Below are 57671 nucleotides of genomic sequence, written 5' to 3' on the forward strand. Positions count from 1 at the left end.
CTAGGGGGCCACGCACCCAGGCCGCGAAGCTCATACCAGCCCACCGAGAGAGGGAGCGCAGCGACCGAACGACCTGCCGCGCAGCGGCAGTGCGTGGCAGAGTCGCCAACGGCCAGGGGGGTCTAAAAAAGCCCCCTTCTAGGGGGCCACGCACCCAGGCCGCGAAGCTCATACCAGCCCACCGAGCGACGGAGCGCAGCGACGGAGCGACCGGCCGCTTGCGGCCGTGCGTGGCAAAGTCGCCAACGGCCAGGGGGGTCTAAAAAAGCCCCCTTCTAGGGGGCCACGCACCCAGGCCGCGAAGCTCATACCAGCCCACCGAGAGAGGGAGCGCAGCGACCGAACGACCTGCCGCGCAGCGGCAGTGCGTGGCAAAGTCGCTGACTCCCCGTGGGGGTCTATAACAACGGAGCGCAGCGACCGAACGACCTGCCGCGCAGCGGCAGTGCGTGGCAAAGTGCAGGACGCCTCGTGGGGGTCTAAAAAAAAGACCACCCGAAGGTGGTCTTTCTCAGTCTCGTCCGTGGGACGAGCTCAGGACTCGCCGTCCCAGCGATCCGAGTGCATGACGCCGCCGTCCTCGAAGGTCCACGTGATCGTGTGGAACACGAAGGTGACCTCCTCGGTGGGTGGATCCGAGCCCGCGGCCGGGTCGATGACGTTCGGCGACACGCGCTTGATGCCGCCGAGGCGGCCCTTCTCGATCTCGACCGTGAAGAAGTGCTCGGTCTCGCCGGTGTCTTCGTTCGGACGGAAGAACTTGAAGACGCCGTCGACCTTCTCGTTGTTGCACAGCGCCTTCGCCAACAGCGGCGAGGACTTGTCGATGCGCTTGAGGATGCGGATCGGCTCGTAGGTTCGACGCCCGGTCGCCAGGCCGGAGCCCTTCTCGCGCGCGGTTCGAACGGCGTCCTCGAAGTAGAGGCACTCGATCGAGTCGGCGCGGCCGAGGCTCGTTTGGGTGCTCTGGCCTTGGATATCGTTGCCGTTCGATTTCAGGTAGAGGTGTACTGTCTCAGCCATTTTTCGGTTCCTATCTCGCTCTGCTTACCGTTTCGGTCGTCGTCTCCCGATGCGCGGTGACGTTAGGTCTGTAGTGTGGATGCTGTCAAGCCGAAGCGACGCTCAATCGGCGAGCGCCACTCCAAGGGGGAGGTCGAAACCGACCTCGAAGGGGATCCCGGCCAGGCGCGGGTGAACGTTCGCGACCAACCGGATCGCCGGCGCCCCGTTTTCGTCGACGACGCCAGCGTGGAGTTCTGCCCCGGTGCTCAGACCTGGAAACAAGAACACCGTAGCGGCGTCTTGGAACAGCTTCACGACCTCTTCGCGGGTCTGGCCGGCCGGGACTTGATCGCACACCCACTGGGCAAAGCGCACCAACCGCCCGGTCAGGATCTGGGCGGGCAGCGGCACGGCGTCTTTCGAGCCTCGGACCGTCGGCACCTCCGAGAGCGCGACCATGTCCGTATTCCGCCCACTGCCAAGGCCGATAATACCAACCGAGGCCAGCTCGCCCTGAGCACGAATCGACAAAAAACCGGCCGTCGGGACGGCTGAGCCGGTCTCGCGCCCCTTTTGAACCTCGCGCAATCCGGGCGCCTTGAGTGACCCCTCTTTGCCCATGATCCGAGCGAAGCCACCCGTGTGACGGTAGCTGGCCGCGATCATGGCCGCGAGCGCAAACACGGAGCTGCCGAGCACGGTCCGTCGCGCCGAGCCAGCGCCCTCGGCCGCGACGACCACGTCGTTGGTCGTGACGCTCAGCCAGCGTGAGACCTCGTCGGCGCGCAGCTCCGCCCAGCCCTCGGGCATCGCCGCCGCCGGGTCGGGCTTGGCGTCACGCAAGGTCTGGACCACGTCCTCGGCATCGTCGACACCGAACAACCGCGGCCCGACGCCGACCACGATCGGGGCGTGCATGTCTTCGGCGACCGAGGCCAGCGCGGCCATCCGCTCGGGGTCTTCGATGCGGTCGAAGCAAAAGAACGCGTCGGGACGGTTCATCGGCTCGTCGTCGAGGCAGTCGCGCAGCGCGGCTTCGATCCCGCTCGGCGCGACGTCGACGATCTCGACGAGCATCCCCGACCGGGCAGGGGCCTGTTTGACGACCAGCCTCAGCCCCCGCCACAGCGCCTCGGGCTCCGTGACCGCGGGGTCGTTGAGGATCGCTCCGACCGCGCCGTAGACCGCGGTCTCGACCAGCTCGCGCGCGCGCCGATTCGGGGGCTTGGGCTTGGCCGCGTCGGCGCTCGGCTTGCGCCCGCGGACCGCCGCGATGAACGAGTCGACGGCGCGCTTGGTGTTGGCCTGCTTGGTCTCGTGCTGCTCGAGCAGCTCGTCGACGAGCGCGTCGCCACCGGACTCGGGCTCGGGCTCGGGCGCGGGTGCGGGCGCGTCGTCCTGACCAGCGAAGACCTTGCGCAGCTCGGCCGCGAGCGGCCCGTCGCCGACGAGCTCGACGACCTTGGCGACGGCGGCGTCATCCGAGGGTCGGCGCGACGCGGCCCCGCCGAGATCGTCCGCGAGCTTGCGCAGCGGCCCGAGCACCGGGACCGAAGCCAGGATGTGCTTCATGCTGTATTGCTTGAGCTGGGCGAACCCGAGCTCGACCTCGTGGGCCCCCGCGGCACCGAGCGCGGGCCCGATGTCGACCTTGGCCTGGGTGTTCGCCTCGCGGAACGCGTCCGCGAAGCTCTCGCTGTCGAGGACGAAGCGACGCCCGCTCGGTTCGTTGGACAGCGAGCCGAGCAGCAGCCAGTGGACATGAGAGGAGTCGCGAGCGTCGGAGTTGGACATGGGCCGTATGGGCGGAGCCGAACACGTGCGCGACCGAGATCGGCCGGCTCGCCACGCATCGATCAATCGCCGCTCGCAGGGTAGCCAAAAACGGCCGAAGTCTCCAGGCCCGATGCGCGCTCGAGCCCACCCCACGCGTGACCCTCACGCGTGCCCCGAGGGCCCGAGCCGATCTCCTCGCCCCTCGGCCCGGCCGCTGGGGTTGTGACCCTCGCGCTCAGCCCTTCAGGGTCGCGGCGGCGGCCGGGTCGATCCGGCACAGACGCTCGTAGGCCGAGTCTGTGGTCAGCGGGGGCTTGGCCTTGGCCGCGTCGGCCTGGGCGCGGACGAGGCCCTGGAGGCAGCGCCCGGCGAGCTCGGGCTCCCACTGGTCGATGCCGAGCTCCTCGGCCTCACGCGCGAGCGCGGCGTAGAGGCCGAGGGCCACGCGCGGGGCTCCGGCCGCGGCCATCTCGGCCAGCGCCATCCGGGCCAAGAAACGATTGCGCGCGTTGCCAGCCGTGTCGATCGCCGCTTGCATCTCGCTCGCGGCCTCGCCGAACTTGCCCCCGCTCGCGGCCTTCTTGGCCGTGGCGATGACCTCTTGAACGGCCTCGGGCAGCCCGCCGGGGCCTCCCCCGCCGCCCGCTCCGCCGCTGTCAGCGAGGACCTCGTCGTTGATCCAAGCCCTGGCCTCGGGCCCGCACACGGGCGTGCCGTCGCGAAAGCTCAACGCGAGCAGGGTCGGCATCCGCAGCAGCAGCGAACGGACGCCGTCGACGACGGCCTCCTGCGCGGCCGCGTGGCCGAGGCCGGCCAGCGCCTGGGCCGAGCGGTGGTGCAGATCGAGGCTGAAGCGGAAGCGCTTGAGCAAGCCCTCGATCTCGTTCACGATCGACGCCCACTTGGCGTTGGCGCGCATCAAGTCGAGGCGCTTGAGCACGTCGGCGGGCGGCGGCGGGAGCTTGAGCTTGCCGTCAGGGCCGGCGGGCGGCGGGTTCGTGATGTGGAGGTAGAGCGCGATCCGGATCAGCCGGTAGGGCAGCGGATCGGCGACGTTGGCGTCACGCAGCTTGGCCGCCGCCGACACGAAGTCATTGCCGACGTTGCGGAGGTAGCCGAGGACCTCCTCGGGGCTCTTGGGCGCGGCCTGGGTCGCGGGCGCAGAGACCGGCGCGGTCGAGGTCGGCGCGGGCTGGGCCGCGGGCGTCGGCGCGGCGGCCTGGGGCTCGGGCTTCGGCTCGGGCTTCGGCTCGGGCTTCGGCTCGGGCTTCGGCGCGGGCGCGGGCACCGACATCTTCAGCCGCGTGATCGCGTCACGCAGCCCGCGGGTCCCGGGCGAGTGCTTCTCGAACTTCTGCCCGATGACCGAGAGCATGTGCTTGTTGGCCTGCTCGAGCAGCTCGATGTCGGCGGCCTCGTTGGCCTCGGGCTTGTAGTCGGCGAGCTCGCGCTCGAGCTGGTCGAACAGCCAGATCATCGCGTTGGCCCGGCGCCGCTCCTTTTTCTTGGGCGGCTGCATGCCGTCCCAGTAGCGCTCACACAGCTCCGAGAGCAGCGCCATGCCCTGGACCAGGCCCTTGAAGCCGCCTTCGACGTGGAGCGCCCGGGCGAGGTAGGCCGCGATCAGCAGGTCCTTGCTCTTCTCGGTCAGGACCGTCGTCGCCTCGCGCTGGACCGCGCGCCAGTCGACCTCGCCGCCGGTCACCGACTCGAGCTTGGCGATCTCGTTGCGCGTGGCCTCGTGCGCGGGCTCGTAGCGCGCGTCTTCGCCGACGGGGTTGTCCGCGGAGATCGGCTCGATCCACTTCGCCGCCAGCGCGGCCGGATCGAAGCTGGGCTTGTCGGGCTCGGCGGCGGGCGGCGGCGGTGCAGCGGCCGCGCTCGCCGGGGCCGCGCTCGCCGAGGCGGCCGCAGGCGCGGGCTTCGGCTCGGGCTTCGGCTCGGGCTTCGGCTCGTCCTTGGGCGGCTCCGGGACCGACATCTTCGCCCGCGTGAGCCCGTCGCGGATCCCACGGGTGCCCGGGGCGTGCTTCTCGAACTTCTGACCAAAGACGCCGAACAGGTGCTTGGCGACCTCGTCGAGGTCGTAGATCACCCGGGCGTCCTTGGCCGTCGGCTGCAGCTCCCCGAGCGCGCGCTCGACCGGCTCGAACAGCCACGTGACCGCGTTGGCCCGGCGCCGCTCCTTCTTCTTGGGCGGATACATCCCGTCCCAGAAGCGCTCGGACAGCTCGGCGAGCAAAGCGAAGCCGGTCACGAGGCCGTCGAGGCCGTCGAGCTCGTAGAGCGCCCGGGAGAGATAGGCAGCGAGGGTCAGATCCTTGGTCTTGTCGCGCAGCAGCTGGTCGGCGGTCCGCCGGACCACGGTCCAGTCGGGCGGCCCCGAGGTCACCGACTCGAGCTTCTCGACCTCGGTCCGGACCGCCGAGTGGTCGGGGTCGTAGCGCGTGTCCTCTCCCGACGCGCTCTCGCCGGGGATCGGCTCGAGCCACTTCGCGACCCGGGCGGCCCACTTGCTCTTTGGCTCCTCGGGCTCGGGCTCGGGCTCGGGCGGCGGCGGCTCGGCCTTCGGCGCGGGCGCAGGTTCAGGCGGCGCCGCGGCGACCGGTGGAGGCTCCGCGGGTGCCTCGGCGACCGGCGGCGGCTCGGCGGCGGGCGGCGGCTCGGCGGCGGCGGGCGGTGCCTCGGCGACGGGCGGCGGCTCGGCGGCGGCCGCTCCCCCACCGAGGGCCGCGTCGACGGCGGCCTGGTCCTGCTCGGTCGCGGGCGGCAAGCTGATCACCAGGCGCTTGACCCCGTCCGTCAGCGCCCGCATGCCCGGCGCGTGGTCCTCGAACTTCTCGCGCACGACGGCCGCAAACACGGGCACGGACTTCTCGAGCAGCGCGATCGCGACGCGGTCCTTGGCGGTCACCTTCAGCTCCGCCGCGGCGTTCTCGAACCGACCCATGAACCACCCGTAGGCGTTGCCGCGCCCGCGGATGCGCTTGCGCGGGGGAAAGCCGTTGTCCCAGTACTGCTCGACGAGCCCGGTCATCAGCTGGACGCCGCACGCGAGCCCGTCGAGGCCCTCGTTCTCGAACCACGCCCAGGCGACGTAGGCGGCCATCAAGAAGTCCTTGCTCGTCGACTTCAGCAGCTCCTCGCCGACCTTGGCGACGACCGACCAATCGGGCATGCCGGTCGTGGGTGACTCGATCTTTGCGACCTCGCGGCGCAGCTCTTCGTGGCGCGGATCGTAGTTGGCGTTCTCGCCTCCGGGGTTGTCGCCGGGGATCGGCGCGAGGAGGGCGGCGGCGCGTTGGTCGACGGTCTGCTTGTCCATGGCTCTTCTTGGGGCTTGCCAGTGAAAAGGGCCCCCCACGCTAACCTGCGTAGGGAGCCCCGGTGGCCGCATTCACGAAGTGGTGGAGCTCACTCCTTGTCGAGCTTGCCGACCAGCGACAGCTCGAAGGACGCGCCCATGTACTTGAAGTGCGGGCGGATCTTCATCGAGCACTTGTACCAACCGGGTTGGCCCTCGACATCCTCGACCGTGATCGAGGCCTTGCGCAGCGGCCGACGCGAGCGGACGCCCGGCGCGGGGTTGTCCATGTCGGCGACGTACTGGCTGATCCAGACGTTGAGCTCGCGCTCGAGGTCGCCGCGCTCCTTCCACGAGCCGATCTGCTCGCGCTGCAGCACCTTCATGTAGTGCGACAGGCGGGTCACGATGAACATGTAGGGCAGCTGGGTGCCGAGCCGATAGTTGGTCGAGGCGGCGATGCCCTCGGGGGTGTTGGGGAACACCTTGGGCTTCTGGACCGAGTTGGCCGAGAAGAACGCGGCGTTGTTGCTGCCCTTGCGCATCGTCAGGCCGATCAGGCCCTCCTCGGCCATCTCGAACTCGCGGCGCTCGGTCAGCTGGCACTCGATCGGCAGCTTGGTCTGAATCTCGCCCATCGCCTTGTACTGGTGCAGCGGCAGATCCTCGACCGCGCCGCCCGAGGTCGGGCCGATGATGTTCGGGCACCAGCGGTACTTGGCGAAGCTGTCGGCGACCCGAGTCGCGAGCGCGATCGAGCTGTGGCCCCAGAGGTAGTTCTCGTGCTGGTCGATCACGTCCTCCTTGAAGTTGAAGGACTTGACCGGCACGTCGTCGGGCCCGTAGGGCATGCGGAGCATCATCCGCGGGGCGCACAGGCCGACGTAGCGGGCGTCTTCGCTCTCGCGGAAGGCGTGCCAGCGGGCGTACTGCGGACCCTCGAACAGGCTCTGGAGATCCTTGAGCCGGGGCAGCTCCTCGTAGCTGTCGCAGCCGAACAGCTTGGGCGCGGCGTTGCCGATGAAGGGCGCGTGGGCCATGGTCGCGACCGCGGCGCACTGCTGGAGGAGCTCGATGTCCTGGGGCCCGCCAGCGAAGTCGTAGAGCGAGCACATCAGCCCGTAGGGCCGACCGCCGAAGGTCCCGTACTCGGCCGAGTAGACCGTGCGATAGAGGCCCGACTTGGTCACCTCGGGGGCGTCTTCGAAGTCCTCGAGCAGCTCGTCTTTTTGGACCGAGAGCACGTTGATGCGCACGTTCTCGCGGAAGTTGACGTTGTCGACGACGTACTTGAGGCTGCGCCAGGCCGACTCGATCGCCTGGAACTGGGCGTTGTGAAGGATCTCGTTGAGCTGCTTGCTCATCCGGTCGTCGAGCTCGGCGATCATCGCGTCGACGGCGGCCTTGTCGATCTTCTTGGACTCGCGGCCCCTCAGCATCTCGCTGATGAAGGCCTGCACGCCCTGCTTGGTGACGTCGTAGGCCTCGTCGCCGGGGGCGAGCTTGGTCTCGGACAAGATGGTGTCGAGGAGGGAGCCCTCGGCTGCCGCCGCGCCCCCCGCTTCGTTCTCGGTTTCGGTGCTCATTGGAAACGTTCCGTTTGTCGGTGGAAATCAGTGAGGGGGACTGGGCTCAATCGTTGTTGACGCCGAGCTCGGCCATCAGCTTGTCGCGGGCGTCGGAGTCCTCGAGCAGGTTCTGGATTTTCTTGCGGAACGCGGGGACGTTGCCCAGCGGACCTTTGAGGGCGTTGAGAGCGTTGCGGAGATCGAGCAAGGTCTTGAGCTCCGGGACTTGATCGACAACGCCCTCGGGCGTGAAGTCCTTGATGTTCTTGAACTTGAGCGAGACGCCCATCTCGGCGCCCTCTTCTCCGGACAAGGTGTCGGGCACGTTGATGTCGACGCCAACCTTGTACTCGGCGAGCACGTCGTTGAAGTTGTCCTTGTCGACGTTGATCGGCTTGCGCTCCTCAACGGGGGTTTCATCTGCCTGGCCGGTGAAGTCACCGAGCATCAGGATGCGGAGCGGGAGCTCGACGTCCTCCTGTGCATCGCCGGCCGGCTTGTAGACGATGTTGACGCGTTCTTTGGGGGCAACGGATGCTTCTTTGGCCATCTCGGCGCGGAGCGTATCACCTTTGCTCCTCTTTTCGCGAGGATGATCGACCTTGATCCGGGGGTCGGGTCGGTCACAGCCAAAGCTCCGTGGCCGGTTGCGAACGCGAGCCTGTGAGTGTTTTGGCCGAGGGGCAGCGCGGCTAGTGCGCGATCTCTCAGACCCGCGGCCAGACTCCGGGAGTGGGCGAGGGGTCTGATTTGGCGATCCTCCTTTAAAGATCGGAGTCGAAGGCCCTCGGTGAACCGATCTCGGTGTGGCGAGACTACCCACGCAGACTCACTCGAGAGCCTCGCCATGCAAGACCGCCGCACCCCCGCCCCCGCATCGCTCCAGGCCCGCCTCGCCGTCGCCGCCCTGAGCACCCTGTCCCTGCTGACCCTCCCGAGCCTCGGCTGCAGCGAGAGCGGCTACAACGATTTCGAGGGCGAGGGGGGCGACGGCTCCTCGCTCGGCTCCGGCGTCGGCCAAGGTGGCGCCCAGGACTTCGGCCTGTTCCGCGAGATCTTGCTCGAAGGCGGCATCCCCGGGCCCAACACGATCGACGACGTCGGCTTCTTCGCCGAGCACCAGGTCCCGATGCCGACGCCCGACTGCGGCGAGGACGTGTGCATCCACGGACTCCTCGGGGTCATGGGCAACATGATCTCCGGCTCAAACTGCACGGTCGTGCTCGTCGGGATGAACACCCCGATCGACGCCGACGCGCTCGAGCGCCCGCCGCTCAACCTGACGATCGCCGTGGATCTGTCGGGCTCGATGGAAGGTGAGCCGCTCGACCGCGTGCGCGAGGGCCTGCTGCGCATGCGCAACAGCCTCGAGCCCGGCGACCACGTCAGCCTGGTCGGGTTCGGCGACGACGCCGAGCTCATCGTCGAGCACGTCGCGGGTGACTCCGTCGAGCTCGCAACCGCGATCGCCGGGCTCGAGTCGAGGGGCTCGACCAACATCTACGCCGGGCTCCGGACCGCGTTCGAGGTCGTCCAGGCCCACGCCCAAGACGGCTATCAAAACCGCGTGGTCCTGGTCTCCGACGGCCTCGCGACCATCGGCCTGACCAGCTCCGAGAAGATCGAGGGCCTGGCCACGGCCTGGGCCGACCTCGGCTACGGCCTGACCACGATCGGGCTCGGCAACGACTTCGACGTCGACCTGATGCGGAGCCTCGCCGAGCTCGGCAGCGGCTCGTTCTACTACGTCGAGGACTACGCCGCGGTCGAGGAGGTGTTCGAGGAGGAGGTCCAGGCCTTTGTCGTGCCCCTGGCCCAGGATGTCACGATCGACGCGACCGTGTTCGCCGGCTACGACCTGCGCAACATCTACGGGACCAAGCAGGCCGAGGTCTGGGGCAACCACGGCCACATCGACATCCCGATCCTGCAGATCGCCCACCGCGTCAGCGACGACGACAACGAGAAGGGTCGCCGCGGTGGCGGCGGCGCGATGATCCTCGAGCTCACCCCAACCGGCGACAGCCCCGGCGAGGTCGGACGCATCGAGCTCGAGTATCAGGTCCCCGGCAGCGAGGAGCTCGTCGAGCAGGTCGTCGAGATCAGCTCCCCGCTCGGCCCGTGGGAGACCCCCGACAACGGGTGGTTCACCAACGAGAGCGTCGAGAAGGGCTTCGTGATGCTCAACATCTACGTCGCGTTCGAGATGGCCGCGACCCGGGCCTCGAAGGGCGACGACGCCGGGGCCCTGTCGATCCTTCGCCCGCTCGCGCTCAGCCTCGAGGCCTGGCTCGAGCAGAGCGACGACGCCGACATCGAGGATGACCTGTTCTATGTCTACCGCTTCATCGAGAACATCGAGGCCCGCGGCAGCACGACCAACTCGCCCAACCCCGTGCCCCCCGAACCATGGCCGGCTGACTGAGGCCCCTGCCGCCGTCGATGCAGCGTGCTTTGCGGGGTCGAGGAGCCGCTGCAAAATGCGCGACACACGCTCGGCCGGGCTCCGCGCAGGCCCAGAATATCTTCGGGTCCGGCTCCCTGAGATCTGCCCGAAACCCGCAGGTTCAGCGCTCTGTTGGCAAGTTTTTCGATCACAGCACCGAGCGCACAAGAGCCCGCGTACAGCTATCCTGGATCTCATGACCGAGCCCACCGTCATCGTCACCGGCGCGAGCACGGGAATCGGCCTGGCGATCGCCGAACGCTTTGCGTCCCGCGGCCATCATGTCATCAGCCTCGCCCGACGCCGCTGCCCCGTCGACATCGTCGACAGCCTGCTGATCGATCTCGCCGGCGCCGACGTCGTCCCCAAGCTGCTGCCAGAGCTGTTGCCCAAGCTACCGACCGGACAGGGCGTGATCCATGTCGTCCACAACGCCGCCGCTTTGCCCCACGACGACGCGCTCGAGGTCGAGAGCGCCGTCCTCGAGCGGACCTTGCGTCTCAACGTCGTGACCCCGGCGCTGCTCAACGCCGCGCTCATCCCGTGCATGGGCCACGGCTCTTCGATCATCTTCGTCGGCTCGACCCTGTCGGAGAAGGGCGCGCCCCGGCGGCTCAGCTACGTGACCGGCAAGCACGCGATGCTCGGGCTGATGCGCGCGACCGTTCAGGATCTGTGGGGTCGCGGGATCAACACGATGTGCGTGGCGCCGGGCTTCGTCGACACCGGGATGCTGCGACCGGTGCTCGAGGCCGATCCGATGTTCGAGCGCGAGGTCCTCGACATGGTCTCCTACGGCCGCCTGCTCGAGCCCGAGGAGGTCGCGGAGATCGTCGAGTTCGCGACGCGGACGCCCGCGCTCAACGGCGCGGTCGTCAACGCGAACCTGGGCCAGCGGCAGAACTGAGCGTCACCGCTGCGCCCGCGACCATCGTGACGGAGCAGGGATCGACTGCTAGGCTCGCCTCGTGACGAGGCTCCTCGACAGCATCGAGCGGCACCTGCAGCGTGTCCAGGCTGTCGAGAACGGGAGCGTCGTCGAGCCCGATGTCCGCCCCGACTTCGCACATCACGAAGCCACGCTCCTGGCCGCCTTCGAGCGCGCAAAAACGGGCAACGAAGTCGTCGAGGACCGTCTGGCGAGGCAGTTTGCCCGCCAGTGGCCTGGGCGTCGCCTCGAGCACTTCGTGGATGAGCTGCACTGGGAATTGCTCGCCGGATTCGGCGCCCGGCTCGACGCCCGAGCGCGGTCCCAACTGATCGACTCGGCTCTGCGTTTTGCCTCGATGCTCCAGGACGACGCCGAGGACGGACTCAATGGCGCGGCCTGGACCCGCGTGACGCAGGTCGCCCAAGGGGTCGCGCGCAAAGTCAGCGCTTGGCCGAGCGACCACCCATGGCAGATCGTCTCGCGCTACTGCGAGCGGCTAGACCTCGTCAGCAGGCCCCCCGCTCCCCCGCGCCTGGGACTGCGTGGCCACACCTTGCAACGTCTTCGCGGGATCGACCGTCTGCGGTGGCTGCTCGCGCTGGAGCTCGAGCAGGCGGTCGGCGACGACGACCCGTGGTGCCTGAGCGCCGCGCAGCTTGCGACGCTCATCCGCTCCGCAGGCCACACCTTCTTCAGCGAGGACGACGACGACGACGACGACGACGACGACCCGTTCCCGCTGGGGTCGGGGGTCGATCGCTGGTCGTCGCTCGGCGCCCTCACGCAGTGGCACGAGTCCGGATGCTTCGGCTACGAGCTGACCGCCACGGGCCGACAGCTGTGGACGCGCGACGCCGAGACCCAGGATCTGTTTACAAACCTCGCCCGCGCCCAGGCCCAGGACGACCGGGCAAACGTCCTGCGTGGCTCCGGCAATGACTACCCTCCCCCCGACCTCGCGGCCACCACCATGCGCCACGCGAGGCTCGTCGCCCATGAGGTCCGCAACGCCTTGGTGCCCGTCACCTACGCCCTCAAGAAAGTCTGGAGGGCCGTCGAAGCCAGCGACCTCGGCGCGGCCTTGGCCGAGCCCCGGGCCGAGGTCGAGCAGGGCATCACGCGCCTGTACGAGTTTGTCGAGACCTCCGCGCGGATGAGCAGCCCGGTCGAGGATCTCCCCGCGAGCTTCGCCGTCCTCGAGGCGGTCGAGGAGGCTCGAAGCAAGCTGACCCCGCTCTCGGGCAGTATCCGGGTCGAGACCATCCCCGGCACCGCCACCCCGCGCTGCCGAGGCCATCGTGGTCGCTTTGTCCTCGCGCTGCTCAACCTGCTGCGCAACGCCGTCCAAGTCGGCGGGTCCAAGGTCAATCTGGCGATCACCGTGGACGCCAGCGAGGGAGGCGTGGTTGAGCTCAGCATCGACGATGACGGCCCAGGCATCCCTTCGGAACTGCACGCGCGGGTGTTCGAGAATGGCGTCTCGAGTCGCGCCGATGGCACCGGCCACGGCCTCGCCCTCGTCCGCGAAGAGGTCGAGCGCGAGCTCGGCGGCACGATCACCTCCGAGACCTCCCCCGGTGGCGGCGCGCGCTTTCGATTGCGCTTACCTTCGACCCAGGAGAGCCACAGCCCATGATCCGCCCCGACAAGATCCTCGCCGTGGACGACGACCCGGCGATCCTCCGCATCTACCGCGAGCTGCTCGCGGAGGCCGGGCTCGAGGTGCACACGGCCACCAGCCTCGACGAGGCGGTCACCGCGCTCGACGAGGGCGACTGGTCTGTCGTGCTCCTCGACCAGCGCCTCCACGGAGCTGAGGGTAGCGACGAGGGGCTCACCCTCGTCGGGGAGGTCGACCGGCGCAGCCCGGGAGCGAAGGTCATCATCGTGACGGGCTACGCCAGCCCCGAGACGATCGAGCAGGCCTTCGCCGCGGGTGTCTACGACTACGTCGAGAAGACCCAGAATTTCGAGACCCTGCTCCGGGCCAAGCTCCGCAACGCGACCGAGCTCGCCCGCGAGCGCTGGCTGGCTTCGCTCGACCAGGACCAGGTCTCGGCGGAGCTCGTCAGGCAGTGGGATGCGGCTCGCGCGGAGACCAACAGCGCGCGGAAGGGGCGACTGCTCGAGGATCTCCTCGAACTACTGTTTGGTCAGATCCCCGGCTTCGTCGTCGCAACCAGGCGCCGCAGCCTCGACGAGGAGTTCGACCTGGTCGTGCGCAACGAGTCCGCGGATCCGCTGTGGAGCAAGGACAGCCAGTACTTCATCGTCGAGTGCAAGAACTGGTCGTCGAAGGTCGATCCGCGCGAGCTCGACCGCTTCGTGAACAAGCTCGAGCGACGCTACGGCCGCGCCAGGTTCGGTTTCTTCGTCGCAACCAATGGCTTCACCGCGGGGGTCAAGACCACCCTGGCCGCCAACCGAAAAGGAGATGTGTTGGTGATCCCGCTCGACGGAGGTGACCTCGCGACGCTCGTCCAAGCCGATGATCGCGAGGCGTTGCTCAAACAACATCACCAGCGCGCGGTTGAAGCGTCGAGCGTCTAGCACCCCGGGCTGCTAGCACCCCGGGCTGCTAGAGCAGCTCCGCGACCGCGCCCGTGGTCGCGCGCACGACCTTGGTCGCGAACGCGAGATCCAGAGTCTCGACCGTGTCCGGCCGCCCGATGCAGTGATAGGTGTCGGTGCGAAAGTCCGCGGTGTCCGACAAGAACACCGCCGGGATGTCGTGGCGCCAGAAGCTGGCGTGGTCCGAGCGGCGCAGCTCCGACAGCGCCGCCCCGTTCTTGAGCCCGGTCGGGATCTCGAGCAGCGCGGCCGGGAGCTCGACGCGGGCGGCGTGGGCGAGGACGTAGGCGGCGGCGTCATGGGCCGAGGTGTCGGCGAGGATCGCGATGAAGTCGGCGCGGAAGTCTTGGGCCTCGAGCATCCTGATCTGCTTGGCGAACAGGAGCTCGGCGCCGGGCGGGAGCTTCTGGCTGTGGGGCTCGGAGTTGGCGAAGCCGACCGCGTCGAAATTGACGTAGAGCGCGATCTCGCGGTCGTCGGCCACGGCCGCGTCGACCCACGCCTGTGAGCCCCCGAGCCGGGTCTCCTCCTCGTCCCAGCAGGCCACGGTCAGCGTTCGATCCCACTCACGGGCACCGAGCACGCGGCCGAGCTCGAGGACCGCCGCGGTGCCCGAGGCGTTGTCGTCGGCCCCGGCGCAGCCCTCGATGTGATCGTAGTGGGCCCCGATGACCACGCCCGGCAGCTCGGGCCTGGCCCCGTCCTTGCGCCCGACCACGCTGACACCGGAGTCCCCGACCTCAAAGCGCGTGGCCGCGAACCCGGCGGCCTCGAACACCGCGAGGCAGTGGTCCTGGACGAGCTTCCAGTGGTCCGACCCGGGCGGGCGCGCGGCCGCGATCAGGCGCAGGTCGGCCTCGTAGCGGGCGGCGTCGATCTCGTCGGCGATCGCCCCCGCGGCCTCGCTGCACTCGGGCGCGGGCGCGGGCTCGGCCTGCCTCGGGTCGGCCTCGGCGAGCTCGGGCGCCGAGCCTGAGCCCGCCTCGGGCTCGGGCTCGGGCTCGGGCTTGGCCCGCTCTTTACACCCGCTTGCGACCAGGACCGTCGAGGCTGTGGCGATGACAAGACAGAGCCGACGCACGCCCCAGCATCTCACGAAGATCGCGGATCAGTCTTCGTCGATCGCCGAGGTGCACTCGACGATCCCGAGCGCGGCCTGAAGCTGGCAATTGTAGTCGGTCAACGCCGCGCTCGCGGACTCGGCGGCGTCGAGATCGTCGTTGACGATCGCCTCGATCCACGCGGCCCAGTGGCCGCGGTAGGCGTCGAGATCGAAGCCGTCGAGCTCGGCCATGAAGGGCTCGACCAGCTTGCTGTAGGTCGCGCCCTCGTTGGCGCCCGTGTGGCCCTCGGCCGTGCCCATGAGCCCGCTGACGTCGGGCAGCGCGAGATCCGTGTACTTGCGCGTGCGCTTGACGAACGCGATGTTCATCTGGTCGAGCACGTCGTCGGCGTCGATCAGGGCGGGGTCGCCGAGCAGCGCGGTCTCGACGATCCCGATCCCCGGCGTGTTCTTGCTGTTCATCCGATCTTCGATGAGCTGAAAGGCCCCGTAGGCCGCGCGCGCTTGGGCGGCGGCGAGGTCCGGATCGCCCTCGGTCGCGGCGTCGGCCGACCACTGCATGACGAGGCGGTGGGCGATCGCGTAGGTGGACTTCTCGACCACCTGCTTGGCCGGCGGGACGACCCACTCGTCGATCGCCCAGGGCTGCTCGCCCTCGATGCCGCTGTGGCCCCACTCGAAGCCCGCGTCGATGTCGGCCTCGATGCTGTCGCCGCTCAGGCCGACGCCGTCGGCGAGCTGGGCGATCGGGCGCAGGCCCGCGTCCCAGTAGCACCACGCGTCATCCCAGCGGGCGTAGAGCAGGGCCGGGTCGTTGCCCGGGTCGGGCAGCGTCGCGGCCACGTCGCTGACCTCGTGGCGGATGTACTGCTGCATGACCAGGTAGATCGTCCACTCGATGTCGAGCATGTCGAGGGGATCGCCGAGCGCGATCGCGTCTTCGAGCGACGCGAGGATCGCCGCGTCGTCGATCAGCACGCCCGCGTCGACGCGGCCCGTGACCGCGTCGGCCTGCTGGACGAACTCCTGCAGACCGGTGCCGACGTAGGCCGCCTCGATCGCAAGGGGGTCGGGCGCGCCGCTGCTGTTCTCGGCGACGATCATCTCGAGGTTGACGGTCGCGGCCTCGCACAAGACGTTGGGTGTGTCCCCGAGGCCCGGCTTGTCACCGTCGCCGTCGCCAGGGTCGCCGTCTCCGTCGCCCGGGTCACCGTCCCCGTCGCCCGTGGCACCGTCGCCATCCCCGCTGTCACCGTCACCGGGGCCGTCGGTCTCGCTCGTGTCGTCCCCGCCCTCGAGCTCGGCGTCGTCCGCACACGCGAGGCTGATCAGGGGCAGGGTCAGGAGGGCGGCGCGCAGCCGCCCGTGGCAGGGCTCAATCGTCTTCATGTTCGTTTCCAGAGAAGGATGGGACATTAATGAAAATGGTTTTCAGTTGCAAACGACGCTTCCGTGAGCCAGCGCTCACCCGCTGTACCTGGAATTTTTGGTCTTGACGGGTTCCACCTCGGCTCTCAGAATCCGATCAAATGAAAGCGACTTTCATTTGCTTGCTCCCGGCCATCACCGTAGGCGCGCTGGTCTCGAGCGCCTGCGTCGCCTTCGAGCCGCTCCCCGAAGACGACGTGGGCGGCGAGACCGGCGAGGCGGACACGGCCTGCGACGACGACGAGTGCGAGCCGACCCACGAGCTCTCGGGTGAGTTGATCCTGTTCGTCAACGCGCGCCTGTCCGACGAGGACGCGGGCTTCCAGAGCCACCTCCCGCTGGCCGAAGAGGGCACCTACGTCGGCAACACGCTCTACGTCTACGACCCGACCCGCGAGTGCGACGACGGCGGCAACGCCTGCCGCCTCAGCGAGCTCGGCAAGCTCCGGCTCGACGATCGCCTCGGCGAGATCTCGGTTCAAGACAACAGCCTGCGCAAGTTCGTCGCCCGCGACCTCGCCTACCACCCCGACCACGGCCTGTGGGCCGCGAGCTTCGACCCGCTCAACGACGAGTGGTCGGTCTCGGCCCTCGGCGTCGACGACTGGCACCGGACCGACAACACCATCACCGTCGATCGCTGGGTCATCCCCCCGGGTCCGGCCGAGAGCCCGAGCACCGACCCCTGCTACTGGTTCGAGGCGATCAGCGGCCTCGGCTTCGCGGGTGACGATCTGCTGATCGGCGTGCGCGGGGCCGGCAGCAAGGGCCTGGTCACCGACGGCTCGCTCCTGCGCGTCGACTTGAAGGTCCTCGACCAGGGCCACTGCGTCCACAGCAGCGACATCAGCCAGGACCCGAACTACTACGCCTGCGACGTCGTCTGCGAGCAGTGGTGCAGCTTCGGCGCCAAGGTTGGGGTCGCGGGCGACGTCATCGAGGATCACGACGGCGTCGGGGCCTCGGCGTGGCTGCGCAGCGAGGACGACGGCGTGATGCCGCTCGGCCACAACGAGCTCAGCACCTGCGTCGCGCCTACGCCCGGCGAGGTCGCGAGCGCACAGCCCGACAACGTGTTCATCGAAGACGTCGTCCGCGGCGACGAGATCGACGGCCTCGCGCGGGTCGGCGGTCAGCTCTACGGGCTCAGCGTGCTCGGCAAGATCTATGCGATCGACGAGGACCAGCGCATCGTCGAGCAGATCGACGACCTCGGGCCCCTGTTCCCCGAAAATGGCCTCCGCCTGCGCGGCGCCGCCGAGATCCTGATCCCGCCGAACTGATACTGCCGCGATGCATGCGTTGATCGTCTGGCTGTGCTGGGTTGGGCCGCCGGCCGCCGACGGCGTCGAGATCGAGCGTTCGCGCGACGAGATCGCGCCCGTCGACATCTTCGCGCCCGGGTCGAGCTCGCCCCAGCCCGAGCCCGAGCCCGAGCCCGAGCCCGAGCCCCCGGCGCCCGAGCTCAGCCCGGAGCCCGAGGCCGCGCCACCAGCGGACGACGAGATCCCCGTCGACGAGGACCTCGAGGAAGACCTCGAGGCCGGCGAGGAGCCCCGCGTGATCGTCGTCGACGCCAGCGCGCTCGGCGACGGCGAGGCCTTCGACGTGTTCACCCACGCGGGCGGGCGCACGGTCGTCGGCAAGCAAGAGATGCTCGAGCGCGGGGCGACCAACGTCGGCGAGGCCCTCGCGCGCAAGCCCGGCGTGCGCACGGTCGAGGGCAACTCGGGCCTCGGCAGCCAGGACACCAAACTCCAGGTCGCGGTCCGCGGCGTCAACCCGCGCCTGAGCTCGCGCGCGACCGTGCTCCTCGACGAGATCCCGATCGCGCCCGCGCCCTACGGTCAGCCGCAGCTGAGCTTGTTCCCGCTCTCGCTGTTCTCGATCGCGAAGATCGACGTGGTCCGCGGCGGGGCCACGGCTCGCTACGGTCCCCAGACCTCGGGCGGCGTGTTCAACCTCGTGTCCAACCCGATCCCCGAGCACCCGAGCGTGTCGGTGTTCGCGGCCGGCGACTCGAACCTCGACTTCTCGCTCGGCGGCGCCTACGGGGCGACCCACGGACGCTTCGGCATGTACCTCGAGTACGCGCCGCGCGTCGGCAGCAGCTGGCGCGAGCACAGCGACAAGCTCGTCCACGGCGGCCTCGCCAAGTTCGCCTGGCAGTTCAACCCCCGGGTCCGGCTCGAGTCCATGACCCACGGCTACTTCGAGGACAGCGAGCTCCCGGGCGGGCTGTCGCGCCAGGCCTACGACGAGGACCCCTTCCAGAGCCAGCGCCCCTTCGACCAGTTTCGCGGCATGCGGGCCGGGACGGCGCTCAAGCTCGACGCCCAGATCAGCGATCGCCAGGATCTGAAGATCATCGGCTGGTACAACCACAGCTACCGGAGCACGACGATCGCCAGCAACGCCGCGCTCGAGCGCGAGCTCATCGACGAGCTCGTGACCAACCCCCGCCTGTTCAACGTCATGGGCCTCGAGCCGCGCTGGTCGATGCGCTTCGACGCGGCCAAGATCGACTTCTCCCACCAGCTCTCGGTCGGCGCCCGCGCGGCCTACGAGCTCGCCTCGCTCGAGGAGTACACCGAGGATCTCGTCGCCGAGGTCCTGTCCAAAGACGTCGACGCGCGCTCGAGCGCCTACGCCGGCTACGTCAACGAGAAGCTGATCTTCCTCGGTGGTGATCTCGCGATCGATGTCGGCCTTCGCTTCGAGTACATCCACGTCGCGCGGCGCGACAACCTCGGCGCCGAAGATCCGATCGAGCGGCACTACGCCGCGCCGCTCCCCGCGGCTTCGGTCTGGTACGCGCCGATCGATGAATTCGCCCTCTTCGCCGCGTACGGGCGCTCGTTCGGGCCGCCGCAGTACGTCCAGCTCAGCGTCGCGGGCGACGAGTCCCAGCTCGACGCCGAGACCTCCAACAGCGCCGAGCTCGGGCTCAAGGCCCTCGAGCTCGGCGGCGTCTACGGTGAGGTCACCGGCTGGTACAAGGAGTTCACCAACTTCATCGACGTCGGCCAGGACAGCTTCGACGTGATCCCCAAGATCCACATCTGGGGCGTCGAGAGCGAGCTGTCGTGGTACCCCGGCGAGGTCTGGGATCAAGTCGGAGATCTCGAGCTCTACGCCGGCTACGGCTGGACCGACAGCCACATCGTCGGGCTGACCTACTCGGGCAGCCAGATGCCGTGGTACCCCGAGCACGAGGCCTGGGCCGGGACCAGCTACGGCTTCGACTTCGGCCTCCAGTTTGGCGCCGACTTCAGCTACACCGGGCGCCAGTACACCGACTACGAGAACCGCGAGATCGAGGATCAAGACACCGCCGCCTACGGGCCGATCCCCGCCTACGCGGTCGTCAACCTGTGGGCTCGGGTCCAAGCGCCGCTGCCGCGGGGCTGGCGGCTGGAGTTCACAGGCGGGATCAAGAACGTCGGCGACACCCGCTACTTCTCACGGACCGACGATCGCAACGCCGGGATCCTCGTCGGGCGGCCGCGAACCTTCTATTTCAACGTCGGCTTCGCCCATGACTTCTTGCCCAAGCAGCTGCGTCCGCCGAGGCGAAAGCGAACACGCGGCGCGAACACGCGCGCGGTGGGGCAGGTTGCCTACAGTCCACATTGGACCACACTCGGGCCGAACTAATCCTGGCACCCTTGCCAACCTCGCCAACCTCGCGAGGGGCAATTGTCGCCAGGTGTTCGCCGTCTTGCATGCGTTGCCCGGTTGGATTCGCCCCTCGCTAAAACGCACATCGACATGTGACCGCTTTCGCAGAATGATTGCGGACCATGAACACCCATGATCGATGGTCTTCCCTGCTCGCGCTGAGCATGACTGCTTGCTTCACCCTGGGGTGTCCGGCCGACGACGTCGCCGAGAGCTCGAGCGGCGACGCGGACACCGAGACCGGCGACGGCGACGGCGACGGCGACGGCGACACCAACGAGACCGGGACCGCCGACCAGGGCGACGGCGACGGCGACCCTGGTGACGGCGACGGCGACCCCGGAGACGGTGACGGCGACGGCGACACTGGAGACGGCGACGGCGGCACTGGAGACGGCGACGGCGACACTGGAGACGGCGACGGCGACGGCGACGGCGACGGCGACACTGGAGACGGCGACGGCGACACTGGAGATGGAGACGGCGACGGCGACGGCGACGGCGACGGTGACGGCGACGTCGACGTCTGCGGCGACGGCATGGTCAGCGGCGACGAGGTCTGCGACGACGGCATCAACGACGGCTCCTACGGCAGCTGCAACGGCGACTGCCTGAGCGCCGGCCCGAGCTGCGGCGACGGCGAGATCAATGGACCCGAGACCTGTGACGATCAAAACGACGACGCCACCGACGGCTGCCTCGGCAGCTGCGAGATCCCCCACAGCTGCCTGACGATCTCCAACTACGACGACCAGCTGGGCGACGGGACCTACCTGATCAAGCCCGACGGCTTCGACGGCGATCCCCTCGAGGTCCACTGCGACATGAGCACCGACGGCGGCGGCTACACCTTCTTGAAGGTCAACCCCGAGCAAGCACAGTTCGCCGCCGACGCAGAGACCTACTGCGCGGGCCGGGGCATGCAGCTGTGGATCCCGCGGACCGAGGCCCACCTCCTGTCGGGCTGGGCGATCGCCAACGACGGCACCATCGGACCCGACGCCAGCGTCAACTACATGCGCATCCTCGGCATCTACCCGAGCCAGCAAGGGGCGAGCTGCTCGCAGCAGCCGATGAACTCGAGCAACATCAACTGCGGCTGGGGTGCGAGCGACGGCGAGGACTGGTGGGTCCACGAGGTCAACAACATCTCCGAGCCCAACGGCGACAACAGCACCCACGGGTCGATGTACTACGACTGGAACATGGACGGCTCGATCAGTTGGCACAACGACATCGCCGGTGACGGCTACAGCAGCGACCGCTTCATGTGCGACGTCGGCGACAAATACCCCTGAGCCGAGGCGAGTGACAACAGCGCCCCGTCGGCGCCGCCGAGGGGCGCTGTCGTGTCCGAGTCCGGCGACGGGCTCAGCCCCGGCGGCGCAGGGCGATCTCCAGCAATCACGGGTGAGTCAGTCGAGCGTGAAGCTGGGCAGCTCACGGTCAACGCGCGCGTTGCGTCGTCTAGCAGCGCTTGATTCAGGGCTAGACTCCGTGGGTGCGCTACTTCGCCTACGGCTCCAACATGTCGAGGGCCCGGCTCGAGCAGCGGGTCGGCCCGACCCTCGTGCTCGGCCCCGCTCGACTCGAGGGCTATCGCCATCGCTTCTCGAAGCTGGGCACCGACGGGAGCGGCAAGGGGAACATCGAGCTTCATCTGGGCGAGTCCGTTTGGGGCGTGGTCTACGAACTCGACGATCGACAGCTCGCGCGCCTGGTCGACTTCGAGCTCGGCTATCGCCAGACCTCGCTGCCCGTCCCGCTCGTCGGCGCCACTGCGACTCGAGTGACGAGCTTCGAGGCCCACACGATCGTCCCCGGCCTCGCCCCCACGTCGGCATACGTCGAGCACTACGTGATTGGGATGCGCGAGCACGGCATCCCGGACGACTATCGGATGCGAATCTTGCGGGGGATCACGTCGGAGTCATCCTAGCAGCCCGGGGTGCAATGCCTCGCGCCGCCTCATCGCTCGAGTCGCCCACGGAGCCATCTGCGATTGACTCTCGCCGGGCCCGGCTAACGCCGCCCGGCCCCCAGACAAGCGCGTTGAAGCGCTGTTCCGATCCGGCGTTCACACCGCGCTTGTCTGACCCACAGGATTGAGCTAGCCAGGCCATGTGGCGGGCAATGGCGGACGGGGTACGATCGACGGCGACGAGCCGGGTCCCCACGCGATGCTGTCGCTCCTGTCCCTCGACGACGCGACCCTCGCGGCCACGATCGACGGCGACGGCGTCTCGAGGGAGAGCTTCGACGACGAGATCCCCGAGCGTATCGGACGCTACCTGGTCCTCGAAGAGCTCGGCGCCGGGGCGATGGGGGTGGTCTACGCGGCCTACGATCCCGACCTCGATCGCAAGCTCGCGCTCAAGCTGCTCCACGACGACGAGCACTCCAAAGATCGCACGATCCGGCTGCTGCGCGAGGCCCAGGCCCTGGCCCGGGTCTCGCACCCGAACGTCATCCAGGTCTACGACGTCGGGACCTTCGACGAGCGCGTGTACATCGCGATGGAGTTCGTCGACGGGATCTCCCTCGCGGACTGGCTCGCGGCCGAGACCCGCCCGATCAAGACGATCGTCGCGACCTTTGCCAAGGCCGGCCACGGGCTCGCGGCCGCCCACGCCAAGGGCCTGGTCCACCGCGACTTCAAGCCCGACAACGTGCTCGTGGCTCGCGACGGCCGCGTGGTCGTGCTCGACTTCGGCATCGCCCACGCGGTCGGCAAGATCGAGCGGATCGAAGACAGCGCCGACGACATCGTCCGTGGCCGCATCGCCGAGCACTCCGCGGCCTACACGCTGTCCTCGCGGGCGAGCTCGGGCGCTCGTGAGTCGATCTCGGACGGGGCGGTCATGGCCACCGCCGACAGCGGGATCTCGCGGGCGCTCGACACCGAGCTGACCCGCGTTGGCGCGCTGATCGGGACCCCGGCCTACATGGCGCCCGAGCAGCTCGAGGGCGGGCGGACCGACGAACGCAGCGATCAGTTCTCGTTTTGCGTCGCGCTGTGGGAGGCGATCCACGGTCGCCGGCCCTTCGCGGGCGAGTCGCCGGTCGCGCTGTGGCAGGCCATGCGCAACGGCGAGGTCCAGGCCTCGGCCAAGACCCGGATCCCAGGCGGGGTCGCGCGCGCGCTCAACCGTGGCCTGGCGATCGAGCCCGAGCAGCGCTTCGCCGACATGCGGGCGCTGCTCGCGATCCTCGAGCGCGATCCCCCGAGGATCCGCAGGCGCGTGGCCGCCGGCCTCGTGACGGCCGTGGCCCTCGGCTTCGGCGCGTGGGGCTACCTGAGCGAGCCCGAGCCCGAGCCGGTCTGCGCCGGGGCCGAGCTGCGCCTGGCCGGGACCTGGGATCAGGCCCGCCGCGCCCAGCTCGAGCGCGCCTTCGCTCGCTCGGGGGTGCCGCTCGCGGATCAGGCCCTGCCCGTGGTCCTCGCCGGGCTCGACAAGTACGCGAGCGAGTGGCGGACGATGTACACCGACGCCTGCGAGGCCACCCACGTCCACGGCGAGCAGTCCGAGGCGCTCTTGGATCTGCGCATGGCCTGCCTCGACGAGCGCCGGGTCGGCCTCGACGTGCTCGTGGAGGTCCTGCTCGAGCCCGACGCAACCGTGATCGAGAACAGCTACACCGCGGTCTCGCGCCTCCGCTCGATCGAGTCGTGCGCCAACCACCGCGCGCTCCGAGCTCGGGTCGCGCCGCCCGAGGATCCGGCCCTCGCCGAGCGCGTCGACGACATCGCCCGCGAGCTGTCCCACGCCCGCGCCCGCCGCGACGCTGGCGATCACGAGCGCGCCCTCGGCATCGCCCGCGAGGCCCAGTCGCGGGCCGCGCTCACCGAGTACACGCCGATCCAGGCCGCCGCGGCGATCGAGCTGGGCAAGAACCTGACCGAGACCGGGACCTACGACGAGGCCGAGCAGACCCTGCGCGAGGGCTTTTACCGCGCGCTCGCGGCCGGCGACGAGGACGCCGCGGTCGACGCGGCCACGGCCCTGGTCCAGGTCACGGGCGACCGCCAGCAAGACTTCGACGACGCCCAGAACTGGGCCGGGATCACCGACGCGATCCTCGACCGTCACGACGACCAGCGGTCCCGCGCCCGCGTCGAGCTCGAGTACCTCGTCGGCGTCGCCCACTGGCGTCAGGGCGAGCTCGAGCGCTCGCGGACCGAGCTCGAGGCCGCGCTCGCGCTCGCCAAAGCCCTCGGCGAGGACGAGCGCCTGGTCGAGATCCGCGTGCGCAAGGGCCTCGGCTCGACGCTGTGGAGCCTCGGCAAGCCCGAGGACGCCGCCGAGCAATTCCAGCTCGTCGTCGACACCCTCGTGCGCGAGCTCGGGCCCACGCACCCGAAGGTCGCCTCGGCCCTCAACAACCTCGCCAGCGCCCACTACAGCCTCGGCAAGCTCGATCTCGCCGAGGTCGAGTTCCTCCGCGCCCAGGGGATCTTCGAGGCCAGCCTCGGCGACGAGCACCCCAGCGTCGCCAACAGCCTCAACAACCTCGCCGTGGTCTACACCAAGCGCGGCAAGCTCGAGCAGGCCCGCGACACCCACCTGCGCGTGCTCGGGATCCACGAGCGCACCCTCGGCGCCGAGCACCCCGAGCTCGCCAACTCGTGGAGCAACCTCGGCCGGGTCCTGCGTCAGCTCCACGACTACGAGCGCGCGGCCGACTACTACCGCCGCGCCTACGAGCGCCGAACGGCGGCCCTCGGCGCCGAGCACAGCGACACCATGACCTCGCTCGGGGGCCTCGCGCTGACGCAGCTCGACCTCGGCGAGCGCGAGCAGGGCCTGGCGAATTTCGAGCTCGTGCTCGACACCCAGCGGCGGGTGCTCGGCGACGACCACCCGACGGTCGCCGAGGTCGAGCACGATCTCGGCGTCGCCCTCGTCGGGATCGGCGAGCTCAGCCGGGGCGAGGCGCTGCTGCGCAAGTCCCTCGCTACCCGTGAGCGCGTGCTCGCGCCCGACCACCGCGACATCGCGACCAGCCTCGCGGCCCTCGCTCACGCCCTCGTCGAGCAGGGCGAGCGACGCGAGGCCCGGCAGCTCCTCGATCGCTTCGGGGCGATGGAGGAGGTCTCGGAGCCCGGCGTGCTCGTGCGCGCCCGGGTTCGACTGGACCTCGCCCGCTTGCGGGCCGGTCGCGATCGCGGTGAGCTGGCCGAGGCCCGCCAGTCGGCCCGTGACGGGGTCGCGCTGCTCGACGAGGCCGAGGGGCCCGACGCCCAGCAGCTGCGCCGCGAGCTCCTGCGTTGGCTCGAGGCCAACGCCGGCTGAGCAACTACTCGCTGCCGAGCGTCCGCATCAACACTTCGAGCGCGTCGACGACGCTGAAGATCCCGCGCATCTCGCCCTCTTCCATGACCACCGCGGTGCCGAGCTTGCGCTCGTGCATGACCGCGACCACCTGGGCGAGCGGGGTGCTCGGAGCCACGATGTAGGGGTGCGGGCTCATCGCCTCGGTCACCTCGACCCGGTCTTTGTCGACCCCGGGGATCCCCGTGACCAGGGCCAGGTCACGCTCGCTGACAAGCCCGACGACGTGGCCCTGGTCGATGACGGGCAGGTGGCGGATGCCGTGGTCGAACATCCGCGCGGCCGCGTCACCGAGGCTCAGATCCGCGGGGATCGTCACCGGGTTCTTGGTCATACACTCACCGATCGTCTGCATCAGGCTGCCTTTACTTCGACCGCGCCGTTCTTCGCAAAGAGGTCGACGACGAGCGCGGGTGGGATGTCGTCGGCGTCCATCGTGACCAGGACCTTGCCCTCGGACAGGCGGGCCGCGAGCGCGGCCAGCTCTTTGCGCGGCTCCGAGGCCCCCGCGACCGCCCCCGCGGTCACGCCCATGATCGTGCCCGCGACCGTCATGAAGATGTACTCAGTCCAGCCGACGCTGAGGTCCGCGCCGGGGATCAACAGCACCCCGCCGATCAGGGCGGCGACGACACTGACCACGACCGCGCCGAAGATCGCCCCGCGGAGCGCGTTCGTACCGCCCATCTGCACGTCCTCGTCGCGCAGATACTCCTCGTGCACGAGGGCGTTGACGCCATCGAGACCGGCCTCGGTCTCGAGCGCTTGAATCGCGGTCTCGGCCTGGGTGCGGGTATTGAAAACGCCGTAGATCATCTGGGTCATCGCTTTTCAGTGCCTCCAGATCGACTCTGGGGGCGCGCACGGCGGTCAACAAGCGACAGCCTTGCGGCCCGGCGCGGCCGATGGGCGCAGTCCTAGCGCGCACCAGCTCGGCGATCAGCGATGGCGGCGTCGAAAGCTCGCCACGGCCCGTACGAGGGCCTCGAGCTCGTGCGCATACAGCTCACCTCCGACGTCGCCGTTGGGATTGATGCGCAAGGTCACTGGCTCGCGCTCCAGCGCCATCTCGAACAGCTGGCTCCCGTGGATCGGCCAGTACTCCTGACCGCGCGGCTCCCACAGCCGCAGCGAGGCCCAGTCCGTGAACACGCCGAGGGTCGGGCGGCCGCTCTCGTGCTTCTCGAACGCATGGAACGCGTCGCTGCCTTCGACGTCATCGTCGAGCTCGGCGTCGATCGGCACGAGGAAGGTCGCGTTGAGCATCTCGCTGTACATCGCCCGCCGCGAGGGGTCGTCGCGGCGCTTGGCGACCTCGCGCATGGCCGCGATCAGATCCGGGTTGAGCGGGTGCTCGGTCCGATCCTCGCTGAGCGCGAGCCCGAAAGGCGGCTCGGGCTGGTCCGGGCCGTGGACCCCGTAGACGCGGGTGAGGATGTCGAGGGTCTCGTCGGCGCTGCGCTCGAGGCTCGCCCGGTCGCGGCCGTGCTCGCGCTTCCAGTTGCGCCGACCGCTGCGCTTGGCGAAGCCAAACTCGCGCAGGAGCATGCCGCGGGCGCTGCTGAGCTTGTGGGAGGCGGGCAGCGCCGTGCTCGACACGCTCTCGTGCTCGATGAGACCGCCGGAGCCGCGCGCGGTCCAGATCAGGTAGACCGGGCCGGCTTGGAGGACGAGGCGCGCCTCGACGGCGCGGGTACCGGCGAGCTGGTCGAGGGCGTCGAGCAGGCGCTGGCGAGGAGGGAGGGCGCTGGTTGCCACGGGCGGAAGGTAGCAGGGTCCGACCACCAGACTCACCCCTTCGCCGGCTGCGCCCGCCGATCAGGCGCGAGCCAGCTCTCGTCAGTCAGCGCCGCTCGACGACGCCGGAGGAGTCCGCCGGAGGATGCGGACGGGAGGAGGGTCGAGAGGCTTGGACGGGTCTGGGCAGAGCTTCTTCGTGCACCCTCGAACGCCACCCTCGTAGCACTCACAGGTGTTGCAGCCATCTTCGCTCAGCCACCGCGTGCCCACCTCCCCTTCCTCGCAGACTCGCTCCCCCCTTGCGCGAAGGCCCTCTCGCACGGCGGCCCGGTCTGCCCGCGCCTTTGCCTCCTCCGCGGCCTCGAGCGCGGCGTCGAAGCGGGCCTGGTCCCCCACGCGCGCGAGGTGGGCCAGCCACGCCCGGTGGACCCGGGCTTCGTCGGGCGTCCGCTCCAACATCGCAGGCAGCAGCCACTCCGCGAGGTCCGGCTCGGCCTGCGCCGCGGCGTAGAGCCGCGGTCGCGGGGGCAAGAACTCCGGCTCGCGCAGGTAGGCCGCGAGGTGATGCCCGACGACCTCGCGCGTCCAAATTTGCGAACCCGCGACCACCCGACGCTGGAGCTCGGCCTCGCCCTTCAAATAGTGTCCAAGCGCCTCCGCGAAGCCGGCGCTCGCGGCTCGATACGCGGCGAGGCGCGCGGCGTCGCTGTCGACGACAAGACCCTCGGGCCAGGCCTGGCGCAGCGCGAGCAGGCGCTCGAGGTTCTCGGTCCCGGTCAGCGGCCCGAGCTCGGCCCGCGGCGCCCACAGATCCACGCGCGGATGCAGATCCTCGTTGAGCGGCGCGCCCGCGCCGAGCGTGACCAAGCCCGGGCGATCGAGCATGTAGCCCGCGAGCAGATCCCGAGGGTCGAGGAGCGCGAGCTCGGCGTAGAGCTGCGCGCGCCCGGGATCCCCGAGCGCAGCCTCGAGTCGCCCGAGCTCGAGCGCGAGCGGCTCGACGCTGCCGATCAGCCCGAGCGCGGGCGTGCGCGCGTTGTAGAGCGCGAGCATGGCGTGGGCCTCGGGGAAGACCTCGACGAAGGTCCGGACGATCACCCGGATCGTGGACCAGTCGAGCTGGTAGAGCGGCAGCCACTGGACGAACACCCCGCCCGGCTCGAGCCGCGCGCGCGCGGCCTCGAAGTGCTCGCGCGCGTAGAGGCTGCCGGCTCCGTCGCGGGCCGGGTGAAACAAGTCGGCGACGATCAGCGCGTGGCTGCCCGCGTCGGCCCGAAGAAAGCGGCGGGCGTCGGCCGCGAGCACCCGCGCCCGCGGGTCATCGGCGAGCCCGGCGTTGACGGCCTCGAAGTAGGGCAGCATCTCGATGACCTCGGGCACCAGCTCGACCGCGCTCAGCTGCTCGATCGGGTAGGCGAGGCCAGCGCCCGCGGTCGCGCCCGTACCCAGGCCAAGGAACACGACCGAGCGCGGCGGCCGGGCCTGGCTCGCGCTGGCCAGGATCAGCGGCAGGTGGCCCATGCGCCGCTCGCCGATGCTCAGCGCGCCGCCCATGCGGAAGTGCTGGTCGATGCGCAGACGCAGCAGCGGGCGCTCGGGGCTGCCGGGCGCCTGCGTCGTGCGGCTGACCCCGACCACGCCCAGCGGCGCCTCGACGCGCTCGAGCACCGTCCACGCGTCGCCCTCGTCGTCGACGAGCACCAGCGAGCCCGCGCCCGCGCCCGCGAGCAAGATCGTGAGCCCGCCGACGACCGAGGCGAGCGCCAGCTGCCGGGGCGGGAAGCGGCGCAGCCACGCGATCGCAAGCGCGAGCAGCAAGTAGCCCCAGGCGATCGCGGCCCAGGCCTCGGCGTAGCTGAGCGCGTCGAGGGCCCAGAGCCCGAACACCAAGGGCGCGGCCGCGGCCGCGAGCCCGTTGACCGCCAGCGCCCCGCCGACCGGCCGCGGCTCGCTCCGGCCGCGCTCGGGCGCAGCGATCAGCACGAGCAAGTGGGCGAAGCAGGCGCCCATCAGCATCGTCGCCGGGCCGAGCACGAGCGCCGTCGTCGCGAGCTCGGCGAGCTGTCGGCGAGCCCAGCCCGCGGGCGCGGGCGCGAGGGCCTCGAGCAGGGTCGGCGCTGCCTTGGCGACCATCGCCGTGAGCGCGACCGTGAGCGCGAGCGCGAGCAGCAGCGCGACCAGGACCGTCGCGGGCCGCCGCCCGAGCGCGCGCTCGACCACTCGCGCGTAGATCGCTGTGCCCAGCGCCGTGCCCAGGAGCCAGACCGCGAGCAGGTCCGCGAACGAATAGATCGTGCCCGAGAACACCTGGGCGAGGACCCGAACGCCGACGACCTCGAGCCCGAGGCCGAGCAGGCCGGTCGCGCCGATCGTCGCGTAGAGGACCCAGCGCTCGCGCAAGAGGCCGTCGTCGGGGTCCTCGTGGGCGTCGGTGTGGGCGTCGGCGTCGGCGTCGACCGGACCCTCGCTGGCCGGGCCCTCGCCCCCGCTGCCTTCGGCCTCGGGCACGCTGCCGCGCAGAGCCAGGCCCGCGGCGGCGAGGCCGAGCGCGGCCGCGACCACGGCGGCGAGAGGGATCCCGAGGCGCGGGAGCAGCACGTGGATCATCACGAGCACACCGAGGGTCGCGCCGAGGGTGTCGAGGGCGTAGAGCCGCGCGAGCCCTCGCGCGTCGTCGCGGGCGATCTTCCGCCGCGCGGCGACCAGGACCGGCAGCGAGGCACCCACAGCGATCGTCGCGGGCAGCAAGAGCGCCGCCGCGATCAACAGCGAGACCCCCGGGCTCGGCGTGTCTCCGAGCGCCGCGGGCAGCCAGCGCCCGACCCAGGTCAGCAGCCACGGAGACGCCAGCGCGTAGGCGGCCGCGATCAGTTGCAAGATCGCGAAGCCACGCGCGGGCGCCCGGAGCTGGTCGGCGCGCGCGTGGGCTCGCCAGGCGCCGAGCGCCATCCCAGCGAAGAAGCCGGCCAAGACCGAGAGCACGCCGAGCTGCTCGTGACCGAGCGCAAGCCCGAGCAGCCGCGTCCACAGCGTCTCGTACGCGAGCGCGGCCGCGCCAGCGAACGCCGCGGCACCAACGAACTCGCGGTCCATCAACGCCAGCGTACCCGTGAGTGAACTGACGCGCTATCGCTCGTGATCATGCCCGAGCTCTTTTCGCTGGACGGATGCCGGTGTGCCCGTGGCAGACTGCCCGACGATGAACGAAGCGTCTGATCCCGCGAAGGTCGGTATTGTCGGAGGGGGTCCGGCGGGGCTCTATAGCGCGATTCTCCTCCAGAAGGCCCGACCAGGCGCGAACATCACCGTCGTCGAGAAGAACCCGCGCGGGGTGACCTGGGGCTGGGGGGTCGTGTTCTCGGAGGAGACCATGGGCCACTTCGCCGACGCGGACGCCGAGAGCTTCGCGTCGATCTCGGCCGCGTTCGCGCGCTGGGACGCGATCGACGTCCACTTCAAGGATCGCTGCATTACCTCGCGCGGCCACGACTTCGCGGGTATCCGCCGCATGAAGCTGCTCGACATCTTGTCGGCGCGGGCCGAGGAGCTCGGCGTCAAGATCGAGTACGACACCGAGCTCGACGACCTCGATCGCTTCAACGACTGCGGGGTGATCATCGCCGCCGACGGGGTCAACTCGCGGGTCCGCGCGCGCTACGAAGACACCTTCCAGACCAGCATCAGCTCGGGCCGGGCCAAATTCATCTGGCTCGGCAGCGACAAGCTCTGGGACACCTTCACCTTCTTGATCCGCGAGAACGAGCACGGCCTGTTCCAGGTCCACGCCTATCGCTTCGACGTCGACACCAGCACCTTCATCGTCGAGTGCGACGAGCAGACCTGGCGCAACGCCGGGCTCGATCAAGCCGACGAGGCCGCGAGCATCGCCTACTGCGAGCGGCTGTTCGCCAAGGAGCTCGACGGCGCCAGGCTGCTCGGCAACCGCTCGCGCTGGATCTCCTTCCCCGAGCTCAAGTGCGAGCGCTGGTCGCGAGACAACCTGGTCTTGATCGGCGACGCGGCCCACACCGCGCACTTCTCGATCGGCTCGGGCACCAAGCTCGCGATGGAAGACGCGATCCACCTCGTCGAGGCCCTGACCGAGGCTCCCGGGCGCGCGGCGGCCGAGTCGCTGAAGATCTACGAGCAGCGCCGCCGCCTCGACGTCGCCAAGCTCCAGCGCGCCGCCTCGGTCAGCCAGAGGTGGTTTGAGGACATCTCGCGCTACAAGCACTTCGAGCCCGAGCAGTTCGTCGCGAGCATGATGACGCGGAGCAAGCGGGTCACCCACGAGAACCTGCGCATCCGCGACGCCGCCTACGTCGAGCGCCTCGATCGGTGGTTCGCGGCCTCGGTCGGCGAGTCGCTCAGCCCGAGCGAGCCGGTCCCGCCGCCGATGTTTCAGCCCTTCACCCTCAAGGACATGCGCCTCGACAACCGCGTGGTCGTGAGCCCGATGTGCATGTACTCGGCTGAAGACGGCGTGCCCAACGACTGGCACCTCGTCCACATCGGCAGCCGGGCGACGGGCGGGGCCGGGCTGGTCATCTGCGAGATGACGGACGTCTCGCCCGAGGCCCGGATCAGCCCCGGATGCACCGGGCTGTGGAGCCAGGCCCACGCCGACGGGTGGAAGCGCGTCGTCGACTACGTCCACGGCTACAGCCCGGCGAAGATCGGGATCCAGCTCGGTCACGCCGGGCGCAAGGGCGCGACCGAGCTGCTGTGGAAGGGCGCGGGCCCGCTGCCACCCGAGCGCGCCTGGGAGCTGGTCGCGCCCTCGCCACTTGCGTGGAGCGCGAACTCGCAGACGCCCCGGGCGCTGACCCGCGCAGACATGGTCGACATCCGTCAGCAATTTGTGCGCGCGACAAAGCACGCGCTCGCGGCCGGCTTCGATCTGCTCGAGGTCCACGCCGCCCACGGCTACCTGCTCGCCAGCTTCATCTCGCCCCTGACCAACGAGCGCGGCGACGAGTACGGCGGCGCGCTGACCAATCGCATGCGCTTCCCGCTCGAGGTCTTCGACGCGTGCCGCGAGGTCTGGCCGAGCACCAAGCCGATGTCCGTGCGGATCTCGGCGACCGACTGGATGCCCGGCGGGCTGTCGAGCGCCAGCGCCGTCGAGGTCGCGCGCCTGTTCCACGAGCACGGCTGCGACCTCATCGACGTGTCCGCTGGCCAGACCCACCCCGACGGCCAGCCGATCTATGGTCGCATGTTCCAGACGCCATTTTGTGATCGGATTCGGAACGAACTGCGCTCGGTCGCGACAATGGCCGTCGGCAATATTCAGGGTTGGGATCATGTCAATACGATCATCGTCTCGGGTCGCGCGGATCTGTGCGCCCTCGCCCGACCCCACCTCTACGACCCCTACCTGACCCTCCACGCGGCCGCAGAGCAAGGCTGGCACCGCCACGTCAATTGGCCCGATCAGTATCGAGCCGCGATCTCGGTCGCCGATCGCGTCGCGGCCGAACACGAGCGCGGCGACGATTGAGCCCCTCATTGATCTTCGTGTCAGCGAATCTACGCGACATCCTGACATCGCATGTCATCGATTGACAGCGCGAGCGCTAGTCAGATCGAAGGTCGCTGCTATTGTGGTGACCAGCAATGACCCCGCAGTCGACAATGTCCGATCCTGATCGGACGATCCCGGAGAGCGCAAACGCCGCGAACGGTGAGCCTGCGCTCGGGCCCGGGGCGAGGGTCGGCCGCTACCTGATCCTCAACAAGGTCGGCGCCGGGAACATGGGCATCGTGTTCGCGGCCTTCGACCCCGAGCTCGATCGCAAGGTCGCGATCAAGCTCCTGCGCGGCGACGCCCACGGCCACGCCGGTCGGACCCGCCTCCGGCGTGAGGCCCAGGCGCTCGCGCGACTCGGGCACCCCAACGTCGTCGCGGTCCACGACGTCGGCGAGCTCGACGGGCGCGTGTATCTGGTCATGGAATTCGTCGCGGGCGAGGACGTGCGTCGGTGGCAGTCGCGCAGGCCGAGCTGGCGCGAGGTCGTGCGGGTCTACGTTCAGGCCGGCCACGGCCTGGCCGCGGCTCACAGCGCGGGCCTGGTCCACCGCGACTTCAAGCCCGCCAACGTGATGTTCGGCGACGACGACCGGGTCCGGGTCACGGACTTCGGCCTCGCCCGCGCGGCCCCCGAAGCCGACGGACCCTTCGAGCTGGTCGAGTCCTCGTCCGCGCTCGAGCCCCCGCCGCCCGTCCTCTCGCCGCCCGAGTCGAACGCCCACGCGTGGCTCGACCGGCTCCGGCGGACCCGCTTCCGTCGCGCGCCCGCCCCCCCTACGCCCCTGACGAGCCCCAACAGGGACGCCCTGGCCAGCTCGGTCACGCGCGCGGGCGCCCTGGTCGGGACCCCGGCCTACATGGCCCACGAGCAATTCGAGGGCGCGGCGGCCGACGCCCGCAGCGATCAGTTCGCGTTTTGCGTGGCCTTTTACGAGGCGCTCTATGGTCGCAGGCCCTTCGCGGGCGACTCGCTCGACGCGCTGGTCACCGCGCTCGAGCGCAACCAGATCCGTCCCCCGCTGCGCGGCGTCGGGGTGCCCGCGTGGCTCCACGCGGTCCTGATCCGCGGGCTCAACTGCGATCCCGAGCAGCGCTGGCCGACCATGGACGCGCTGCTCGAGGCGATCGAGCGCGCGCCGGTCAAGCGCCGGAGGTGGAAGGCGATCGCGGTCGCGGCCGCGCTGACCACCGCTGGCGCGACCCTCGGCCTGACCCAAGCCGCCGAGCCCGGGGCGTCGGCCGAGGTCTGCAGCGGCGCCGAAGGCAAGCTCGCCGAGGTCTGGAACTCGACCGACCGCGAGCGCATGCGGATCGCGTTCGCGGCCAGCGGGCGCCCCTTCGCGGCCGACACCCTCGCCCGAGTCGAGCGCGAGCTCGACGCCTACACCCGCGCGTGGGCCAGGATGTACGTCGACGCCTGCGAGGCGACCCACCTGCGCTGGGCCCAGTCCGACGCGGTCCTCGATCAACGGATGCGCTGCCTCGAGCGCAACCGTCGCGAGCTCAGCGCGCTGGTCGACGCCCTCGCCGGGGCCAACCCGGACATCGTCGAGCGCGCGGTCGCGGCCGCCGAGGGCCTGACGCCGATCGAGCGCTGCGGGGACGTCGAGGCCCTCGCCAGCGAGCTGCCCGTGCCCCGCGATCACGGCGAGCGCCTGCGCGCGGACGCGATCCGCGACGAGCTGACCGACGCCACCGCGCTCGAGGCCACGGGCCAGGTCGAGGCCGCCGAGAAATTGACCGCGACGCTGCTCGACGAGGCCCTCGCCCTCGGCTACGCGCCGCTGGTCGCCGAGGTCGAGTACCAGCTCGGCGACCTGGTCCGCCACCGCGGCGCGTTCGAGGACGCGCGTGAGCTGCTCGAGTCGGCCTACTACACGGCCCTCGGCGAGGGCCACACGCGGCTCGCCAGCGCGGCCGCGGTCGAGCTGATCGACGTGCTCGGGAGCGGGCTCGCCCAGATCGAGCGCGCCCACGAGTGGCTCCGCAACGCCGAGGCTCTGGCCCAGTCGCTCGGCGGCGACCGCCTCGCCCTCGCCCGCATCGAGCGCTACCGAATGACCCTGCTGATCCAGGGGGGGCGCTACGACGAGGCCCTCGAGGTCGGTCGCGGGGCGCTCGAGGTCATCGAGATCCTCGCCGGCCCCAACAGCTTCGACGCCGCCGCCGTTCACAGCGACCTCGGCGCGACCCTGGTCGAGCTCGGGCGCTTCGCCGCGGCGGAGACCGCGCTACGCCGCGCCGCACAGATCCTCGAGATCCAGCTCGGCGCCGATCATCCCCGGGTCGCGCTGCTGCTCGCCAACCTCGGCGCGGTCCAGTCGATGACCGGGCGCACCGACGACGCGATCGCGACCTACCACCGATCGATCGAGCTGCTGACCCGCGCCTACGGCCCCGACCACCCCGCGCTCGGGGCCCTGCACGTCAACCTCGGGCTCGCGCGCCAGGTCCAAGGTGACGACGAGGCCGCCCTGCGCGAGCTCGACGAGGCCCTGCGCTTGTTCGAGCGAGAGCTCGGCGCGATGCACCCCAAAGTCGCCGCCGCCCTGCGCGGGATCGCCGAGGTCGAGCTCGAGCTCCGCCACGCGCGGTCGGCCGAGGCCGCCGCGCGCCGGTCCCTGTTCGTGCTCGAGAGCAGCCTCGACGCCGACCACCCCGAGCTCAGCCGGGCGCGGGTCTTGCTCGGCCAGACCCTGCTCGCCCAGGGCCGCCACGACGAGGCCGAGGCCGAGCTCCTGCGCGCGCTCGCGGTCCTCGAGGCCGAGGACCCGCCCGACGCCGTCCGCCTGGCGTTTGCGCTTCAGACTCGCGGGCAGCTCGAGCTCGAGCGCGGTCAGCTCGACGCGGCGCGGGTCCTGCTCGAGCGCGCGTTGGTCTGGTGGGAGCCGAGCGACCCCTCGACCGAGCGCGCCCGCGGCCTCGCGGTGACCCGCCTCGCGCTGGCCCGGGCCCTGGTCGAGCTCGACGAGCCCGAGCGCGCGACCGAGCTGGCCCAGCTCGCGCTCGCCGAGCTCGACGAGGGCCCCAACGACGCCCGGCTCCGACGAACAGCTCGGCGCCTGCGTGCGTTGACCAGGTGAAGCGCGCGGTCACGCGTCGGTCGCGACCCGGGCCCGCTCGATCAAAAAATCCCACACGGCCTGGACGCGCGGGACCTCGCGCAGCGCTCGGTGGCCGACGATCCACAGCCCGGCGATCGGCAGCGGCGGCAGGCGCTTGGCCAGGGTCCGCGTGGGCTTCAGCTCGGCGAGGCCGGTCCACGCGAGGAAGGGGCGCGCGAGCACGATCGCGCCGAGACCCGCGTGCGCCGCCCGGATCTGCGCGTCCATCGAGCTGGTCCACAGGACCACGCGCGAGGGATCGACGTGGGTCTCGATCCACTGCGCGTCGGGCAGGCCCGCGAGCTCGGGGCCCCAGGTGATCCAGTCGACGGCGTCGAGGCGCCCGAGCTTGCCGACCTTTGCGGCGAGCTCGGGCGCCGCGGCGATCGTCGATTGGGCCTCGAGCACGCGCAGCGCGACCAGGTCACCGCTGCGTGGCCGAGCGCCGCGCAGGGCGATGTCGGCCTCGCGCCGGGTCAGATCCGCGTAGCCGACCGCGGCGTCGAGCTCGATCGTCAGGCCCGGGTGACGCGCGCGCAGCTCGGGCAGCGCGGGCGCGACGAAGCACGCCGCGATGCCCGGCGGCGCCGTCACCCGCACGCGCCCCTCGGGCTCGGTCTCGCGGCCCTCGACGAGACGCAGCGCGTCGGCGGCCGCGCGCTCCATCGACTCGGCCACGGGCATCAGCTGCTCGGCGAGCTCCGTGGACACGAGGCCCGTCGAAGTGCGGTCGAACAGGTGGAAGCCGAGCGCGGACTCGAGCCCATCGAGGCGACGGCCGACCGTCGAGGTGTTGACGCCGAGCCGAGCTGCGGCCCCGGTCATCGTCCCGGCCCGGACGAGGGCCAAGAACACCTCGAGGTCGTCCCAGCGCAGTCGCTCGGGGGCACCTCGTTTTGCGTTGTTGCTACTCACGATAGCTTTTTTGCATATGGACTTGCGAATACGCAACCATCATCTTGGGCTCATGAACACGCCCCAGCAGTCTGACCCCGCCCCCCTCCACACGATCTTCGGCGCCGGCCAGGTCGGCCCCAAGCTCGCCGACGAGCTGCTCGCGCGTGGCTTTCGGGTTCGCATCGTCCGTCGCGGCGCCGCCGGGGCGCCCCGCCCGAACCTGGTCTGGATGTCCGGCGACCTGACCGATCCACGCTTCGCCGACGAGGCCGCCGCCGGGGCTGCGGTCGTCTACAACTGCGTCAACCCGCCCGACTACGCGCGCTGGCACGGCGTGCTCGAGCCGCTCGCGCGCGGCGTCCGGGCGGCCGCGACGCGGGCCGGGGCGCGGCTGGTCGTGCTCGATTGCCTCTACATGTACGGCAAGCCCGCGAGCTCGCCCTTCAACGAGGACACGCCGATGCGCCCGTGCAGCGCCAAGGGGGAGCTGCGCGCGATGCTGGCCGACGAGCTGTTCGAGGCCCACCGCCGCGGCGAGGTCGAGGTCAGCTGCGGGCGCGCGGCGGACTTCTTCGGGCCCGGGACGCCGTCCTCGGTCGCGCTCAACCCCCGGGCGATCGAGCGCCTGCGCGCGGGTAAGGCGGTCGAGGTATTTGGCGACCCCGATCAGCCGCACGGCTACAGCTACACCCCCGACGTCGCGCGTGCGCTGGCCGAGCTCGGGACCCGGGCGGAGGCTGTCGGCAAAGTGTTCCATCTCCCGCTCGCGTGGTCTGGGACCACCCGGGCGCTGATCGAGCGCGCGGCCGCGTCGCTCGGCATGCCCGGCGCGGTCCGGACGATCCCCAACTGGGCGCTGACGACCGCGGGGGTGTTCTCGCCGATGCTCCGAGCCCTGCGCGAGATGGTCTACCAGTGGGAGCAGCCCTACGTGATCGACGACCGGCGGTTTCGCACGACCTTTGGCGTCGAGGCCACGCCGATCGACGAGGCCCTCGCGGCCACGCTCGGGGATGCGCTCGCGGCCACGGGCTGAGCTGCGCGCGGGGTCTGGTGGCCTCGCTCTTCACCCATGTCGCAGCCACCGAGCCTCTCGCGCAAACTCGCGCGGTCCTGCAAACGGATGGCGCCCCCAACCGCGACGTGTTCGCTACTATCTTCATGATCACTGCTTCTTCGAGGGCCTCTCGATGGTCGACGACTCGCCGCGCGACTTCGTCTTGTTCGGCAGCGGAGTCGTCTCACCATTGCGCAGGCTGTCACTCCGAGGAGCCGCGAGCTGGGTATGATGGCCGCGATGTCGCTTCGGCTCTCATCGCTCCTCCCCCTCGTCCTTTGCGGCGCAGCGCTCACGTCCGCGGGCGCCTGCGACAAGTCGGCCGCGACCGCGGCGCCCGCAGACGCGACCGACGACACCGATCGCCTGACAACCAAGCTGCTCGCCGAGCTCTCGATCGGAGCCCGGGACGCCGCCCTCGCCCTGTGCACGCAAAGCCTCGCCGCCGACCTCGACGAGCGCGAGCTCGCGATCCTCGCCCGGACCCTCGACTGGCTCGGCCCGGTCGCGGCGCTCGAGCGCGAGTCCGAAGACCCGGTCGAAGGCGGCGTCCGTCGCCGCTACCTCGCCCGCTTCGATCGCGGCGAGGTCGGCCTGACGGTCGTCGTGCTCGGCGACAAGATCGAGGGCTTCGAGCTCGACGAGTCCGAGTGGACGGCGCTCGTCGATCGCGCAGCCGAGGCCGCGGCCGGGTCCTTGCGCGTGATCGGGTTTCGCTACCTCGACGCCGAGGGCAACGCCCTCGACGGCCCCCTCGACCCGGCGTCGATCAACTACGAGCTGATGGTCGAGGGCCTCGACGCCCAGCTGCGTGAGCACCACGCCGTGATCGGCAAGACCGTGTTCGACGCCGAGGGCCACGAGGTCTATCGCCAGCGCGAGGACGACGACGTCCGCTTCCCCCAGGCCGAGACCGGCGCGAGCGGTGGCCGCATCACCGGGATGGTCGCGGTGCCCGGGCCCGGGCGCTACGAGCTCGAGCTGCGGATCCGGGATCTGGTCGGCGCCCAGACGATGACCCACCGCGAGTCCTTCGAGGTCTCGCCCTCGCCCTGAGTCATTCAGGCGTAGGCCGCCGCCCGATCGAGCTCCGCAGTGACACCGAAGCCATACTCCGGCACCCACCGCCACGCGCCGACCACCTGCGCGCCACGGTAGTCACGGTAGCCCCGGGTGTCGAAGCCATCGCGCTGGCGCGTCGCTTGCTCGGCCATGCGCGTCAGCGGCCAACGCTCCTTCGGCTCGTCGGAGGGCTCGGCGACCCGGAGGCGCAACGGCGTCTGCTGCCCCTCGGCAGGCAACAGCCCCGCCTGCAGCAGCTGGTCGGGGAACCGGCTGTTCGACAGCATCACCCCCGCCTCGTCGAACGCGTAGGTCTCGAAGCTGGGGAAGGGGCCGGGCTGGCCGAGGATGCGCAAGAAGTCGGTCTCGGCGTCGAAGGCCAGCAGCAACAACCCGCCGTCGCCCCCGACCATCGCCCCCGCGAGGAGGACCAGGCGGTCGAGCTCGACATCGACCGCGAGCGGCAGCGAGGTGCTGCTGCCGTGCTCGTGGACCCGGTCCAGGAACGCCGCGAGGCCCGACCCCAAGCGGGGCATGACCAGACCGCTGCCCCAGCTATGCTCACCGACGGACAGCTGCCAGCCCTGGGCGTGGAGCGCCCACTGATGCTCGTCGAGCGCGACCCGCAGGCGCTGCTCCACCCTCGCGTCGAAGAGCCCGGTGCCGCCCACGCTCGCCGCGGCGTCGCGCACCACCAGCGACTGCGCCACACGGTGGACAGCGTCGGCCATGTGGTCCATCCAGCACCGGACAGCCTCGACCCGCGCCTCTACCGTGGTACGCAACAGGTCGGCTGCGTTCGTATGAGTGAGGCCCCTGGGCGCGGGGGGCGGCGGCGAGGGCATCGACCGCAAGAAGCGTGGCCCGCTGATGACCACCGGGCAGGGCATCTGCCAAACGAGGCGCTCCGCGAAGCCGCGCCACAGCGCCGGCGACAGCCAGCGCCGCGGCGGCTGTTCGGCGACGACCAGGTCGACCTCGTGTTCTGCCACGAACCGGGCGACGATCTGCTCGGGGTCGCCCGCCGCGAGCCGATGTCGGTAGCGGACCTCGGCGCGCGAGGGGACCTGCCGACCCAGCCACGCCTCGTGCGTTCCGCTCATCACCCCGACCGCCGAGTACAGCATCGCCTCGCCGTCGGACCCGGAGAAGGGCACGATGTGAAGAAACAGCAGCACCGCGTTCCCCCGGCAGGCCAGGCGCGTGGCCAGCTCGCGGGTGGAGGGGTGCAACGAGGGTGAGGTCGTGACCAAGACGACGAAGTGCTCTGTCATCGCTCGTCTCCTGATAGGGCGAGCACGCGGCCCCCCTACTCTTTTGGTATTCTAGCCCTAAATCGAGCGAGCGTTTGGGGTGAGTGGAGGGGGCTTCGCCGCCGCAGCGAGGGGCCTTTTGAGAGGCTCCTTGAAGACTAGACCTAAATCGAGCGCTGCGCGCTTGATTTAGGTCTAGCAGCCCGTGGTGCAATGCCTCGTGTCGCCTCGCGCCGGAATTTTTCCCCGAGGGCGCGAAGCCAAAACGCCGCTGTACCGGGCGTACTGCTAGACTCTCTCGAGCCTGAATCGAAGCTCGGGAGCGCGCGGATGAGCGCGAGCTTCGGGTACCCTGCCCCGGTGACCCGCGCGCTGCTGATCACCCAGTGTTTGCAGGAGGACTTCGTCGGGCGCATCGCCGCCCACGCGCCGCTGCCCAACAAGCTCCATGTCGGCGAGGCCGAGGCCCGGCGCCTGCTCGGCGAGGATCCCCAGACGGGCCCCGTCGCCCAGCTCCTGGCCTGGGTCCGCTCGCTGCCCGAGGGCGCGGTCACGCAGCTCCACGTCCGGGACTGGCACGACCCCCAGGACCCGCGCCAGGCCGCCCACCTCGACACCTTCGGAGTCCACTGCGTCGCGGGCAGCCCGGGCGCGCGTCTGCTCGGCGAGCTCGACGAGGAGGTCGAGCGCAACCCGAGCGCGTCCTACATCGACGCGATCGGACTCAACGACTTCGAGGGCACCGATCTCGAGCCCCGGATCCGGGCCGTCCAAGCCGAGGCCGACGGGCCCCTGCGCGTCGCCGTCGTCGGCGTGTGGACCGAGGCCAAGGTCACCTTCTTGCTCTACGACCTGGTCACGCGGCTCGGGCTCACGCAGCTCGCCACCTGCTCGGCGCTGACCGCGAGCTCGTCGCGGGCCAAGCACTTCGCCGCCCTCGAGCAGCTGCGGACGATCCTCGGGGTTCAGATCTGCGACTCGGTCGGGGAGCTGGCGGCGTTCTTGTGTCCGGGGACCGAGGCGCCCTCGCCCCGGCTCCCCGCGCTCGGCCCGGGGCCCGAGATCCGCGGCGCCGACCCTGATCCAGACGACCGCGACCTGCTCGCGTACCTCTACCGAGACAGCGCGCGGCTCGAGCTCACGCCGCTCTCGGGCGGCTTCTCGGGCGCGGCGGTGTTCGCCGTCCGCAGCGAGGACGCGCTCGGCCACCTTCACTCGCCTTCGGTCGCCAAGCTCGGGCCGCGGGGTCTGCTCGCGAAAGAGCGGGTCGCGTTCGAGCGGGTCGAGCCGATCCTGGGCAACGACGCGCCGCGGGTGCTCGGCTACGTCGACCTCGGCGATCGAGCGGGCCTGAAGTACGCCTTCGCGGCCATGGGTCAGGGGGGAGTGCGGACCTTCAAGTCGCTCTACGAGGCGGACGCGCCGGTCGAGCGCCTCGTCCACGCCCTCGATGACGTGTTCGGCGATGTCCTCGGCCGCTTCGAGCGCGCGGCCTTGTACGAGCCGCTGCCGCTCCTGGCCCACTACGGCTTCTCGGTCCGCCACGCGCCGAGCGTGGCCCGCAACGTCGCGGCGATCGTCGGGCCCGAAGCGGCGGCGCGCTCAGCCCTGGTCCGCTTTTACGAGGACGCACTCCCGACGCTGGGGAGCCCGCCCGAGCATCACTTCGTGTCCTTCGTGCACGGCGATCTCAACGGCGCGAACATCCTGCTCGACGAGCGCGACAATGTCTGGCTGATCGACTTCTTCCACGCCGACCGGGCCCACGTGCTCAAGGATCTGGTCAAGCTCGAGAACGACCTCCTGTTCTTGTTCATGCCGCTCGCACACGAGGCCGCGCTCGCCGAGGGCAAGCGCCTCGTCGACGCGCTCGGGGCCGTCGAGGACCTCGCGGCCGAGCTGCCCGAGTCGCCCCCCGGCGTCACCCTCGCCCCGCTCCTGCGCGCGTGGGCGCTGTTGCGGACCCTGCGGGGCTACGTCGCGCGCTACTGCCGCTCCGATCGGGATCCGAGCCAACACCGCGTGGCCGCGCTTCGCTACGCCGCGCACACCTTGAGCTTCGACGAGGCGAGCCCGCTCCAGCGGCGCCTGGCCCTGCACGCCGCAGAGGGCCACGCCCGCGCCGTAGAGGAGTTCTATCGGGCCGCGCGCGCGCTGCGGGTCGACTGGGTCGAGGCGCCCGAGCTCGCGGCGGCGCACGGCGTCGGGCTGACCCTGTGCCCGGGCCGCCGCGACCGCGGCCGCTCGCTCGACGAAGACCTCGCGGTGGTCCACGGCAGCGGAGCGCGGACCCTGGTCAGCCTCCTGCCCGCGAGCGAGCTGGCGTGGGCGGGCGTCGAGGCGCTGCCCGAGGCCGCGCGGGCTGCCGGGCTCAGCTTCCTCGAGCTCGCGATCCCGGATCAGGGGGTCGTCAGCCAGGCCGAGGTCGCGGGCCTGCTCGACGCGATCGAGGCCCATCGGGCGGTCGCGCCGGTCGTGGTCCACTGCATGGGTGGCCTCGGTCGCTCGGGGACCGTGGCGGCCTGCTTGCTCATCCGCCTCGGCGCGACCGCCGACGCGGCCCTCGCCGCGGTCCGTGAGGCCCGGGGGCCGCGCTGTGTCGAGACGCGGGCACAAGAGGACTTCGTGCGGGCCTTCGCCGCGACCTGAGCCTCACGCCTCGCGCTTGGGCCCCGGCAGCCTGCGGTCGCCCTCGCGCCGGGTGACCCCGAGGTGGTCGAGGTGCTCCATGAAGGGGACCGCGAATTTGCGCGACACCCCGCTCATGTCCTTGAGCGCCTGCACGTCGATCTCACCGTGGGCCGCGAGGTGCTCACGAACCCGCACCAGCAGCGAAGCGTGGGCCGCGGCCGCGTAGGACAGATCGTCGCTGACACGGACCAACAAGCCGTTGCGCTGAAGCAGCCCGGCGTACTCGAGCACGCGCTTGGAGTCGAGGTCGAGGCGCTGGCTGATCTGTCGCAAGGTCGGCGGGGTGACGCCGCCCTTGGTGTAGAGATCGAGCATCGCCTGCATGGCCTCGGGCAGCGCGTCGGGATCGAGGCTGCCCTTGCCCGGGCGCGCGAGGCTGCCCGAGCGATCGGCGACGCGCAGCGCCCCGCGCTCGAGCGCGAGCTCGATCGCCGCCCGGGCCAGCTCCGGCGCCGGGTGCCCGGGCAGCGCGGCCTCGAGCGTCGCCCGGGGGACACCCGCGCGCAGCGGCTGCTGCTGGTGATAGCGCTCAGCCTCGGCGATCGCCGCGCGGACGAGCTCGTCGAGCAGCCCGCGCTCGACCCAGCGACCGCCGGCCAACCCGAGCAGCGGCCCCCGGGGTCCCGACAGCCGCGCGAGCAGCTTGCCGGGCTCGGCGATGTTGGCCCGGACCGCGATCGTCTCGGCGTCGGCGCCGACCATGCCCGCGTCGACGACCAGGGCGGTCGCGCGCTCAGCCGGGTCCTCGGACAGCAGCGCCCGCGCGAGGGCCACGCGGCGCAGGGGGTGGCGGCGCTCGGGCAGCGGATCGAGGATCACCCCGCCCCCGACCGTGAGCCCCTCGACGTTGGCGTGGGCGGCCGAGTAGGCCCGCAAGATCACCCGCTGCCCGGCCCAGATCGGCAGCGGCGTGTCGAGGTAGATCCGCACGAGCCCGCGCTGGCCTGGCCCGATCTCCGGCTTGGGCGCGCGCGGGCGAGGATCGAGCAGCACGCCGGTCTCGGGATCCTCGAGCGCGAGCGGGACCAGGTGCGCCGCCGTGCTCGCCGTGCCCGCGCACAGCTGCAAGGAGGTGTCGCGGGCCCAGGGCCGCTGGCCGAAGCCGAGCTGCTCGACGAGCGCGAGCACGCGATCGCTGGCCACGACCTTGTGGCCCTGGCTGATCACGTCGCCGCGCGCGAGCTCGTCGACCGAGACATTGCCGAGGTTGAGCGCCGTACGTGTGCCCGCGCGAGACCGCCGGGCCTCGCCGCCGTGGACCTGCATGCCGCGCAAACGCAGCGAGCGGCGCCGACGACCGTAGCCCGCCGGGATCAGGTCGAGCTCGGGCGCGGACTCGGACTTGTCTTGGGTCGCAGACTTGCCCAGATCGATCTCACCGCTGAGCAGGGTCCCCGTGATCACCGTGCCGTGCCCGCGCATCGTGAACACGCGGTCGATCGGGAGGACCGGGGGGCCCTTGCGCCCGCGCGTGCGGACCTGCCTGGCCAGGCTGGTCAGCGCCGCGCGCAGCTCGGCCATGCCCTGCCCCGAGTGGGCGCTGACCGGGAGGATCGGGGCCTCGGCGAAGGGTCCCTTGGCCAGGGCCTCGCGCACGTCCTCGCACGCGAGCTCGAGCAGCTCCTCGCGCTCGTCGCCGCCCTCGAGGCGGTCGATCTTGGTCAGGGCCACGACCGCGTGGCGGAGCCCGAGCAGCTCGCAGACGTGGAGGTGCTCGCGGGTCTGCGGCATCACACCGTCCTCGGCGGCGATGACCAGCAGCACGGCGTCGATGCCCCCGGCGCCCGCGACCATCGTCCGGACCAGGGCCTCGTGACCGGGCACGTCGACGATCCCGACCTCGAGCTCGTCGCTCGGCTGCCAGCGCGCGAAGCCGAGCTCGATCGTGATCCCGCGCCGCTTCTCCTCGGGCAGGCGGTCGGTGTCGACGCCCGAGAGCGCGCGGACCAGCGAGGTCTTGCCGTGGTCGATGTGCCCGGCGGTGCCGAGGACGAATTGGCGCGCGGCCATGCCGGAGTGTAGCGCGCGGACCGGCCGTCCGCCTCGCGGCGCTCCCGGCACAGGCTGGACCTGTCCGCCAGGCCGTCAGTATTTCTCAACGCGCGGAACGACCTCGCCGCTTCGAGCTCTCGACGACCATCGGGTCCGACGCGCAGCGCATCCCAAGGTCGAAGTGCCGTGTGCCAGCGCTGACCTCCGACGCACTCTGGCTCCGGAGCTCTTCAACCGTGTTGGTCAGCGCCGAACCGCCGAAAATGAGCACACCAGAGTACCCACGATCGGCGCTCCACTCCCTCACGTTGCCACCCATGTCAACCAGCCCCCAACGACCGGTGCCGTCTCGGTAGCTGTCGACCGGCGCAGTCCCAACGAAGCCGTCGCTGCGACCGTAGAGCGGTTCCAGATCTTCGAAGGCCTTCGTGCACTCCTTGCCACACGCGTTGACGTGTTTGGCGCTCGGCGCGTCTTCACCCCACGGGAAGGTGCGGTTTTGCTGACCACCGCTGGCGGCCCAACGCCACTCCGCGCTGGTCGGCAGGCGCTTGTTCTGGGCGCGGCAGTAACTCGCAGCTTGGTCCCAAGTCAGGCAGTTGACGGGGTGTTTCCGCCGAGTCCCCCGGTCTTGGTTGCACAGGTCGTCAAAGCGATCGTGTTCCTCGTCAACGATGCCAGGCCAGTGGACCGTGGCAGGGGCCTCGGAGCAAGTGTGGCTGGCGGCGCAGTCTGCGTATTCGCGGACCGTCACCTCGTGTTGATCGAGGCAAAAATTCGAACCAGCGGCGAACTCGATGAGCACCATGTCACTGGGGCAACGACCCTGCGCCGCGGGCACGCTGACGGGGATCTCGAGGAGTTCGATCTGCAGCAGAGACTGACAATCCTCGGGTGGGGCGTAGCTGCTGTAGGACTGCTGGGAGCGGCACGAATCTGGATTGCCGTCGCTGCTGTAGTAGCCCTCGTGGCGACTCGCACCAACACCCGCACCCGCGCCATGGACTTCGGCGCCCGCCTTGAACGACCCGCCAGTGGTCGAAGACAGCTCAAACGCGCCGACCATCAGGCTTCCAACGACATGTGTCGCCTCCTCGCATCGGCGACCTTGCAAGAGGTCCCGCGCTGGCGCGACGGAGACCCCGGCATATTGACCGACCAATTGCATGTCGAGGTGAAGCGCGCCGTGCTGCTCGACCACAGAGACGAGCTTCGCCGCGGCCAACGGAATCTTGGCCCACAGGTCACGGGCGTTGCGGATCTCGAGTTCGTCGTGTTTGGCCGAGACCTCAGTCCACCTGTAGTGGCCACCAACCTCGCAACCGCGCAAGACCTCCATCTCGCAGCCGGTATAGCGAACGACGATGAGGGAATCCCTGCGTGTGAGCTCAGCCTCGAGCGCACTTCGTTGAGTCGAGGGCCACTCCACCAACAGCGGGCTCGAGTTGTCTACCGTGCTCGCGCAGCGTTGATAGTGGTGCTCTGCAGTTGGTCGCGGCCCACCGTTTCGAGATCCCCGACCCGAACACCCGACGCCGACGGTGACCCCGCAAACCAGCAAGCTGGCGGCCCCGGCTCGAGTCCATCGGTGAACGCCCCTGGTGGGTCTCCTGCGCATCGAGCTTGACGCTAACACGGCAGCCTTGACCAGGGACCGTCGAAGGGTCTCTGGCCACTGCACTGACGCCCAGCGCGTCGTTCACGCGGAACGAGAACAGTCCCTTTGCAGGAGGTGCCAGCGAATTTGAGCCTCTGGAGCCCACGAGCTCCATGCTGCCTCAGTCACACTGGGGCAGAAGCTCGCGCTCGTGCGGGCTGCTCATGTCGAGGGCGTCGATGGGATCGAGGAGGGTGGGGTCACCGAGGCCGAGCTGACCGCGGTGGTTGTAGCCCCAGCAGCGCACGCGGCCCGAGTCGAGCAGGGCGCAGGTGTGTTGGTCGCCCAGGGCGAGCTCCACGACCTGCGGCGAGGGGCCCCCTCCACCGCAGCCTTTACCGAGGACAACGCCAGCCGCTCCTGCTCGGGTCGAGCGCGGCTATCGCCCGCTACGCAGCGACCTCCTGGCGTCTCGGCTCAGACAAAGCGGAGCTTGAGCCAGGCCATGCGCAGGAGCTCGCCTGCGAACGCGAGCCGCCCGCCGAACTCTTGAATCAGCTGATCCCCGCGCAGCTCGTCGATCACACGCCGCACGGCGTCCTCGTCGATCGTCATCTCCATCGCCAGCTGTCGGCGCAGCTGCGCGAAGGTCATCGCGCGCTCCTCGGCGAGCGCGAGCTGATCCAGGATCGAGAACGCCAGCCCGCGCTGCGGCTGGATGTAGTGGTCGAGCAGCGGCGCGAATTCGTGGCGCAAGACCCAGGGCTCGCGGTCGAGATCGGACACGGCCTCGACCATGCAGCGCTCGAGATCGCCGTCGACGATCGGCTTGCGGCGCTTGACGAAGTGGGCCATGGCGCAGTGGATCCAGCGCGGCGTGTGATCGCAGTCGTCGGCCAGCGATCGGGCGAACGCGGCGCGGTCGCGGGCGGTGATGCTCTCGCCGAGCAGCAGGGCGCTGACGAGGCGGGCGCCGGCCTCGGGCCGCAGCTGCTCGAGGGTCACGCGGGCGCAGCGGTCGAGCAGCGCGGGCGCCAGCTCCGGGCGCACGCGTTCAACGCTGCGATCGAGGTGAGTGCTGCTGACGATCAACAAGCGCACGCGCGTGTCGCCGCCGCTGAGCTCGGCGAGGCTCTCACCCAAGGCGACGAGCTCGTCGCTGCCCGGCATGCCCGAGCCTGCGAGGAAGCGATCGAAGTCATCGAGGACCAGGACCACGCCGACCGAGCGATCGTCGAGCTGGGCCTCGATCGCGGCGCGCAGGGCCGAGCTCGGATCTCCCTCGAGCTTGGTCGCCGACACCCGGCCCTCGCCATCGAGCACGGGCGCGACCGCGGCGCGCAGGGACTCGCCCGCGTCGGGGTCCCGCGAGAGCGCCTCGATGATCGCCGCCGACGCAGCCGCGGGACCGCGGAGCTCGGCCAGCGCGACCCGCCGCCCCGTCCACCCGGTCGGGGCGTCGGCGATCATCAGTCGGGTGACGGTGGTCTTGCCGATCCCGCTCCGGCCCGTGAGGATCACGTTGCCCTCGATCAGGCGGGCCCACAGGCGGTCGACGTCGCCCTCGCGCCCGATCGCCTCGCCAAGCGGGACGGCACCGTTGGGATCCGCTTGCACCGCCCGACGATACGATCGACCGGCCTCGCGGTGGGGTAGTTTTAAGGCACGAGCTCAGCCAGCCGCACGAACGCGCGTTCGCGGGCAAGCTCGTCGGGTTGCAGCCAACGCTTCATCGCGGCGATATAGGCCGGGGTCGATCCGCAGCAGGCTCCGGCGAGGTCCAGCGCGGGTCGACTGTGCATCCATGCATGGATCTGCTCGGCGAACACCTCTGGTTCGACGATGCGATCGACCCAGACGCCGTCGTAGCGCCGCTTGCCGAGGTGCGGGCTCGAGCCGAGCGGCCGCCCCGGGCCGACGCTGGCGATGAGGCTGTCGAGCGCCGCCGGGATCGCGTCGATCTGGGTGCAGTTGATGAGCAGCGCGTCGGGGACGCGGTGCTCGCCGCTCGCCCGGGTCAGCTCGGCGAGCTCGTCGAAGCTGTCGCCGCCGATCAGCCGGGTCCCGTCGGGCCGACTGACACGCTGCTGGGGCATGCCTGCGACCACCGCGAGCCACACGGGCACCGCGATCTCGGCCAGCCCCTCGAGCGCCAGCTTGGCCTCGCTCACGCGGGTGAAGGTCTCGAGCAGGATGAGATCGACCCCCGCGCCGACGAGCTGCGCGGCGAGGCTGCGGTACTCGGCGCGGGCGAGGTCCGGCTCGGCGCAGTCCTGGTCGTTCAGGGGTCGCGGCGGGATCGAGCCGGCCACGCGAAAACGCGCGAGGGATCGATCGCCCTCGAGCGCGCGTCGGCGCGCGAGCTCGACGAGCTCGACCGAACGCAGGGCGAGCTCGCGCTGGCGCTCCCCGAGCCCGGCGACAGCCAGGGTGCTCGCGTGGAGCCCGAAGCTGTTGGTCGTCAGCACCTGGGCGCCCGCGCGCAGGTAGTCCCAGTGGATCTCGGCCACGAGCTCCGGCGCGTCGAGCAGGGCCCGCGCGCTGAACAGCGGCGCGCGCAGGTCGAAGCCCCGCGCGCTCAGCTCGGTCGCCATCGCGCCGTCGAGCAGCACTGGCATCCGGCCCCCTTCTTGTCTGGCCCCGCTCAGCTCAGGGCGCGCACTCGCCAGAGTCGGTCGCGCAGCAGTCGGTGGTGTTCATCAGACAAAAGGTCGGATCCCCCTCGGACGCGAGCGTCGGCATGGTCCGGCAGCCGTAGCCCTCGCGCCCGCACTGGTCGTCGCTCTCGCACTCGATGATGCACGAGGTGAACAGGCCCTTGGCGCCGACACAGGTCACGCCGCCGTTCGGATCGCAATCCGGCGCGTCGTGAACGAAGGTCGTCATCGTGTCGGGCAGCTCGCAGAACTTGCTGCAAAAGCCCCCGGGGAGGTCGTAGACGCCGAGGATGTTGGTGATGCACTCGGCGTCGGCGCCGAGGAGCGGCTCGCAGTCCGAGTTCTGCATGCACGGCGCCCCCCACTCGTCCATGATCGACGGCGTCGTGCCGTCCTTCTCGACCCACTCGGTGCCGCAGGCTTGACCGCCGTCGGTCTCGCCACCGGTCTCGCCACCGGTGCTGGTGGTCTCCTCGTCTTGAGCATCGCCGCCGTCGCAAGCGGGGACGAAGCACAACAGCCCGAGGGCCAGGCACGAGATCAGGGCTGACACGCGAGTCATGGCCGGGAGGCTAGGGGTGCGCCGCTTCGATCGTCAAACCCTCGACCGTCGAAAGAGCGCGTAGGAGACCGCGCAGAAGCCTGCGCAGCGGGCTTTGCGGGCAATTCGCCATGTCCCGATGATCGGCACCGGAGGCCTCAGGCCGGCCCTATTCGAGGCCGCGCGGCGCCGACCCACGCAGGTGCGAAGCAGCGAAGTGCGCGCTCAAGATGTGCGCTGGAGCACACATGCGATGCCCTGCCCGACGCCGATGCACATGCTCGCCAGACCCCACTGGCCCCGCGTACGCCGCAGGTTGTGGACCAGGGTCGTGGTGATGCGGGCGCCCGAGCAGCCGAGCGGGTGGCCCAGCGCGATCGCGCCGCCGGACGGGTTGACCTTGTCGGGGTCGAGCTTGAGCGCCCGCATGCAGGCCAGGGTCTGGCTGGCGAAGGCCTCGTTGAGCTCGATCGAGTCGAGCTCGCCAACGCCGACCCCGGCCCGCTGGAGGGCCTTGCGACTGGCGGGGATCGGCCCGATCCCCATCATGTTGGGGTGCACGCCCGCGTGACCCCAGGCGACGATCCGGGCCATCGGCTGGAGCCCCAGCGCCTCGGCCCGCGCGAGCGAGGTGATCAGCAGCGCCGCGGCGCCGTCGTTGAGCGGTGAGGCGTTGCCAGCGGTCACGGTCCCGCCCTCGCGAAACACCGTGGGCAGCTTGGCGAGCTTCTCGAGCGAGGTGTCACGGCGGACCGACTCGTCGAGGGTCACGCGGATCGGGTCCTTCTTGCGCCCCTGCGGCACGGTGATCGAGACCGTCTCGTCGTCGAACCACCCGTCGTCCTGAGCCGAGGCCGCGAGCTCGTGGCTGCGCAGGGCCCACGCGTCTTGATCTTCGCGGCTGATCTCGTGGCGCGTGGCGACGTTCTCGGCCGTGCCACCGAGGGACTCGATCGGGTACAGCGCGTCCATCTTGCGGTTGATCATCCGCCAGCCGAGCGCGCTGTCGTAGATCTCGGGCTTGTTGTGGAAGGGCTTGTCGCCCTTGGGCATCACGTAGGGCGCGCGGGTCATGCTCTCGACCCCGCCCGCGATGTAGACCGCGCCCTCGCCGACCATCACGGCCTTGGCCGCCTGGATGATCGCCTCCATGCCCGAGCCGCACAGGCGGTTGACGGTCACGCCAGGGACCTCTTCGGGCAGCCCGGCGAGCAGCGCGGCCATCCGCGCGACGTTGCGGTTGTCTTCGCCGGCCTGGTTGGCGGCGCCAAAGTAGACGTCCTCGAGATCTTCGAGCGCGGCCGGGTAGCGCTCCTTGAGCGCCTGGATCACGTGGGCCGCGAGGTCGTCCGGGCGGACCGGCGCGAGGACCCCACGGAAGCGGCCCATGGGCGTGCGCAGAGCGTCGACGATCACGGGCGTGCGTGCAGGATCCAGAGTCTCGGCCATCCCCTTGTGCGTACCACGGTGTCTGCGGGCGTCGTGTTCGCGGGCGCTTGCGGACCCTCACGACGACCGGGGGCGAGGAGACAATGGACTCGCAAACTCACGACGGGGCCACGGCTTCCGAAGTAGGTACTCTCATGTCGGTGTCCTTCTCTCTCACGACCTGGAACGTCAACTCGGTCCGCGCCCGGCTCGACAACGTCCTCACCTACCTCGACGAGCACGAGCCCGACGTCGTGTGCCTGCAAGAGACCAAGGTCGAAGACCAGCTGTTTCCGCGGGTCCCCTTCATGGAGCTCGGCTACCAGCTCGCGCTCCATGGAACCAAGGGCTACGCGGGCGTCGCGACCTTGACCAAGGGCGCCAAGCCCGAGGACGTCCAGCTCGGCTTCGCCGACGGGCCCAAAGACAAGCACCGACGGATCGTCGCCTGCACCTACGCCGGGGTCCGCATCTACAACCTCTACGTGCCCAACGGGACCGCGCTCGGGTCCGAGGCCTTCACCTACAAGCTCGAGTGGCTCGCGCGGCTGCGCGCCGAGCTCGGGGCCAGGTTCTCGCCCTCCGACAACGTGGTCTTGTGCGGCGACTTCAACATCGCCCGCGACGAGCGCGACGTGTGGTCGGTCGAGGCGATGCGAGGCGGGACCCACTTCACGCCCGAGGAGCACGCCGCCCTCGACGCGCTCGAGGACTTCGGCCTCCGCGACTGCTTCCGCAAGCACGACCAGGAGCCCGGGCGCTTCACGTGGTTCGACTATCGCAACGCCAGCTGGGAGCGGCGCCAGGGCCTGCGCATCGACTACGTCTACGCGACCGAGCCGATGCACGAGCGCTGCACCGAGGTCGTGCTCGACTGGGAGCCGCGCGAGTGGGACACGCCCTCGGACCACTGCCCGTTGACGGCCCATTTCTCCTAGCAAGTTCGCCTAGCAAGTTCGCCTAGCAAGCTGGAGCGCCGCGCGTCGCCGGGGGCGTCGCGGGGCGAGCTTTTCCGGCGCTTCAGAGTCGGGGTCGCGCCTCGGGATCGTGGACCGGCGGCTGGATGTCGAGCTCGCGCATCAGCGACTTCATCTGCAGGTAGGCGTCGTCCATCAGCGCGCGCTCGGTCGGGTCGCTGGCGTCGACCCACGATGACAGCGCGGTGAACGAGCCGGTCGCGCGGTTGTAGAGCTCGGCCTCCTCGCGCGCGCTCAGCCGCCGCCCGTCTTCGAGCGCGGCCTCGAGCTCGCCGAGGACCTCCTGGAAGCTGTCGATCGCCTCGTCGGGGCCGAGGGCGCCCGGATCTTCCTGCGGTGGCGGCGTCGGGACGAAGCGACCCTCGCCGGGGTCGTCGTGCTCGCGCGGCTTGCTGGCGTGATACGGGCGCACGAAGCGGGGCGGTCGCGCGGCCTGGCGATTGCCCTTCTTGGCGCGAAACTGCTCGAGGCCCTCGTCAAGCGGATCGCGCTCGGGCGGTGATCGCAGCGCTCGCCAGGTCAGGACCGCCGCGACGAGGACGATCACGCCGCCGACCGTAATCAGCAGGTGGTCGACCCGGATCTTGAGATTGCTGAGCTTTGGTGAAGCCATGCTGCTGGGCCGCGCACGAGCGAGCGTAGCAGTCAGGCCCCTCGCCAGCGAGCAACGGCCTCGGCGCGCCGTGCTTTCGCCGGAAGCTCGCAGGATCTTGATACCCTCGACCCATGCGTGAGCTTGCCCTGTATCTCGCCGGATTGTCCGCCTTCTTCGTTGGCCTGACCCTCGAGGGCTGCAAGGACCCGTGCGTGATCGGCTCCGAGGGCTGCGACTGCACGGCCGGCGGCGCCTGCGACCCGGGCCTGACCTGCCTGAGCTCGCTCTGCGTCAACGCCGGCCCCAACCCCGACGAGAACAGCAGCGCCGACGAGACCACGGGCACCGCCACCAACACCACGAGCACCTCGCCCGAGACCGGCGACGGCGACTCGGGCGACGGCGACGGCGACGGCGACGGGACCAAGCTCGACACCCTCGACAACGACACCGCCGACGACGGGCCCTGCGTCGACACGGGCTGCAAGAAGGTCGACATGCTGTTCGCGATGGACGGCTCACTGTCGATGGCCGAAGAGATCAACGCGCTCAAGTCTGGCCAGGCCTTCTTGTCGATCACGTCCACGCTCGAGAACATCAACTGCGGCGGGATCGACTACCGGATCGGGGTGACCGGCGACAACGACAACGGCTGGGTCACGCCCAACGGCTGGGCCGACCCAAACCCGTGGTTCGACAGCGAGGCCTACACCGCCGCCGAGATCTCGGTCCACTTTCAAAACGCCGCGACCCAGGTCGGCAACAGCGGCGGCGCGCCGCTCGGGTGCGAGCACGTCTTGAGCTCGGCCGTCACTTTGCTCGGCAACGACACCAGCGGCTTCTTGCGTGACGACGCGCTCTTGGTCCTGGTCCTGATGAGCGACGTCGACGACTACGGCTGGTACGACCAGTTCGGCGGCAACGACTGCGGCCTCGGCTGTCAGGTCTCGGGCCAGCCGGTTGCGACCCTCCAAGACACGCTCATCGCCCTCAAGGCTGGCGACCCGGCCGGGGTCTCGGCGATCGTCATCGCCGGTGATCCAATGATGGACGCCGGGTCCAACGGCTGCGGTCAGCCCCAGAGCTGCGGCGGCCAGGTTCAGGCCTTTCACGCCGAGCGCCTGTACGAGTTTGCGATGCTGCAAGAGGGCATGAATGGGTACAACCGGGACATCTGCGAGGGCCCGAGCGCGGTCCCGGACGCGGTCGAGACCGCGCTCGCAGACAACATCGACCTGGCCTGCCAGGAGTTCCAGCCCGAGGGCTGATCCAGTGCTACAACCACGCCGCGATGGTGGGGGCCAGCACGGATGACGGGTGAAGGCGGCGAGCAGGAGCCCGCCGTCCAGGCGTTGATTGACTCGATCATCTTCGATCACGCCGAGCGCCTCGATCGGAGTCAGGGCGAGATCGCCCGGGGCGGCATGGCCACGGTCGAGGCCGCCGTCGACCGCACGCTCCGCCGTCGCGTCGCGCTCAAGCTGATGCACGCGGACTACCAGCGCTCGACCCTCGCGGTCCGCAGCTTCATGCGCGAGGCCCAGATCACCGGTCAGCTCGAACACCCCAACATCGTCCCGATCCACGAGCTCGCGGTCGACGCAGACGGGCGCCTGTTCTTCACCATGAAGCTCGTCGAGGGCCGCACGCTCCTCGAGATCCTCGACGACCTGCGCGCCGCTCACGATCGCAGGGGTCCGCGCGGGCTCTGGATCTCGACGACCCTCGACCACGACGAGCTCCTCGGCCTGATCGACGTGTTCCTCAGAGTCCTCGACGCGGTCGCCTTCGCCCACTCCCGCGGCATCGCCCACTGCGACATCAAGCCCGAGAACATCATGGTCGGCGACTTCGGTCAGGTCTACCTGATGGACTGGGGCATCGCGAAGGGCCTGCCCGAGCGCGACGGCGACGACCCGACCACCCGGGCCGCGCGCGTGCGCGACACCTTGCTCCCGACCCCGGGCACCACTCACGTGGTCATGGGCACGCCCTCCTACATGAGCCCCGAGCAAGCCCGCGGCGAGCGGGGCGAGGTCGACCATCGCTCCGACATCTTCGCCCTCGGCGCGCTGCTGTTCGAGATCCTCACCGGCCACCCGCCCTACCAGGGCGACGACGCCGTCGAGGTCCTCAACCAGGCCAAGGCCTGCCAGGCCGTGCTGCTGCCGCACCTGGCGATCGCCCGTGAGCTGCGGCGGATCGTGAGCGTGGCCATGAGCCCCGATCCGGACCAGCGCTACCAGAGCGTCGAGCAGCTCCGCGCCGACCTCCGGGGCTTCATGCGCGGCGGCGACAACTTCCCCCGCCAGCGCTTCACCAAGGGCGAGTGGCTGATCCGCGAAGGCGAGGTTGGTGACGCCGCGTATATCCTGGTCTCGGGCCGCTGCGAGGTCCGCAAGCAGATCAAGGGCAAGCACAGGCCGCTGCGCACGCTCGGGCCCGGCGACGTGTTTGGTGAGACGGCGATCCTCGCGTCGACGCCTCGAACCGCGAGCGTCGTCGCCCTGACCGAGGTCGTCGCGGTGATCGTGACCGCCGACGTGCTCGAGCGCGAAGTCGACGCGATGAAGCCGTGGATGGGCGCGTTCATCCGCGTGCTCGCGCGGCGCTTTAGCGAGGTCGAAAAACGGGTCGCCCGCGGCGTCCGGACCACCTTGACCCCGCAGGGGTCTACCCGCGTGGATCCGGCCCAGATCGCCAACCTCGCCCTGATGACCCTCAAGACCTGGGGCCGACGGGACCCCGAGCTCGGCCGCTCGATGAGCGCGATCGCGCTGTGTGAGTCGATCGCCAAGCTCGTTGGCCTGAGCGAGGACTCGGTGCTGAAGATCCTCCGCCAGTATGCGCACTTCAACATTGAGCTGACGCAAGATCAGATCTCGCTGGCCGACGAGCGCGGGCTGGTCGCGGAGCTCAGCCGCTTGATGACGGGCTCCTTGTAGATCGCCCGCTCGCGCGTCATGGCGAGCACGCTGGGCCCCAGCGCCCGCGCGGCCACCACGGCCACCACGGCCACCCCTCACAGCCGTGCTGGCCCCGCCGCATCGACTACTGCAGGGTCACCGTCCCGGACCCGTAGAACTCCAAGGAGCCGCCAAACCAGTCCCGACCGATCAACAGATCGGCCGACTCGACCTCCGTGCTGCCGGGCTCGCAGACCGGGTTCGACAGCTCGTAAAAGTAGCCCTGGCTCGGGCTCTCCCAGGCGATCGACGTCGTCGACGGCTCGAATTCGTAGGATGTGTCCGCGAGCGTGAGCAGGCCCGGCAAGCCCCACCCGCCGTACCAGCCCGGCGCCATCGTCGTCACCGTTGCCTGGCCCTCGTCGAACTCGACGCTGATCGAGCTCCCGTTCGGATCGATCTCGTTGGTGCCCTCGAACAGCGCGTCGTCGTTGATACCGACCCAGTCGACCGCGGCGCTACCGCAGGCGCGGGCCTCGGCCGTCGAGGATGCCAACACCACGAGGCTGCCGAGCGCGAGGGCGAGGACCGCATGGGGCCGGCGAGTCTGAAGATTGAGTGTGCGATTCATTGTGTATCTCTCTTTCTTGTTTGTGTGTCTTGATTTAATTTTTATCGGGTCCAGAGCGGCGATCAATTCAGAGTCGCGCCTGGCGGTGTGAATTCAACCTGGCCGGGCTGCTAGCGAGGTATGACGATCTCCGCGGCGAGGGAGCCGCTCAGCTCTTCCTCGAGCTCAATACCGTTAGCGAACAACGCAAACGCCAAGATCGCGTAGTACTCGTCTGCCATGAGGCTGCCCGGGTCGGCTGGCGGCATGTTGGCGACGGCGAAGGCCCCGACGTCGGCGACGGTCTCGAATTGCGTGTCACGAACCGCGCCCGGGGCAGGATCGAGGGGCAGCGCCCCCTCCGTGAGGCCGACGAGCGCCGGCGCCTGCGAGGTCCCGCTGCCATCGTCGCCATGGCAGCTCGCGCAGTGGTCGGCGTAGAGCACCGAGCCCTCGCTGACCTGAGCGGCGAAGGGGTCCTCCATTTCGGGATCGTCTAGGGGCGTCGTCGCTGCGCAGCCCAGCCCCCCGAGTGCGCAGAACATCAGTATCGATTGTTTGATCTCGAGCATCACCGGTTTAGAGTCACGGTGAAGCCCGATCGTTACAGATCAATCAGCGCTTGGGCCCTCAAGCTCGGCGAGCACCCGAGAGACCACCCGATCGCAGCGTGGGGCATAGAACCTGAACATCTCCTCGACCGCCCCGCCCGCGACGTCCCGCAGCCGCCGCTCGACCTGTTGCCTCGCACGATGGACCCGGACCCGGACCGCGACCTGCGAGATGCCGAGGGTCCGCGCGACCTCGCGGGTCGACTCCCCTTGCACGGCCCGGAGCACGAAGGCGGTGCGCAGGGACTCGGGCAGGCGATCCACCGCCTCTTCGAGCATGGTCGCCATCTGGCCGAAGTAGGCCGCGCGCTCGGGGTCCTCGCCCGCGCTGCCCCCGACCGGGACCTGCTCCTCGTTCTCGGACACGACGAGGCGGGGGCCCCGGGGCCGCAGGGCGCGGCTGGTCTCGTTGAGGGCGATGCGGACGAGCCAGGTGCTGAAGCGCGCGCGCCCTTCAAATTGGCCGAGCGCGCGAAAGGCCGCGACGTAAGCGCGCTGCATGACCTCCTCGACGTCGGCCTCGTTTTGGACCCGCGAGCGCACGGCGCGATACACACGCTCATTGTGACGACGCATGAGGGTCTCGAAGGCCCGGGTGTCCCCGCTCAGCACGCGCGAGATGATCTCGGCGTCGGTGATCGAGTCGTCCGGCGCATCGTGGCGGCGCGAGAGGAGGCCCATACTACTATGAGGCGCGGACGCCTCGGTCTGTTACACACAATTTGGCGCGTGGGGGACGAGCGGCGCGGGTGCCTGGCGCAGCCCGCGCTCGCTCGAGTGCGATCGCTCAGCTCACGATATAGGTCGCGCGCCCTTCAACCCTCGCGACCTTCTCGTAGCGCACCTGCTGGCCCATCGGCGGTCCGGCGATCGTCGTCTGCACGAGGGTCTCGAACACCATGGCGTCGATCTTGACCGTCTCGTAGCCCGACACCCGCGTGGCCGGAAGCAGCAGCGAGAACAATTCGCTCTCGCCGTCGGCCGCCTCCTTCAGGGTCACCGTGATCAGCTCGCCGATCGGGGTCCGCTGAATCCTGATCTGCCGCCCGTAGAAATAGCGGTCCCCGTAGCTCAACAGCGGATCCCCCGCGATGTTGGCCTGGGTGAACGAGATCCGCTTGCCCTCGTGCTCGAGGTCAAACTGATTCGCGCAGTGGAGGTAGACGAGGGCCTTGGTCTCTTCGACCGCGAGCTCGCCCGCGTCCTCGACCGCGACCTCGTGGGTGCCCGCGGCGTCGCGGACCCTGACGGACTCCAGGTCGCGGTCGGTCCGGAAGCTGCTGTGGACGCTAAAGGGCGTCAACAGCTGGATCT

At 70.1% G+C, this 57671-nt stretch carries 43 protein-coding genes (1 of these 43 running past the window's edge); 17 read left to right on the plus strand and 26 right to left on the minus strand.

Annotation, left to right across the window (positions count from 1 at the left end; translation table 11 throughout):
- Window positions 1-534: 534 nt before the first annotated feature.
- The 5 genes from tssD to tssB all read right to left on the minus strand — a co-directional run bounded on the left by tssD (window position 535) and on the right by tssB (window position 8203).
- Window positions 535-1023 carry a type VI secretion system tube protein TssD gene (gene tssD / locus ENSA5_RS17730; protein ID WP_106392861.1) on the minus strand — a complete coding sequence of 163 codons (489 nt, stop codon included), beginning with the start codon at window positions 1021-1023 and terminating at the stop codon, window positions 535-537.
- Between the two features lie 102 nt (window positions 1024-1125).
- A complete protein-coding gene (locus ENSA5_RS17735) occupies window positions 1126-2799 on the minus strand; it encodes a type VI secretion system contractile sheath domain-containing protein (protein ID WP_106392862.1) in 1674 nt (557 codons plus the stop codon).
- 217 nt (window positions 2800-3016) lie between these two features.
- On the minus strand, window positions 3017-6106 hold the full coding sequence (tssA, locus tag ENSA5_RS17740) for a type VI secretion system protein TssA (RefSeq protein WP_181197864.1): 3090 nt from the start codon (window positions 6104-6106) through the stop codon (window positions 3017-3019).
- 89 nt (window positions 6107-6195) lie between these two features.
- Window positions 6196-7671, minus strand: a complete 1476-nt coding sequence (tssC, locus tag ENSA5_RS17745; protein WP_106392864.1) for a type VI secretion system contractile sheath large subunit — start codon at window positions 7669-7671, stop codon at window positions 6196-6198.
- Window positions 7672-7717: 46 nt separating this feature from the next.
- The gene (tssB, locus tag ENSA5_RS17750) at window positions 7718-8203 is read right to left on the minus strand and encodes a type VI secretion system contractile sheath small subunit (protein ID WP_106392865.1); all 486 of its coding nucleotides are present in this window, start codon (window positions 8201-8203) and stop codon (window positions 7718-7720) included.
- A 297-nt stretch (window positions 8204-8500) separates the two neighbouring features.
- Between tssB and ENSA5_RS17755 the strand changes: the two genes are divergently transcribed.
- Together ENSA5_RS17755 and ENSA5_RS17760 are read left to right on the plus strand one after the other, a co-directional pair.
- On the plus strand, window positions 8501-10078 hold the full coding sequence (locus ENSA5_RS17755) for a vWA domain-containing protein (protein ID WP_106392866.1): 1578 nt from the start codon (window positions 8501-8503) through the stop codon (window positions 10076-10078).
- Between the two features lie 217 nt (window positions 10079-10295).
- Window positions 10296-11006, plus strand: coding sequence for an SDR family NAD(P)-dependent oxidoreductase (locus tag ENSA5_RS17760; protein ID WP_181197865.1), 711 nt, complete (start codon window positions 10296-10298; stop codon window positions 11004-11006).
- Here the strand turns inward: ENSA5_RS17760 and ENSA5_RS37790 are convergent.
- Complete coding sequence (locus ENSA5_RS37790; protein WP_181197866.1) at window positions 10975-11454, minus strand: hypothetical protein; 480 nt, start codon at window positions 11452-11454, stop codon at window positions 10975-10977. The two genes, ENSA5_RS17760 and ENSA5_RS37790, sit on opposite strands and share 32 nt — an antisense overlap.
- Before the next feature lie 129 nt (window positions 11455-11583).
- Here ENSA5_RS37790 and ENSA5_RS17765 point away from each other — a divergent pair, with 129 nt between their 5' ends.
- Window positions 11584-12666 (plus strand): ATP-binding protein, encoded by a 1083-nt coding sequence (locus ENSA5_RS17765; RefSeq protein WP_181197867.1) that lies wholly within the window; start codon window positions 11584-11586, stop codon window positions 12664-12666.
- Window positions 12663-13580 (plus strand): response regulator, encoded by a 918-nt coding sequence (locus ENSA5_RS17770; RefSeq protein WP_106392869.1) that lies wholly within the window; start codon window positions 12663-12665, stop codon window positions 13578-13580. Before ENSA5_RS17765 ends, ENSA5_RS17770 begins: the two co-directional genes overlap by 4 nt.
- Before the next feature lie 28 nt (window positions 13581-13608).
- Here ENSA5_RS17770 and ENSA5_RS17775 read toward each other — a convergent pair whose 3' ends face one another.
- On the minus strand, window positions 13609-14682 hold the full coding sequence (locus tag ENSA5_RS17775; protein WP_106392870.1) for a M28 family peptidase: 1074 nt from the start codon (window positions 14680-14682) through the stop codon (window positions 13609-13611).
- Window positions 14683-14709: 27 nt separating this feature from the next.
- Window positions 14710-16053, minus strand: coding sequence for a hypothetical protein (locus ENSA5_RS17780; RefSeq protein WP_181197868.1), 1344 nt, complete (start codon window positions 16051-16053; stop codon window positions 14710-14712).
- A 140-nt stretch (window positions 16054-16193) separates the two neighbouring features.
- Between ENSA5_RS17780 and ENSA5_RS17790 the strand changes: the two genes are divergently transcribed.
- From ENSA5_RS17790 to ENSA5_RS17810, 5 genes are all read left to right on the plus strand, one after another.
- A complete protein-coding gene (locus ENSA5_RS17790; protein ID WP_106392873.1) occupies window positions 16194-17375 on the plus strand; it encodes a hypothetical protein in 1182 nt (393 codons plus the stop codon).
- 10 nt (window positions 17376-17385) lie between these two features.
- Window positions 17386-19749, plus strand: coding sequence for a TonB-dependent receptor family protein (locus ENSA5_RS17795; RefSeq protein ID WP_146155823.1), 2364 nt, complete (start codon window positions 17386-17388; stop codon window positions 19747-19749).
- Between the two features lie 146 nt (window positions 19750-19895).
- Window positions 19896-21071 carry a fibrinogen-like YCDxxxxGGGW domain-containing protein gene (locus ENSA5_RS17800; protein ID WP_258182897.1) on the plus strand — a complete coding sequence of 392 codons (1176 nt, stop codon included), beginning with the start codon at window positions 19896-19898 and terminating at the stop codon, window positions 21069-21071.
- 203 nt (window positions 21072-21274) lie between these two features.
- A complete protein-coding gene (locus ENSA5_RS17805) occupies window positions 21275-21712 on the plus strand; it encodes a gamma-glutamylcyclotransferase family protein (protein WP_106392875.1) in 438 nt (145 codons plus the stop codon).
- Window positions 21713-21896: 184 nt separating this feature from the next.
- Window positions 21897-25067, plus strand: coding sequence for a serine/threonine-protein kinase (locus ENSA5_RS17810; RefSeq protein ID WP_106392876.1), 3171 nt, complete (start codon window positions 21897-21899; stop codon window positions 25065-25067).
- Between the two features lie 4 nt (window positions 25068-25071).
- Here ENSA5_RS17810 and ENSA5_RS17815 read toward each other — a convergent pair whose 3' ends face one another.
- The 4 genes from ENSA5_RS17815 to ENSA5_RS17830 form a co-directional block, all read right to left on the minus strand.
- Window positions 25072-25440 (minus strand): CBS domain-containing protein, encoded by a 369-nt coding sequence (locus ENSA5_RS17815; RefSeq protein ID WP_181197869.1) that lies wholly within the window; start codon window positions 25438-25440, stop codon window positions 25072-25074.
- Between the two features lie 20 nt (window positions 25441-25460).
- Window positions 25461-25922, minus strand: a complete 462-nt coding sequence (locus tag ENSA5_RS17820; RefSeq protein WP_181197870.1) for a hypothetical protein — start codon at window positions 25920-25922, stop codon at window positions 25461-25463.
- Between the two features lie 123 nt (window positions 25923-26045).
- Window positions 26046-26864, minus strand: a complete 819-nt coding sequence (locus tag ENSA5_RS17825; RefSeq protein WP_146155824.1) for an SseB family protein — start codon at window positions 26862-26864, stop codon at window positions 26046-26048.
- 81 nt (window positions 26865-26945) lie between these two features.
- A complete protein-coding gene (locus ENSA5_RS17830) occupies window positions 26946-29939 on the minus strand; it encodes a spermine/spermidine synthase domain-containing protein (protein ID WP_106392880.1) in 2994 nt (997 codons plus the stop codon).
- Window positions 29940-30045: 106 nt separating this feature from the next.
- On the opposite strand from ENSA5_RS17830, the gene ENSA5_RS17835 reads away from it, so the two are divergent.
- Together ENSA5_RS17835 and ENSA5_RS17840 are read left to right on the plus strand one after the other, a co-directional pair.
- A complete protein-coding gene (locus ENSA5_RS17835) occupies window positions 30046-32349 on the plus strand; it encodes a bifunctional salicylyl-CoA 5-hydroxylase/oxidoreductase (protein ID WP_106392914.1) in 2304 nt (767 codons plus the stop codon).
- A gap of 134 nt (window positions 32350-32483) precedes the next feature.
- The gene (locus tag ENSA5_RS17840) at window positions 32484-35462 is read left to right on the plus strand and encodes a serine/threonine-protein kinase (RefSeq protein ID WP_258182898.1); all 2979 of its coding nucleotides are present in this window, start codon (window positions 32484-32486) and stop codon (window positions 35460-35462) included.
- Between the two features lie 9 nt (window positions 35463-35471).
- Here the strand turns inward: ENSA5_RS17840 and ENSA5_RS17845 are convergent, their stop codons facing one another.
- The gene (locus ENSA5_RS17845) at window positions 35472-36398 is read right to left on the minus strand and encodes a LysR family transcriptional regulator (protein ID WP_146155825.1); all 927 of its coding nucleotides are present in this window, start codon (window positions 36396-36398) and stop codon (window positions 35472-35474) included.
- A 52-nt stretch (window positions 36399-36450) separates the two neighbouring features.
- Here ENSA5_RS17845 and ENSA5_RS17850 point away from each other — a divergent pair, with 52 nt between their 5' ends.
- Together ENSA5_RS17850 and ENSA5_RS17855 are read left to right on the plus strand one after the other, a co-directional pair.
- Window positions 36451-37416, plus strand: a complete 966-nt coding sequence (locus ENSA5_RS17850) for an NAD-dependent epimerase/dehydratase family protein (protein WP_106392883.1) — start codon at window positions 36451-36453, stop codon at window positions 37414-37416.
- A gap of 261 nt (window positions 37417-37677) precedes the next feature.
- Window positions 37678-38493, plus strand: coding sequence for a hypothetical protein (locus ENSA5_RS17855; protein ID WP_146155826.1), 816 nt, complete (start codon window positions 37678-37680; stop codon window positions 38491-38493).
- A gap of 5 nt (window positions 38494-38498) precedes the next feature.
- Here the strand turns inward: ENSA5_RS17855 and ENSA5_RS17860 are convergent, their stop codons facing one another.
- On the minus strand, window positions 38499-39773 hold the full coding sequence (locus ENSA5_RS17860; RefSeq protein WP_106392885.1) for a universal stress protein: 1275 nt from the start codon (window positions 39771-39773) through the stop codon (window positions 38499-38501).
- A gap of 339 nt (window positions 39774-40112) precedes the next feature.
- On the opposite strand from ENSA5_RS17860, the gene ENSA5_RS36065 reads away from it, so the two are divergent.
- Entirely contained in the window at window positions 40113-42401 is a 2289-nt protein-coding gene (locus ENSA5_RS36065) for a phosphatase domain-containing protein (RefSeq protein WP_181197871.1), read from the plus strand.
- Between the two features lie 3 nt (window positions 42402-42404).
- Here the strand turns inward: ENSA5_RS36065 and selB are convergent, their stop codons facing one another.
- From selB to ENSA5_RS17900, 7 genes are all read right to left on the minus strand, one after another.
- Window positions 42405-44453, minus strand: a complete 2049-nt coding sequence (selB, locus tag ENSA5_RS17870) for a selenocysteine-specific translation elongation factor (protein WP_106392886.1) — start codon at window positions 44451-44453, stop codon at window positions 42405-42407.
- 85 nt (window positions 44454-44538) lie between these two features.
- Entirely contained in the window at window positions 44539-45774 is a 1236-nt protein-coding gene (locus ENSA5_RS17875) for a formylglycine-generating enzyme family protein (RefSeq protein ID WP_181197872.1), read from the minus strand.
- 439 nt (window positions 45775-46213) lie between these two features.
- Entirely contained in the window at window positions 46214-46393 is a 180-nt protein-coding gene (locus ENSA5_RS17880) for an RCC1 domain-containing protein (RefSeq protein ID WP_106392888.1), read from the minus strand.
- A 116-nt stretch (window positions 46394-46509) separates the two neighbouring features.
- Window positions 46510-47649, minus strand: a complete 1140-nt coding sequence (locus ENSA5_RS17885) for an ATP-binding protein (RefSeq protein ID WP_106392889.1) — start codon at window positions 47647-47649, stop codon at window positions 46510-46512.
- 41 nt (window positions 47650-47690) lie between these two features.
- Window positions 47691-48650 carry a homocysteine S-methyltransferase family protein gene (locus tag ENSA5_RS17890; RefSeq protein ID WP_106392890.1) on the minus strand — a complete coding sequence of 320 codons (960 nt, stop codon included), beginning with the start codon at window positions 48648-48650 and terminating at the stop codon, window positions 47691-47693.
- Window positions 48651-48681: 31 nt separating this feature from the next.
- A complete protein-coding gene (locus ENSA5_RS17895) occupies window positions 48682-49251 on the minus strand; it encodes a hypothetical protein (RefSeq protein WP_106392891.1) in 570 nt (189 codons plus the stop codon).
- A 204-nt stretch (window positions 49252-49455) separates the two neighbouring features.
- Entirely contained in the window at window positions 49456-50679 is a 1224-nt protein-coding gene (locus ENSA5_RS17900) for a thiolase family protein (protein ID WP_106392892.1), read from the minus strand.
- A 140-nt stretch (window positions 50680-50819) separates the two neighbouring features.
- Here ENSA5_RS17900 and xth point away from each other — a divergent pair, with 140 nt between their 5' ends.
- Window positions 50820-51596 carry an exodeoxyribonuclease III gene (gene xth, locus ENSA5_RS17905; protein ID WP_181197873.1) on the plus strand — a complete coding sequence of 259 codons (777 nt, stop codon included), beginning with the start codon at window positions 50820-50822 and terminating at the stop codon, window positions 51594-51596.
- 82 nt (window positions 51597-51678) lie between these two features.
- On the opposite strand, the gene ENSA5_RS17910 is transcribed toward xth, so the two are convergent.
- The gene (locus ENSA5_RS17910) at window positions 51679-52248 is read right to left on the minus strand and encodes a hypothetical protein (protein ID WP_106392894.1); all 570 of its coding nucleotides are present in this window, start codon (window positions 52246-52248) and stop codon (window positions 51679-51681) included.
- A 113-nt stretch (window positions 52249-52361) separates the two neighbouring features.
- On the opposite strand from ENSA5_RS17910, the gene ENSA5_RS17915 reads away from it, so the two are divergent.
- Both ENSA5_RS17915 and ENSA5_RS17920 read left to right on the plus strand, forming a co-directional pair.
- Window positions 52362-53498 (plus strand): hypothetical protein, encoded by a 1137-nt coding sequence (locus ENSA5_RS17915; RefSeq protein ID WP_106392895.1) that lies wholly within the window; start codon window positions 52362-52364, stop codon window positions 53496-53498.
- A 42-nt stretch (window positions 53499-53540) separates the two neighbouring features.
- A complete protein-coding gene (locus tag ENSA5_RS17920; RefSeq protein WP_106392896.1) occupies window positions 53541-55175 on the plus strand; it encodes a protein kinase domain-containing protein in 1635 nt (544 codons plus the stop codon).
- Window positions 55176-55281: 106 nt separating this feature from the next.
- Here ENSA5_RS17920 and ENSA5_RS17925 read toward each other — a convergent pair whose 3' ends face one another.
- The 4 genes from ENSA5_RS17925 to ENSA5_RS17940 form a co-directional block, all read right to left on the minus strand.
- Window positions 55282-55767 (minus strand): hypothetical protein, encoded by a 486-nt coding sequence (locus tag ENSA5_RS17925; RefSeq protein WP_146155829.1) that lies wholly within the window; start codon window positions 55765-55767, stop codon window positions 55282-55284.
- Window positions 55768-55877: 110 nt separating this feature from the next.
- Window positions 55878-56231: a c-type cytochrome gene (locus ENSA5_RS17930; protein ID WP_181197874.1), complete on the minus strand. Its 354-nt coding sequence runs from the start codon at window positions 56229-56231 to the stop codon at window positions 55878-55880.
- 126 nt (window positions 56232-56357) lie between these two features.
- Window positions 56358-57038, minus strand: coding sequence for an RNA polymerase sigma factor (locus ENSA5_RS17935; RefSeq protein WP_106392899.1), 681 nt, complete (start codon window positions 57036-57038; stop codon window positions 56358-56360).
- A gap of 106 nt (window positions 57039-57144) precedes the next feature.
- A protein-coding gene (locus ENSA5_RS17940) for a hypothetical protein (protein WP_106392900.1) crosses the window boundary here: on the minus strand, window positions 57145-57671 show its 3' portion. Its footprint extends 202 nt past the window's final position; the window shows 527 of its 729 coding nt (coding positions 203-729); the start codon falls outside the window, past its right edge; it ends in the stop codon at window positions 57145-57147.

It is taken from the genome of Enhygromyxa salina, assembly GCF_002994615.1.
In the GTDB taxonomy this organism is placed as follows: Bacteria; Myxococcota_A; Polyangia; order Nannocystales; family Nannocystaceae; genus Plesiocystis; species Plesiocystis salina_A.

Bases quoted from the DNA above. Each gene is read 5' to 3' on its own strand.
- ENSA5_RS17920 (WP_106392896.1), top strand. From the start codon at position 53,541: ATGACGGGTGAAGGCGGCGAGCAGGAGCCCGCCGTCCAGGCGTTGATT.
- ENSA5_RS17895 (WP_106392891.1), bottom strand. From the start codon at position 49,251: ATGACTCGCGTGTCAGCCCTGATCTCGTGCCTGGCCCTCGGGCTGTTG.
- ENSA5_RS17830 (WP_106392880.1), bottom strand. From the start codon at position 29,939: ATGGACCGCGAGTTCGTTGGTGCCGCGGCGTTCGCTGGCGCGGCCGCG.
- ENSA5_RS17815 (WP_181197869.1), bottom strand. From the start codon at position 25,440: ATGACCAAGAACCCGGTGACGATCCCCGCGGATCTGAGCCTCGGTGAC.
- ENSA5_RS17855 (WP_146155826.1), top strand. From the start codon at position 37,678: ATGTCGCTTCGGCTCTCATCGCTCCTCCCCCTCGTCCTTTGCGGCGCA.
- ENSA5_RS17850 (WP_106392883.1), top strand. From the start codon at position 36,451: ATGAACACGCCCCAGCAGTCTGACCCCGCCCCCCTCCACACGATCTTC.
- ENSA5_RS17795 (WP_146155823.1), top strand. From the start codon at position 17,386: ATGCATGCGTTGATCGTCTGGCTGTGCTGGGTTGGGCCGCCGGCCGCC.
- ENSA5_RS17790 (WP_106392873.1), top strand. From the start codon at position 16,194: ATGAAAGCGACTTTCATTTGCTTGCTCCCGGCCATCACCGTAGGCGCG.
- ENSA5_RS17860 (WP_106392885.1), bottom strand. From the start codon at position 39,773: ATGACAGAGCACTTCGTCGTCTTGGTCACGACCTCACCCTCGTTGCAC.
- ENSA5_RS17900 (WP_106392892.1), bottom strand. From the start codon at position 50,679: ATGGCCGAGACTCTGGATCCTGCACGCACGCCCGTGATCGTCGACGCT.
- ENSA5_RS17875 (WP_181197872.1), bottom strand. From the start codon at position 45,774: ATGGAGGTCTTGCGCGGTTGCGAGGTTGGTGGCCACTACAGGTGGACT.
- ENSA5_RS17780 (WP_181197868.1), bottom strand. From the start codon at position 16,053: ATGAAGACGATTGAGCCCTGCCACGGGCGGCTGCGCGCCGCCCTCCTG.
- ENSA5_RS17735 (WP_106392862.1), bottom strand. From the start codon at position 2,799: ATGTCCAACTCCGACGCTCGCGACTCCTCTCATGTCCACTGGCTGCTG.
- ENSA5_RS17910 (WP_106392894.1), bottom strand. From the start codon at position 52,248: ATGGCTTCACCAAAGCTCAGCAATCTCAAGATCCGGGTCGACCACCTG.
- ENSA5_RS17925 (WP_146155829.1), bottom strand. From the start codon at position 55,767: ATGAATCGCACACTCAATCTTCAGACTCGCCGGCCCCATGCGGTCCTC.
- ENSA5_RS17820 (WP_181197870.1), bottom strand. From the start codon at position 25,922: ATGATCTACGGCGTTTTCAATACCCGCACCCAGGCCGAGACCGCGATT.
- ENSA5_RS17890 (WP_106392890.1), bottom strand. From the start codon at position 48,650: ATGCCAGTGCTGCTCGACGGCGCGATGGCGACCGAGCTGAGCGCGCGG.
- ENSA5_RS17915 (WP_106392895.1), top strand. From the start codon at position 52,362: ATGCGTGAGCTTGCCCTGTATCTCGCCGGATTGTCCGCCTTCTTCGTT.
- selB (WP_106392886.1), bottom strand. From the start codon at position 44,453: ATGGCCGCGCGCCAATTCGTCCTCGGCACCGCCGGGCACATCGACCAC.
- ENSA5_RS17840 (WP_258182898.1), top strand. From the start codon at position 32,484: ATGTCCGATCCTGATCGGACGATCCCGGAGAGCGCAAACGCCGCGAAC.
- tssD (WP_106392861.1), bottom strand. From the start codon at position 1,023: ATGGCTGAGACAGTACACCTCTACCTGAAATCGAACGGCAACGATATC.
- ENSA5_RS17935 (WP_106392899.1), bottom strand. From the start codon at position 57,038: ATGGGCCTCCTCTCGCGCCGCCACGATGCGCCGGACGACTCGATCACC.
- ENSA5_RS17760 (WP_181197865.1), top strand. From the start codon at position 10,296: ATGACCGAGCCCACCGTCATCGTCACCGGCGCGAGCACGGGAATCGGC.
- ENSA5_RS17835 (WP_106392914.1), top strand. From the start codon at position 30,046: ATGAACGAAGCGTCTGATCCCGCGAAGGTCGGTATTGTCGGAGGGGGT.
- ENSA5_RS17930 (WP_181197874.1), bottom strand. From the start codon at position 56,231: ATGGAGGACCCCTTCGCCGCTCAGGTCAGCGAGGGCTCGGTGCTCTAC.
- ENSA5_RS17770 (WP_106392869.1), top strand. From the start codon at position 12,663: ATGATCCGCCCCGACAAGATCCTCGCCGTGGACGACGACCCGGCGATC.
- tssB (WP_106392865.1), bottom strand. From the start codon at position 8,203: ATGGCCAAAGAAGCATCCGTTGCCCCCAAAGAACGCGTCAACATCGTC.
- ENSA5_RS17800 (WP_258182897.1), top strand. From the start codon at position 19,896: ATGAACACCCATGATCGATGGTCTTCCCTGCTCGCGCTGAGCATGACT.
- tssC (WP_106392864.1), bottom strand. From the start codon at position 7,671: ATGAGCACCGAAACCGAGAACGAAGCGGGGGGCGCGGCGGCAGCCGAG.
- ENSA5_RS17755 (WP_106392866.1), top strand. From the start codon at position 8,501: ATGCAAGACCGCCGCACCCCCGCCCCCGCATCGCTCCAGGCCCGCCTC.
- tssA (WP_181197864.1), bottom strand. From the start codon at position 6,106: ATGGACAAGCAGACCGTCGACCAACGCGCCGCCGCCCTCCTCGCGCCG.